The sequence below is a fragment of the Cupriavidus sp. DL-D2 genome (assembly GCF_039710735.1).
Classification (GTDB): domain Bacteria; phylum Pseudomonadota; class Gammaproteobacteria; order Burkholderiales; family Burkholderiaceae; genus Cupriavidus.
Map to the genome: position 1 here is coordinate 1 of NZ_JBDKXK010000022.1, position 44611 is coordinate 44611.

Below are 44611 nucleotides of genomic sequence, written 5' to 3' on the forward strand. Positions count from 1 at the left end.
CCTGAACGCTGCCGTGGAAGCCGCCCGCGCAGGCGAACAGGGACGCGGCTTCGCCGTGGTGGCCGGCGAGGTGCGCGGACTGGCCCAACGCAGCTCCCAGGCCGCCAAGGAAATCAAGACACTGATCGAATCGACGGTCAGCAGCGTCAACGCGGGTTCCGGCCAGGTACGCCTGAGCGGCGAAACCATGCGCGAGATCGTCGGCAACGTCGGCCGCGTCACGCAGATCATCGGCGAAATCTCCCAGGCCGCCCGCGAACAGACGCGCGGCATCCAGGAAGTGAACGTCGCCGTCAGCCAGCTCGACCAGATGGTGCAGCAGAACGCGGCGCTGGTAGAGCAATCGACAGCAGCAGCGGCAGCGCTGCAAGGGCAGGCTTCGACGCTGGCGGGCGTGGTGAGGACATTCAGGCTGGAGTGATCGAGCGAGTTTCGATTGCTCGCGGTTTTGCTCCCCTATCCCGCGAAGTGGGAGAGGGGTTGGGGGTGAGGGCAGGAGGTTCTGCTTGCCGACCACATCGCAATTTGCACTGCAGGCCCTCACCCCCCGCCCCTCTCCCGCTCGCGGGAGAGGGGAGAACACCAGCGGCCGACACAAACGTTCGACTACACCACCCACCAATACCGCGTGATATGAAAGAACACCGGCGCGGCGAACACCACCGAGTCCAGCCGATCCAGCATGCCACCGTGGCCTTCGATCATATGGCCCCAGTCCTTAATACCGCGGTCGCGTTTGATGGCTGACATCACAAGGCCGCCCAGGAAGCCCATCAGCGCGATCACCAGTGCCACGGCGCCGGCCTTGAGCGGCGAGCCGTACGGTGTGATCCACCACAGCGCGGCGCCCAGTGCTGTTGCGCTCAGCACGCCGCCGATAAAGCCCTCCACGGTCTTCGATGGCGATAGCTGCGGCGCGATCTTGCGTTTGCCGAGGATCTTGCCCCAGACGTACTGCAGCACATCACTGCCCTGCACCACGATCACCAGGAACGCGATCAGCAGCAGGTTGCGATCCTCGAATCCTTCGATGGGCAGCGTGAGCAGCGCAGGCACGTGCGAGATGCAGAACACGCAGATCATCACCGCCCATTGCACACCGGCACATCGCTCCAGGAACCGTGTCGTTTCCGACGACAGCGCCGAGAGAATCGGCAGGAACAAGAACGCGTAGACCGGGATGAAGATCGAGAACAGCCCGTACCAGCCCGTGTACACCAGCACGTACTGCACCGGCAGGAAGAAGAAGAACGCGGCGACGATGGCGCGATGATCGCCACGGCGCGTGGTGGTGATTGTCACGAACTCGCGCAGCGCGTAGAACGACAGCAGCGCGAACAGCACCACGATGGCGCCGCGCCCCATGGCGAACACCACACCGAGGATGCCGATCATCCACCACCATGCGTTGATGCGCGATGTCAGGTTGTCGATCACGCCGTGTGGCTGCCCCTTTGCCACGCGCCAGCGCAGCACCGTTGCCACCACGGAAGCCAGGATCAGCACGCAGAAGGCGCCGGCAAACAGCAATTGGGTTTCGCGAATCATGTTCAGGGCTGGCATGTTCAATCGAGTTCCGGTGCAACAGACAGCAGGCCCGCACGGGCCCGTGCGAGAAACGCTTCCTTGGTTTCGTCCGCCTCGATCTGCAGCGGCGTGCCGAACGTCACCGTGCAGAGCAACGGCACGGGCACGATCTCGCCTTTCGGCATCACGCGGTTCAGATTGTCGATCCACACCGGCACGAACTCCACCTCCCCCGCCGGGCAACTGCGCGCAAGGTGATACAGCCCGCTCTTGAACGGCAGCAAACGTTCCTCCGTGGTGTTGCGCGTCCCTTCCGGAAACAGGATCAGCGATGCGCCATCGGCCAGCACTTGCGTCATCTGCGCCACGGGGTCCGGCGCCACGCCATCGCGCGCACCCGAGCGGTCGATCAGCAACGCGTTGAACACGTCGCGGCCGATAAACCGGCGCAGCGGCGACTTGAGCCAGTAGTCGGCGCCGGCCACGGGACGCGTCACGGTACGCAGATCGGGCGGCAGGCTGCCCCATATCAATACGAAGTCGCCGTGGCTACTGTGATTCGCGAAATACACACGTTGCCGCGCCATCGGCACCGTGCCATTCCAGCGTGCCTGCATGCCCGTGAGCAGTCGCGCAAACCCGATGATCGCGCGAGCAACGATTCTTGCCGTCCAGTTCATTCGATGTCCTATCTCAGCAGCAGGATGGCGATGGCGATGAGCCATTGCACGGCCATCAACGCCGCCGCGATTTTCAGAAAGCGCGTCGCGCCGCGCGCCCGGTCTGCCATCGGCCGGCCTGCGCGTGCGGCAGGCATCCAGCCAAGCGTGGTCAACGCGGCGTCGAGGTCAGCCAGTTCCGCTGCATGCGTCGAAGCGAGTGCCTTGAACAACGTTCGATCGATTTCCACACGCACCAGCAGCCAGAGTTGCACCGCAGCCACCAGCGCGGCCATGCCACCGGCCACCTGCCAGAAGACGCCCGCCGAAGCCATGATGCCCGCCAGCGTTACGTTGAGCAGCGCCAGCACAAGCGCCGCGATATTGAGTCGTGCCGCGGCACGCAGCGCACCCGCCGTGGCGTGGGCAAGCCATCGCGCGGTATCGTCTTCCCTCATGCCACCTCCTCGTCGATATAACGCTGTAGCGCGGCAACACTGGCCGGCCCCAGCACCACGGGCCGTGACGCACGTAGTATCGACAACACCTGCTGGACATCGATGATCCGCCGATGCCGCGCGAGCCAGCACGCCACCACCAGTGCACTGCGCGAATAGCCGAGCGCACAACAGACCAGCACCGTGCGGCCTTGCTCATGCCACTGCTCGATCTGCGTCACGGCATCGCGCAGTTGCGCAGGCGACGGAACGGTCAGGTCGAGCACCGGAACGCAGCGATAGGCTGGCGTATGCGCGAGACGCGGAAACTCCGCAGTCAGGTCGAGCAGCGCATCGGCGTGCGCCTGTGCCACTTCATACTGTGTGGGCAAGCGTCCGATCCACACGCGATCCGCGACATGGCTCACGGCATCGTGATGACGCGTCCACCAGCGCGAGTTCAGGAAAGCGCCGCCAAGATACGGTGCGAGCGTCCACCACGCCGCCATCTTCATCGATCCATCGGTACCCTTGCCAAACGCATCGGCCCGTCCTGTGCGATACACCAGCGCCACGCACGCGAGCGACAGCGCCACCCATGCCAGCACCAGCCACGCGGTCACCGACCATGCCAGTGCGATCAGCGAAAGAACCCCGGCGCCCAACGCACCCACGCCATAGCGTCGAGCAAGGCTACGTGCGCGCGCATCGGGCTTCGACGCCGCCACGGCGATTCGCACCCCGCTCACTTCCGCCTGCGCCAGCATCGCAGGCAACGGAAATGCGAACACGCACAACCAACCCACGAGCCAGCCGGTGGGCACATCGATCAGATGGTGTTGATACGTGGTGAGCACCGAAACTCCGATCAGTGCGAACCACCCATGCAGCAACCAGCGCCAGCGCGCGGACAGATGCATCGCATAGGCCACCCACAGCACGACAAGCAGACTGATATGCAGCGACGGCGCCTGATTGAATGGCTTGTCGAACTCGCCGAGCAGCGCGAACAGTTGTCCCGGCAAGCCATCGACGGCAGGACGCTCGAACGAGAAGCGCAGCGGAAACGCGATAAAGCACGTCACCGATATCACTTGCGCCAGCAGCAGACGCTTGACGTGCACGATCAGTCCGGCGCGCGTCTGCCAGAGAAAGAACGATATGCCATACAGCAGGTCGATCGACCAGTAGGGAACGATCGTCCATGGCACGAACGGGATGTGGCGCTCCCACGCGTAGTGGAAGACCGCCACCTCTGCGCGCTGGCTCGCCACCCACGTGGCGAAGTTGTAGCTGGAGAAGAACAGCACCGCCATGCCGGCCAGCAGCAGGAGGGCGAGCTTCCACGGCCGGCCTTCGGTCGTGGCTGCGGCATCCGCTGCGGCCATGCGATCCGGCGACGTCACGCGCGGTCCTCTACGCGACGCGCAAGGCTGACCGTGAAGATGCCCCAGCGATCCACGCGTTGCGCAATCTTCTCGAATCCTGCTTCACGCACCAGCTGATCCATCTCGGCTTGCGAGCGGCGGCGCATGACCCAGGCCGACCCCGCGCGATGACTGGTCAGTGCGCGCGCAATGAACTCAAGTTGCGGATGCCACGGCTGGCCCGTGTACACGAGATAGCCGCCGGGTTGCACCGCGCGTCCGAGTCCGCCGAGCGAGCGCGCAATCATGTCGTTGTCACCGAATAGCTCGTAGAGACCCGAGACGATGGCGAGCGTCGGTGCGGGATCGAGCGCGGCGAGGTCATCGCCATCGAACGCATCGCCCTTGCGGAATTGCGCAATGTGCTCCAGCCCCTTCGCACGAATCAGCGCCTGGCCCTGTTCCACATTGATGTCGCTGTAGTCGCGCAGCAGGATCGATGCCACGCTCGCCCCATTGAGCCGCGCCTTCTGCGATGCCAGCGCCTCCAGCACATAGCGGCCATGACCGGCCGCGATATCTACGATGCGCACCGGCACGCCCACAGCTACCAGCCGCGCCATGGCCTCGCCGATCAGTTCCTCCACATGCACCTTGCGCTGGCGGATACCCTGCCAGCCGATGGCATCCAGATAGTTGCGGTCGGCCAGCTTGCCGATACCGAAACGGCCCGCTGGCGTGTTGCGATACACATAGTCGAGTGTCGAGCCCGAATCGAAACCCGTGGCATGGCCCAGGCGCACGCCTTCGGACATCATCCCGCCCAGCCGCAGGCTCGCGCGGGTGAGCGCCCAGTACAGCGCGGCCGGGCTGCCCGGCGGCAGTGGCTGGGCCAGGCGGTCCGCCTCGTCGCGGAACGCGCCCTGGCGATCCGCATGCCGCAACGAGACCGATGGCGATGGCGTATCGAATTCGCGCACGATGAAGTGGCGCGCGGCATCCACGGCCTTCGCGCGGTCGCGTTCACCGAGCGTGTCGTGATAGAAGCCGTCGAGCACCACCTTCTGCTTCACGCGTGAGCCAAGGCGTTCGAAGAAAGCATCCTGCGGGCCGCGATGCACCACCCAGTCGGCACCGGAGATCAGCAGTTGCGTCGGGACGGTGATCGCCGCAGCGTCGGCCACGATGCGTTCGGCGGTCTCGTAGAGATCCAGCAGGATGTTCACCGCGATGGGTCGCGTGATCAGCGGATCGGTCTCGTAGCTCGCAATGCGCACAGGGTCGTGCGTCAGGAATTTCGCCTTCACATAACTGTTGACGAAGAACTTGCCGCGCAGCTTGTGCATCAGCTTCAACCCGGGCCGCGCAAACGGCACGTACAGCTTCACCTTGAATGCCGGCGATGCCAGCACGAGGCAGCGGATCTGCGGCGCGTAGTCATGCACCCATGTGGTGGCCAGCACGGCGCCCACGCTCTGCGCCACCACGGCCATGTCCCGCACGGCAATGCCATGCGTGGCGACGATGTGATCGACAAAGGTCTGGATATCGCGCACGGACGTGGCGAGGCTCGGGCTGTAGCCGCGCTCGCCCGGCGATCTGCCATGGCCGCGCGCATCCCACGCAAAGAACGCGTGATCCGGCAGGTTGAATTCGTCTACCAGATGCGCGACACGTCCCGAGTGCTCATGGCCGCGATGAAACAGCAGCACGGCGCCACGCGGTGTGGACGATTGCGCAGGCCAGTACCGATAGAACAGCGTCTGGCCATCGTGGGTATCAAACTGGGATTCGATCGGGGTACGCGGCATGGGCTGACTCCATGGTCGGTGATGTCGCGACTGCGTTAAGTTCGGTGCCGCGCTCAGCGCGCGGCGTTGGCTTGCGCTTCCTGCACGCCGCGCTGTACGCGCCGCACGATGGTCAGGATCGACAGCAGGCAAAGCGCCACCCAGATCCAGTGGCCATACGCGCCGGGCCCGAAGCCGAGTCCGAGCCATAGGCCCAGCGCACCGAGCACCAGCGCGCGGTCGCTCTTGCCGAGCGGGCCGTCATAGCGGCGACTCGCTCCGGCCAAGGGACCGATCAGTCCGGCGCACTCGACCACGACGGCAAGGATGGCGAATGGCACCACCACCGTACCGAAGGGCAGCACAAAGGGAATGACGAGCGCGAGGTCCGAAACGATATCGCCCAGCTCGTTGAGGTAGGCACCCAGCGCGCTCTGCTGGCCATGTTCGCGCGCGAGCATGCCGTCAATCGCGTTCAGTGCCATGCGCACAAAGAGCCAGAGCGGCATCAGCAGGAAGATGCCGGGGAGCCATATCAACGCCCCCACCATGCCTGCCACGACGATCGAGCCCAGGGCAGCCACCGTGGTGACCTGATTGGCGGTCACGCCGCGATCTGCCAGCCGCTGGACCAGCGGCCGCAGCCATGCCTGGAATTTTGGTTTGATCTGATAGAGCGTCAATGCCTTCTCCCCTCGCCGGTATGCCGCGCGTGATTGCCGCGTCTGGCGGGGATGCTATCGGGGTCGTCTCGTTGTGTAAATAACGTCACAACGCCGCTTGCCCCAAATCAAACGCGTCCATCGATACCACGTATACCGGGGTCGCTGACGCTTGGCGCATCTATTCAGAAGATAACTATTTCCACCTCCCGAAAAGGACCCAAAAGTCTTCCGGCGAATGATCTGAATTTCGAGGTCTGCTTCGCGTGAAGGCGCACATTGTGGCGATGTGCGGCGCAGGGGTGCAACGCGTATACCTCGTATACGTATACGCTCAACGCGTTTCCATCCCGCTTCCGGCCACGACGCGAAGGCGTCCTGATCCCCCTCGCCGCAACGCAAAGCGTACTCACTGCTGCGTATGTTTTTCCTTTTAAATCAATGACGCAGAAACAGAGATGAAAAACGGCGTTTGGCGGGAATCAAGCGCCGCAAACGTGTGAGCACGCAGTGGAAGAGCGAATGGAAATTTCGCAGGGCAAGGCCGCGCAAACTGCGCTTCCGGTCCGCCAGGATCGGCCGGAAGCGTATGAGGCATTCGTGAGGTGCATTGTGGGATGAATGAAGGGGATCATCAGCGGCGCCTCGACATTCGTTCTATCGATTGCGCCGATACCGGCTTGGCACCCCGTCCGCGCCCCTTCCATCCTCATCCCATCAGCTTTTCCATCGTGATGGGCAGCTCGCGGATGCGTTTGCCTGTGGCGTGGAACACGGCGTTGGCCACGGCTGCCGCAAACCCGGTGATGCCGATCTCGCCGATGCCACGCGCGCCGAACTCGTTGAACTCCAGGTCCGGATAGTCGAGCAGGATCACGTCGATTTCGGGCTGGTCGGCGTGCACCGGCATCACGTACTCGGCATAGTTGTTGTTGCCGGGCATGCCGTTGCGCTCGTCGTACTCGGTGGCTTCGAACAGCGCCATCCCCACGCCCATGACGATGGCGCCTTCCACCTGGTTGCGCGCGGTCAGCGGATTGATGACGCGGCCCACATCGATGGCGCTGACCACGCGTGCCACGCGGATGCGCGAGATGCCCGGGTCCCAGCGCACCTCCACGAAATGGACGCCGAATGACATGTAGGAAAGCTTGTCGGAGTTCGGTGCGCCGTTCGAATGCGCAAATCCATCGGCGCTGGCAAAGCGCTGCACGTCGAGCACTTCGACGTAGTCCACGCTGCGTGTGCCATCGGTCAGCTTGCCGCCCTCCATCTTCAGACTCTCGGGCTTGGCGCCCGCAAATACGCCGCCTTCCTGCGTGGCGTAGGCGCATAGCTCCGCAACGGCATTGCGCGTGGCTTCGGCCACGGCAGGCAGCACGCTCGCGGTGGCCCATGAACCGCCCGCCACGGGTGCGGATGGCGATGACGAATCGCCAATCTTCACATTGATCTTCTCGAACGGCAGGCCGGTCAGTTGGCTGACCGTCTGGGCCATGATCGTGTACATGCCGGTGCCGATGTCCTGCACCGCAGAAGTGACCTCGACCGTGCCATCGGCAAGGAAGCGCACACGCGCTTCCGCCGGCGTGCGCCACGCATCCCAGTTGCACACCGCCATGCCGTAGCCGATCACTTCGTCGCCATCGGTCATCGACCCCGGTTGTGGATGGCGTCGATCCCAGCCGAACTTTGCCGCACCCTGCTCGATAGCCTCGCGCAGATGGTTGCTCGACCATGGCAGGTCGTTACCTTCGTCGCGCGTGGAGATATTCGCGAGCCGGAACTGCAGTGGGTCCATGCCGCATGCCAGCGCCAGTTCATCGATGGAGGATTCCAGCGCGAACAATCCCGGTGCCGCGCCGGGCGCACGCATCGACGTCGGCGCGCCCCGATGCACGTTGGTCGTATGGTGACTCACGGTAACGTTGGGGCACGAATACACGCTCTGCGTCATGCCGCCGCAGTTCTCCACGTATTGATCGATGAAGGACGTGGTGTTGACGGACTCGTGCCGGATCGACGTGACCTTGCCCTCCACCGATGCCGACACACGCATGCGCTGGCGCGTCTCCGGGCGGTGCCCGGTGGTGGTGAACATGAACGGTCGCGGCACCACCAGTTTGACTGGTCGTTTCGTCATCTTTGCCGCCGCGCTGGCCGCTACGGAATGCGGCCACAGGAAAAGCTTCGAGCCAAAGCCGGAGCCGATGAACGGCGCATCCACGGTCACACGCTCGGGTGTCAGGCCAAAGACCTGCGCGATGGTATTGCGATGCACGGTCGCGCCCTGCGTGGCCTCGTACAGGTGCAGATCGTCATGCTCCCACCAGGCCAGTGTGGCGTGCATTTCCATTGGGTTGTGTGTTTCAACGGGCGTGCGGTACGTGGTATCCACTTTCACCGCTGACTGGTCGAATGCGGACTCTGCCGTGCCGCGCGTATGGCCCATGCCGGCATCGTGCAACCCGTTGGCGCGAATGCCGTGCTCCAGGTCCACGATGGCCTCGTCGCCGGCATACTGCGCCTTCACGCGATACGCGGCTTCGCGTGCATGCTCGAAGGTATCGGCCACGACCAGCGCCACCATCTGTCCGCCATAGTGGATCGTGTTGTCTTCGAACGGCAGGCGGTGTTCGTCGGTAATGGACGTAGTGAGGATCTTCGCAACGGAGATCCCGCTCCTTGGCGTCCGGTAGAGGCGCGGGAAATTATCGTGATGCAGGATATCGACCACGCCGGGCACGCGCCGCGCATCGTCGAGATCGAGCGCGACGATGCGGCCGCTGGCCACGGTGCTGTAGACACCGTATGCATGCAGCATGTCGGGGAACGTCCGGTCGGCGGTATAGAGCGCAGCGCCGGTAACCTTGAGACGGCCGTCGATGCGGCGCGGCGAGGCGCCGATAGCAGTAGGGTTCACGCGAATCTCCCGAAAGAAAGGGAAAGGGCGGGCAGGCGTATTACGCCATGAAGCGCGACAGGTTGCGGATCACCGCCTGCTGGCCGAGCAGCAGCTTGAAGCCGTTCTGCCCATACGACTGCGCGCCGGACATCGCCGCTGCGGCAGCGTCGCGAATCCGTGCATCGTCGATAGACTTGCCGCGCAGCACCGCTTCCGCGTTCTCCGCGCGCCACGGCTTGGTCGTGACACCGCCCAGCGCGATACGGATATCGCGCACGGTCGTGCCATCGAGGGCGATCACCACTGCACTCGATGCGAGCGCGAACTGGTACGAGCCCCGGTCGCGCAGCTTCAGATACGCCGAGCGGCTGTCAGGCATCGGCGGGTCCAGCGTGACGTGCGTGATGATCTCGCCGGGTTCGAGGGCGTGCTCCTTCCAGGGCGTATCGCCCGGCAGCAGGTGAAAATCCGCGAGCGGGACTTCGCGCCGCCCTTGCGGCCCCTGTATCTGCACCGAGGTGCCGATGGCCACCATCGCCACGCACATATCGGAGGGATGCGCGGCAATGCACTGCGCGCTGCCGCCAAGCACCGCATGGACGTTGCGATTCAATCCGTCGACGGCGGAACATCCCGATCCCGGCTCACGCTTGTTGCAAGGCGACACGCCATCGCGGAAATAGCCGCAACGCACGCGCTGCATGACGTTGCCGCCCGTGGTGGCCTTGTTGCGCAATTGCGTGCTGGCGCCCGAGAGAATGGCCTGGGACAAGGCAGGGTAGTGCTGAGCGATGTGGTCGTGGCGCGCGAGGTCGGTATTGCTGACCATCGCGCCGATCCGCACACGGCCGCCATCGAGCAGTTCGATCTGGTCCAGTCCGAGCTTGTGGATGTCCACGACATGCGCGGGCCGCATGACATCGAGCTTCATCAGGTCGAGCAGCGTGGTGCCACCGGCCAGATACACGGTATCGCCCGCCCGGGCGTGCATGGCAATGGCCTGTTCCACATCGGCCGCGCGTGCATAGTCGAAGTTTCGCATCAGGCGCTCCCTGTACGCTTGGCACGCGCATCCTGGATGGCGGTCACGATGTTCCGGTAGGCCCCGCAGCGGCAGATATTGCCGCTCATCGCCTCGCGCACCGATGCATCGTCGGCGGGAATCCGCTTGTCCTGCAGGACGCCCACCGCACTCATCATCTGCCCCGCAGTGCAGTAGCCGCACTGGTAGGCGTCGTGATCCCAGAACGCCTGCTGCACCGGATGCAGTGCGCCGCCTGAAGACAGGCCCTCGATGGTCAGGATGTCGTCGCCGTCGTGCATGACCGCCAGCGAGAGGCAACTGTTCACGGTCACGCCGTTGACGATCAGCGTGCAGGCACCGCACTGGCCGTGGTCGCAACCTTTCTTGGTGCCGGTGAGATGAAGCTGGTCGCGCAGTGCATCGAGCAGGATGGCATTGGCGGGTACGGTGAGCCGGCACGCGGTGCCGTTGACGGTCAGCGAGACAACATGCGTCCCGTCCGCCATCGCTTCAAGCGCGACGGTCGGCGGTGCAGGGGCAGGCACCGGCGCTCCGCCTTCGACGGGCACGTTCGTGGGGTCGTCCATGGCTTGTTCTCCTTTCGGTGCGCACGTGCTACCCGCATTGCACACTTGTCATGTGCAGCGCGCAGGTCCGGCGCGGTTGCCGCTCTTACTTTATTCAGACTTTCAGCGAATGCAAGAATGTACGGACATGGCTTCACGCCGCGTGTCCATGTGCGCCGGATCGGTGCAATCCCTCGATTGAGGATTTCTCAAGCGCATGCCAGAATCCGCGCCATGGATCGACTGCCCCCGCTCAATGCCATTCGTGCCTTCGAGGTCGTGGCGCGCCGCCTCAGCATCACGGTTGCCGCCGAAGAGCTGCACGTCACGCCCGGCGCCGTGAGCCGACAAGTGCGCACGCTGGAAGATGCGTTGGGTCTTCAGTTGCTCGTGCGCGGCCATCGACAAATCACGCTGACGCGTGCGGGCGAGGAGTATTACCGCGGCGTGACCAAGGCAATGGATGCGCTGCGCGATGCCACCTCGCGCCTCACACGGCGTACGCGCCGCACGCAACTCAAGATTCGCGCGTACACCACGTTCGCCATGCGCTGGCTGATTCCGCGTCTCTCCAGTTTTCATGCAGCCAATCGCGGGATCGAAGTCCTGCTCACCGCATCGCTCGATCCCGTCGATTTCCGGCGCGAGGACATCGACGGCGCGATCCGTCTTGGCGATGGCAAGTGGCCGGACGTCAACACGTACCGGCTTGTCAGCAACGTGCTCACACCGGTATGCAGCCCCGCGCTGGCAACGGCCGTACGCAAGGCGGGCGACCTGCAGCGCCAGGTGCTGCTCCATTCGATTGCACGCCCCGATGACTGGGCGTTCTGGCTGGCCGCCTCGAAGGCCGAGGGCGAGGTGGACTCACGCAGCGGCATGACGTACCAGAGTTCCGCCATGGCCTACGCGGCGGCGCTCGAAGGCCAGGGCTTCGCCATCGCGCAGCGCTTTCTCGTGGAAGACGACCTCGCCTCGGGCAAGCTCGTCGCACCGTTCCGCAAAGTCGTGGACATGGGCGATTTCACGTACTACCTGCTCACGCCATCGGATCGCAAGGAAAGCCCGAGCATGGCGACGTTCCGCAAATGGCTGCTCGCGCAGTTCGGGGAAAGCGCTGACAGCTAGGCTTCGACGCCATGTATGACGGCGGCCTCACGCATCGCACGGATCTCCGCTTCGCCATAGCCGAATTCGCGCAGCACCGCTGACGTATGTTCGCCGCACCTCGGCGCTGGCCGCACGGTGCGTGCATGGGCACTGCTGCTGGAGATCGGGAAGCCCGGCATGCGAATCGTGCCATGCACGGGGTGCTCGGCCTGCACGATCATGCGATTCGCGGCGGCTTGCGGATGCGCCACCACATCGTCATAGGTCGCCACGCGCGCGCACAGGATGTCGGCCTGTTGCAGCGTATCGATCCACGCATCGGTGGTGCGCGTGGCGAAGACCGCCGTCAATCGCTCCACCATCTCCGTACGATGGGCCACACGCTGCGGCGAGGTCGCGAAGCGCGGATCGTCGATCATGGCGTCGAGCTTCAGGATTTCGCACAGCCTGCGCCACCGATCAGGCATGTAAGCCGCCACCATGATCCAGCCATCGGCAGTGCGGAATGCCTGATTCGGCGCGGCGTACGGTGCCGCGCTTCCCGCGCGCACCGGCAACTGCGCATCGGCCAGATACGACGTCAGCGACGACTGCTGCAGCGCCAGCGCAGCGTTGAACAGATTGACATCGAGATGACCGCCCCGACCATCGCGCGCACGCTGCGCCAGTTTCGACACGATGCCGAGCGCGGCGATATAGCCCGTCATCACATCCACCACGGGCGCCTGCACCTTGCATGGCTCGCTGCCGGGTGTGCCGATCAGGCTCATGAGTCCCGCATCGGCCTGCAGGATGCCATCCACACCCGCATGCTGCGCGTATGGGCCTTCCTGCCCATATGCGGAAATCGAGCAGTAGATCAGTGCCGGTTGTTTGGTGCAGAGTTCGGCGGGACCGAGGCCGAGGCGAGCCATCACGCCGGGCCGCATGCTTTCCACCACGATGTCGGCGCCAGCGATCAATCGGTGCGCCACCTCTGCACCCGCATCTGTCTTCAGATCGATCGACACACCCTGCTTGTTGCGATTGAAGCCGTGAAACAGCGCGCTGTCATCGCCGATCCAGCCCGGCCCCAATCCGCGCCCCATCTCGCCGTGGGGTGGTTCCACCTTGATCACGCGCGCGCCCATGTCGGCCAGCAGCATCGTGGAGACCGGTCCCGCAGCAATCTGCGTGAAGTCGATGACGGTCACGCCTTCCAGTGCATTACCGAGCATGGTCGTTGCCTCCTGCACGCTTGAACGTGCCTTGCGCCGTCGCGATCAGCGCACCCGTTTCGTCGATCAGCTCGGCCGACGAGAAATAGATGCTGCGGCCCGCACGCGTCACCGTGGCGGTTGCGCGCACCCGGCCTGCGCTCACCTTGCCGAGATAGCTGATCGACAACATCAATGTCACCGCATTGCCCAGTTCGCCATCGCCCTGTTGCAAACCTGCGTAGCCGCATGCGGCATCGAGCAGCGTGGCACTGACACCGCCCTGCAGCGTGCGCTGACGGTTCAGGTGACGTGGCTCGATATCGAGTTCAAACGTACACGCGCCGGGCGCGACGCTCGCCAGCCGGATACCGAGCGATTCGAGCAGCGGATTGTCGAGCGCATCGTTCATGTTGGTCACATCGCCACCTTGATGTTGTTCTCGGTGATCACACGCTGCCAGCGCGCGAGCTCCCGCGTGATGTAGGTCTTCAGTTCGTCCGGCGTGGAGCCCTTGACCTCGAAGCCCTGCTTCGTGAACTGATCGGCCAGGTCGGGCGACTTCAGCGCGGCCATCATCGCGGCGTTGATGCGATCCACCACGGGACGCGGCGTCTTGGCCGGGGCCAGCAGGCTGTACCAGAGTTCGGCTTCGTAGCCCTTGAGTCCAGCTTCGGAGAACGCCGGCAGCTCGGGCATCAGTTGCGTGCGCTGCTGCCCTGCGATGCCGAGCGCACGCAGCTTGCCCGCGCGCACGTACTGGATCACCGATGCAAACGTGGCGAACGACACCTGCACCTGATTGCCCATCAGATCCGCAATCGACGGACCCGTGCCGCGATAGGGTACGTGCAGCAGTTCGGTGTGATTGAGTTTGGCAAACACTTCACCGGCCAGATGTTGCGGCGTGCCCGGGCCGGGGCTGCTGTAACTCACCTTGCCCGGATTGGCGCGCGTGTAGTCGACAAACTCTTTCAAGGTGCGATACGGCTGCGTCATGTTCGACACGAGCACCAGTGGCACCGAGCCGATGCGTCCCACCGGTTCGAAATCGCGCTCGATGTTGAAGGGCACCTTCATGCCCAGGTAGGGATTCATCGTGACCTGGCTCGATGCAATCACGAGCGTGTAGCCATCGGGCGCGGCATGCGCCACGTAGTCGGCGCCGAGGTTGCCCCCGGCACCTGGCTTGTTCTCGATGATGACGGGCTGGCCCAGTTGCTGCGACATCTTGGGCGCGATCAACCGCGCAAGAATGTCATTGCCCCCGCCCGGTGCGAACGGTACGACGATCGTGATCGGCTTCGAGGGAAACGGCGCCTGCGCGGAGGCCGTGGCCGTGGCGCCGACGGCGATCATCGCCAGAACGGTGCGCGTCAGCTTTCGCATGAATGGGGGCATGGTTGTCTCCTTGATATTGGTATCGGTATGGGTGTGTTCTTGTGGCCTAGCGGCCAACGAAGCGGGGTGTTCGTTTTTCTGCAAACGCCTTGCGTCCTTCGATCCGGTCATCGGTGTCGCGCAGCGCGCCCCAATAAAGTTCGGTCAGATCCTGCGCGTCGGCGTCGGACAGGTGCGCGGTCTGGCGCGAGAGCTTCTTTACCGCTTGCACTGCTAGTGGCGCGTTGTCGGCAATCCTGTGTGCAAGGGCGAGCGTGCGATCGAGCAAGGCATCGGGCGCCACGGTTTCCGATACCAGTCCGATCCGTGCAGCGGCTTCCGCGTCGATACGATCCCCTGTCAGCACCATCTGCATCGCGTGCGCGGATGGCACCGCTTTCAACAGTCGATGCAGACCGGATACGGCGGGGATCGACCCCACACGCACCTCGGGCAGTCCGAAGCTGGCTTGCGTCGATGCGATGCGCAACTCGCATTGCAGCGCGATCTCCAGACCCGCACCGAGGCAGTGTCCGTTGATCGCCGCGATCAACGGCTTTGCACACTGCAAGCCGCTCAGATCCATCAACCGGATATACAAGCCCCGTTCGGCGGCGACGTCCGGTGCGTGGAACATCGCCTCCGCATAGCTGGCTGGCGATACCTGCGTGCCCTTCAGATCGGCGCCCGCGCAGAATGCACGCGTACCGCTGCCGGTGAGCACGGCGACGTGGATGTCGGCGCGGTCCCTGATTTCGCACAGGTGCTGGCGTAGCTGATGCAACGTGGGGATGTCGAGCGCGTTGAGCGCGTCGGGCCGGTCTATCGTCATTAGCGCGACGTGACCTTCGATGTGCAGATGTACGGTCATCGCATCCCCCTACACGCTAGGCGACGACAGGCTGCGGCCACCGCAGACATACAGCGTCTGGCCCGTGACGTACGACGCGCCGGGACTCGCGAAGAAACGCACCGCGTTGGCGATATCGTCCGCCGTGCCGATCCGCTGCGCCGGCACCGACTTCTGCAAACGCGTCTGCACCTCGGGCGCGAAGTTGCGGAACAACGGCGTGTCGACGATGCCCGGCGCCACGGCGTTCACCGTGATGCCCTGCGATGCGAACTCGATGGCCAGCGAGCGCGTCAGACTGACCACGCCGCCTTTTGCTGCCGAGTAGTTGGCCTGCCCGAATCCGCCGAGCCATGCGCGCGACGAGATGTTCACGATGCGCCCATAGCCGCGCTCCACCATGCCCGGCAACGCCGCGCGGCAGCACAGGAACTGCGAGCGCAGGTTGGTATCGACCACAAGATCCCAGTCCTCGTCGCGCATTTTCAGGAAACGCATGTCACGCACGACGCCCGCGTTGTTCACGAGGCAGTCGATGCGCCCCATCGTGCTGGTTACGTGCTCGAACGCGGCGTTGACCGCTGCGGACTCGGTCAGGTCCACCGTCACACCCATGGCGCGATGGCCCGCGTGAATCAATCCGGCGACGGCATCGGACAATGCCGCCGCGTCTCGGTCGAACAAGGCCACGGCCATTCCCTGGTCTGCCAGCGCGGTAGCGATGCCAAGCCCGATGCCGCGTGCGGCGCCCGTGACTACCGCTACCTGGCGCGTATCTGTGGAAGGTGTGTTCATCTCAGACTCCCAGCACATGCACCGACGATGCGGCATGGTCCACGCCGGCGATGCCGCCACCGGTGCATTGCGTCAGGCCGATCCGTGCATCGGCCACCTGCCGGCCATCGGCGCGTTCCTGCAACTGCCACATGATTTCCACCATCTGCGCGATGCCTGTGGCGCCGAGTGGGTGGCCCTTGGCGAGCAGGCCGCCGCTTGGATTGACAGGCACACGTCCACCGAGTCGCGTTGCACCCGAGCGCAGCAACGGCACCGCTTCGCCCGGAGCCGCCAGTCCCAATGCCTCGTAGTACAGCAGTTCGGCAATCGTGAAGGCGTCGTGCAGCTCCACGACATTTATATCCCTGGGACCGAGACCCGCCTGTTCATAGGCCTGCCGCGCAGCGCGTGCCGTGATCTCGGCATCGAGGATGTCGTCATCGGCACCTTCGCGAATGCCCGATACCACCACCGATGACAGCACGCGCACCGGGCGATATCCCTCGGGCCGTCGCGTGGTCATGATCGCCGCCGCCGCGCCATCCACCTGTGATGGGCAGCACTGCAGCAGCGTCAGCGGATCGGCAATCATGCGCGACGCAAGCACCTCCTCGACCGTGGTCTCGGTGCGTTGCTGCGCGTAGGGGTTCAGCGCGCCATGGCGGCGATTCTTCACCGCCACCGTGGCAAGGTCCACGGCGGTGGCATCCCGCTCGTGCAGGAACCGCGTGCCACGCATGGCGTAGACCGCCGGCAGCACCATGCCCGCCGAGGCGTAGAGATCGGTCATATCGTCGTTGCGCTGCATCGGGATCGTGCCGCCACCCAAGGCGGTCAGTTGTTCGATACCGAAGACGAGTACGGTCTTGTACTGCTGCGCCAGCAATGCATGGCGCGCAAGATGGACGCCCGTGGCGCCGCTCGCGCAGGCGTTCTCCACGTTGTAGACCGGAATGCCCTGCAGGCCGAGATCGCGCACGATCAATTGCCCCAGGATCATGCCGCCGAGCACGTTGGCGCAGTAGACCGCCTCGATATCGGCCAGTTCGATACCCGCATCCTTCACCGCGTCCAGGATGGCACGCTGTGCCAGCTCCGGCGCCATGACGCCGGTATGTCGCCCGAACGTCGTCATCGCGCCGCCGGAAATGTAGATGTCCTGCATGATCTTGATCCTCTTCAGTCCTGCACTGCCTGGAACACGTAGCCGAAGGTGTCGCTGGACACGGGCACGTAGCGGGCGCCAATCGTCGGGCGGTCTTTGCCTTCGAGTCGGCCGAATACACGCAACGGACCATCGAAATCGACATAGCCCAACGCGTAGGGCGGGAGCCCGGTCTTCGGCGCGGGATGGATGACGGTGAAGCTGTAGACCGCGCCGCTGCCGTGCACGGGCACCGTGGCGTATTGCGACGCGAGCGGCGAGTGTTCCGCCACGGCGGGGAATCGCCACGCGCCGGTGGTGTGATGACGCGACGCTTGCAGCGCGGGCGGGGAGTCGGAACTCCAGAGGTTGGGGGTCGTGCTGGACACGAGAGTCTCCTTTGTCGAGGGGGTGCATGGCCGTGCGGTGACTGGATAGTGGTCGGTGGCCAGTGCGTCGACAAACGAGTTTTCGGGACGGATCGCTTGCGTTTCTCTCAACTGAAACTTTCGGCGAGGCCACGTCACCCTCGCCTTTCGTCCAAAAATAATTTACATTGCACTTTGGTTGGCAGATTGGCCCGGATCATTTCGGCACCTGCCGATTGTTGTTGCAATTCAATCACTTACCGACGAAAGGGGACGTGGCCAAACATGGCGGATGATCGCGATACGCTGGCGGCAACCAAGCTCACGCGCACCGAATTTGCGGTGGTGCGGGCCTATGCGCAGGGCATGCGGCCGGTGGATATCGCCAATCGGTATCTGGTGGATCCGGACGATGACGAGGATCTGACCGAACATCAGGCGATTCAGCGCATCCTGGCGCTGCGCGACCGGTTGGTGCAGTTTGCGCTGCAGCATGACCGTCCCGATATCGCGGAAATGTTCGAAGCGCTGCGCGGGCGCTCCGATACCGGGATGTCGCGCCGGGTAGAGGCGCTCTCGTCGATCGAGCAGCTTGGGCAAGGCCGACCGTTACCGACGCATCCGGTGACGCTCTGGTTCGGCCCCAGCCTGGCTCGCCGCATGGTGGCAGCGGAATTGCGTACCGTGGCGGATCTGGTTGCGCTGGCCAATCGCCGGGGCAGCAGTTGGTGGCGTCACGTGCCAAGGATTGGGCGCCATTCCGCGGAAACCATCGTCAGATGGCTGCGCGCCAACGACGACGGCGCTGGGATGCGGCTGCGGACTTTTGTGCGCTCGCCTGGGGATAATGCGCCTTTAAAGGCACTTATTGCTTGTCCATTGGGGCCTTCGATGGCGTATCCCGTACCCTTTGAATCGATGTTGCCAGCGCCGCCGTTCAGTCTGGAACTGGCATGGGTCGGCGACTGGCTGAACACGCATCAGTCACGCAACACGTGGCTGAGCTATCGACGCGAAGCGGAGCGGCTGCTGCTCTGGGCAGGGCGGAACGGACTGTCATTGCGAGACCTGAATGGTGAATCGCTTGCCTCGTATCACGCCTTTCTTGCAGACCCCCAGCCTTCGGCGTTCTGGTGCGGCCCCGCCAGTCCTCGCGACAAGATGCATTGGCGTCCATTCGAAGGACCGTTGCGGGCGAGTTCTTGTGGGGCATCGCTGCGGGTGGCGCGGGTGCTGCTCAAGGAAATTCGTCGCCGGGCTGGCGAACCTGCACGGTCCGGCATCGGGTCACTGGGAGAGGCAAGACACGCGCTGAACGTTTCAAATGCAACGCCGGGCGTGTCGGTTGCGAATACGTTGACCGTGTCGCTTCCCATCCCCGCATTCCTCGACTGGCTCGCTCGGGACAACCCAAATCCACAACAGCGCGCCGCGCTTGCCGCCGCATTGCTGATTGCACGCCATGGAGTCCGGGTCGTGGAGTTGGCGGCGCTACGCTTGGGAGATGTGGAGTCGATTGGCGACAGCGGCCGGCTCTCGCTCTCGGCCAAAAGCGCCGCACGGCGGAAGCCCATGCTGCTGGAGCCTGAGGCGTGGGAGGCACTGCGCAAACACTGGGCTGACCGAGGGCTGCCCGACTTTGGCGAGCGCGACTGGAATGCGGAAGTCGCACTGCTCGCGCCGACAGCGTTTCCAGACACCGTGCGCGGGAACGCCAAGCGTGGGCAGCACTTGGCGGGCTACTCGGCAAGCGGCCTCGATCGGCTCTTGCGTGCGAGTTGGAAACGCTTCGCCGCAGCGCACGGCGGTGTGCCGGCGGACTTCTCGCCCGGCCGGCTCAGGTTGAATTAAAGCAACGTCTTGTCCAGGCCGAAGCGGGCCTTCAGGACTTCCAGCAAGTCTTCCCGCGCGTTTCGGTCGGTGAGCTGCACATCCAGCATCACGCGGCCCGAATCCCATTCCTTGATCGTGCCAAGCAGTTGGCCAGACTCAGTACGGATCTTGTATTGGCGGCTGATTTCCTTGACCTTGCGCGACTTGCCTTCCTGCATCTGCTTCCGGATCGATTCCACCTCGCGGCTGGACAATCCGTCGTTCATGATCCGGCCCGCCAGTTCGCGCGTACGGTCCTCACCTGCGAGCTTGAAGTACAGCGTGAGTTCGTACCCGGCCGCGATGCCGATGGCGCTCGGCCGTTCACGCATCACGGCAATCACGGAGTCCGGCAGCTTCAACAGCGCCAGCGTCTTGTTCACCGTGCCGGCCGACATCCCTGTCAGCTCACAGATTTCGTCTTCCTTTTGAACCTTGCCCTCATCCAGCAGCTGACGCCATGCGATGGCATTATCCAGCGCCGATTGGTCGGAGCGCTGTTCGTTCAGCAGGAACGACAGACGGTAGAAGTCGAGATCGCTGAGATCATTCTCGACAAAGCATTCCATCTCGAGCTTGCCGGCTGACGCCAGGGCACGCTTGCGATAGTGACCGTCGATGAGGATGAAGTGTCCGGGTCGCGTCGGATCCGGCGCAGCAAGACCAGGCGTTTTTTGTCCGTGCGTGGCAATCGACGCCGCACGTTCCTGCACGACGGCAGGATCATAAATGCGACGGGCGTTGAAGGGATTGTCGTGCAACTGGGCGATGGGAATGCGCGCCAGCACGCGCCCTTCCATCGCTTGCACCTCACTTTCAGCGCTGAAAGTTTGCGCCGCCTGGCCCACGCGTTGGCCCTGCAACAGGCCGTTCGGATGGTCAGAGAGTGCGGCCTCGGCCCGTGCAAACCGATCGACGGCGTCGTTCCGCGTCTTTTCTGCCGCCATCCCGGCGAGCATGCCTGCCTTCAGGCTCTTCAATTTCGTAGTCATTCCATTACTCAATCAGGGACAGTATCTCGTCCACCATCATGTCCACTTCCTGGATGGCTTCGCGCGCGCCCGGTACGCCGTGTACGGTGCAGCCCATGGCCAGGCACTCGCGGAATGCCGAGCGCGAACCGACCATGGAGTTCAGAAGCGGCACCTCTGGATCGTCGCCAAGAATCTCGATGGCCTGACGCGCGATCGAGACGCGGCGCTGAACCATGTTGGCCGCCACCCGAATTTGCAGCGTTTCATTCTGTACCTGGGCATGCTGCGCCAGTGTCTTGGCAGCCACGGCTGCCCAAAGATCCGGCGGAGACGGTACGACCGGAATGATCGCCAAATCCGAAATCAGCAAGGCACTCGACGGCGCCGCCGAATGTACCGCAGGCGGGCAATCCACCACGATGTAGTCGTAGTCGTTCATGAACTTCCGAACCTCCCGGTGCATGGCACCGCCGGACGGAGCCAAACCAATCACCGAGGCGGGAAACGGCCGTTCATCGCTGGCTTGCGCTGCCCAGCGCGTGGCAGTGCCTTGCTCGTCCATATCGACAAGCAGGGACCGCGCGCCACGCAGCCCCAGCGTTCCAGCAAGGTGCATGCTGACGGTTGTCTTGCCGCAGCCGCCCTTCTGGTTGAAAACGGTGATGATTTTTGCCGGCACTTCGGTCTCACTTTCAGCGCTGAAAGCGCCGGATGATGATGTTCAGTTAGCCGAACTTTAGCGAAATCGACTTTGCGCCACAACCCATTTTTCTGAGCATTTGAATAAAACACTGTAAAACGGCGCCGGACAATGGATACCCCTTAAGCAGGGCACGTGTCAGGCGCAGATTTCGCTACATCAACTGTGCGGGATTCTTCTTCTTGAAAAGCGGTAGAGAATCCGCCTAAAGTTAAGGTGGTGCGCATTACGCCGCACATGACACCGCAACACATTGTGGTTATGATGCCCGCTACAGTCGAGTCAAGTCGTGTTACCTCGTTGGCTTCCGTTCGGTATCTACGAGAACTCAGCGTGCTTGAACGGTTGTTTGCGTTGTGTGTAAAACGAACTTGCTTCGAAAGGAAATCTGTTATGGCAACCGGTACGGTCAAGTGGTTCAACGAGACCAAGGGTTTCGGCTTCATTACCCCCGATGATGGTGGCGCCGATCTGTTCGCTCACTTCTCCGAAATCCAGGGTTCCGGCTTCAAGACCCTGAAAGACGGCCAGCGAGTGACGTTCGAAGTGAAGCAGGGACCGAAGGGTCTGCAAGCCTCGGCGATCAAGCCGGCGTAAGCGGAACCACAGTGGCTGGTCAGGCGGGAGGTCTCCGGTCCGATCAGTGACGCAAAAAAGGCAAGCTCTCGCTTGCCTTTTTTGTTTGTGCAGCGCGGTTGGAAGCTGTCAGCCCAGCTTGCGCACGCTCGTGCGCGACGGCTGCAGAATGAGCGCCTTCGAGGAGTCAGCATCGACCTTGGCGCCCGGATAGACCACTAGCACATCCTTGAGCGCCTTGCGGAACAATGCACGGAACTTGCGCTCGCTCTCCGTCTCGGTCCCGAACTGCATTTGCAGCGCTTCCCACGGGATCTCCGTGCGGCGCTGGATGGTAAAGAACCGGTAGGTCAGCCACGAATAAACGTCCAGCGCAAATGGCGACTGCTTGAGCGCCTTCAGCGCGCGCATGTCGACCGGTACCGGACGATTCACCAGTTCGTTGAAAAACGGCTCAGACAGCACCACAAAGCTCTCGAACATCGAACCTTGGCCCGGCTGCATCGGGTCCCACCACGTCGACAACTGGTCGGCCAGCAGATAGCCCACGCGGTCGATCGACATCGGCTCGTGGTTGGGCGGCTGATTCGGCAATTGGATCGACTTGTTCTGCACGATGGCGATCGTCGCCGAGAACAAGCGGATCATCTGCTGGCGCACCAGCGTCATCGTGCCGCGCTTGCCACCCGTCGCCATCGGAATGCCGAGGTTGTACATGAACTCGGACAAGGAATTGCCAAGCGAAATGCGACGATCCTCCACCGTGCCGGTGAACTCGCCGCGCTTCTTCTTGGCCATGATTTCCTTGCCGATCCACGCCAGCATCAGCCGTGGATAGGATCCGTACGGATAGCCTAGCGAAACGGTTTCGGAAACCAGTTTCTGCTTGCCATTTGCCGCCTTTTCCGCGCGTTGCTGCGTGAAGTAGCCAGGCTGGATCATCAGCGAGATATTCCCGCTGGTGCGTGTCCACACAGGTGGCGCGCCCTTGGGCGCGCGATAGGGCAGCGTGACCTGCACACTGGCACGGCTAAGGAAGCCGACTTCGCCACTTTGCCACGCGTCCTCGCGTTCCATGGCCTGGGCTTCATCGAACAGGCGCTGGAATTTTTCGGACGGAACGATGGCGCTCTCGTTTCCAGGAACGATGATGCGCGACGGTTCGACGTCGGCGTCCAGCGTGGCACGTTCCGCTTCGGAGGCCATAGAGCGTTTGATCGGCATGTTGGTGATTTCGGATTACCCGCCTTTTTACGCGATCACGTATACGTTGTCACGCAGAAACGGGTACGTATACGCGATCAATGCCGATTCGCTGCGGTTGAGTGCGGTTGAGCCACGACTTCAGCGCCTGCTCTTGCGCAGGAGATCGCTTGGTGCATTCCTGCCGTCCGGGCTTTCAGCGTCTCGCTTGCCACAGGGGCTTCCTGGAAGCGGTCTGTTTCCTGGCCGGGTATCCGGCGACTGGCGAGATGACAGACACACGGTGGGCAGCCCGTCAGGGTTGTCCACGGTTGGCTGCTCATCCACTACAAGTAAACGATACCGATACGGGTTAACTACTCGTAAACCGTATACGGAGACAAAACAGAGTTGATTACAAACAGGTTTACATGCCTCTCCGTACCCGATTCTGCGCACTTTTGTACCTGTTTCTGCGAAGGGCCGAACCCGAATCTGCGACCGGGCGAACCCGTTTCAGCGTAAACAGCGAACCGGATTCTGCGGGGATAACCTGCTGATCCCACAGGGTTTTCCACAGCGGGATCGATAAAAAGCGTACCCGTTTCTGCGCCCCCGCGCTTGCTGCCCCTCCCGATCGTGTCTTGTGCCCGCTGTAGGGACGCTTATCCACGCAGAATCGGGTACGTTTTTGGCGCGCACGCTCTTGCCCACTGCGTTGGGATTGCGAAATCCGCACGCCTGGCGGCCCGATTCCGTACCCAATTCTGCGACAAAGGGCTTGGACGCTATTTTTCGACGGTGCGTACCCAATTCTGCGGCGTACCCGTTTCTGCGGATACCCGCATGGCGGGATCGGGAAAGCAAAAGCGTACCTGTTTCTGCGAGGCTGGTGCGCCTTCGCATTTGTCCGGGCGTACCCAATTCTGCGTGAAGCTGGATCGGGCGCCATGATGTATGGGCAACATTGCCCGCGTATACATCGTCTGCGGCGAAAGCTACCGCCAACTAGCGGTGTGAAACCGAGCGGTCGCCATTTCCGCACCGTACCCGTTTCTGCGGACGGTATACGTATACCTGCTGCCCGGCAGGTGCCACGACATGTCTCCTGAAACACCCACCGTACCCGTTTCTGCGGACCAACGGCTGCCAACTGCGTACCTGTTTCTGCGCCGCACTTTCTGACATGTGGTCTTGAGGGTGGAAAGGCACCTGGCGTACCCGATTCTGCGTGGATAACCAGACTGCCTAAAAGTGAGGCGGGATAAGCGCAGCCTGCCACGGCGTATACGCGACAAAAAGCGGGCCGAGCGTACCCGTTTCTGCGCAGATGCGACACGACTCTGAAGCCGGGCTGGCGTACCCATTTCTGCGGCGATCAAAACGCGGAGGAGGGAGTGCGTACCCGTTTCTGCGAACTCGACGGACGCGAGGCGCGTGCGCCCGTGACACAGTCGCGAGCCGCGTCGAATCAGCCCCGTGCGTGGCGTGGATCAGACGAATAAAGGATGGAGCCCGTCACGCGGATCGGCGAGAGGCGATAGAGGTTGAGCCCGATCGGGCTCGTGCCCGAGGTGGAGGGATGCTGCGGAGAGGTGGGAAGGACGAAAAAAAAACCCGCCGTCTCCGGCGGGTTCTTCACAACCATCGGCACGCCATCAAGGCATGCCGGCGGTCATTACATCGGGGTGATGTTAGCGGCTTGCAGACCCTTCGGGCCGTTCTTGACTTCGAACGACACGCGTTGGTTTTCCTGCAGCGACTTGAAACCATCAGCGCGGACTTCCGAGAAGTGCGCGAACAGGTCATCACCACCTGCGTCCGGCTTGATGAAGCCGAAGCCCTTGGCGTCATTGAACCACTTGACGATACCGGTTTGCATGATATTGCTTTCCAAAAAATGTGAAAAAAGAAACCGATGGCACACACCACCGTACTGCCAACTCAAGGAAAGGACACCATGGACAACCGAAGTACCAGACGGTGGCTAACGAATGAACTGTTGCCTCGTCGCTTGAATCTGCGCCAGATTTATACGGGGGATTGACGCGCCCGTCAAGGCAGGGGTTTTCCCCAGCGGGGACTGCCCCGTCCCGGTGCGCTTGTGGGATCATCCCGCCTTTCCCAAATTTGCCAGGAGCGAGTGGCCTTGCCGCTCCGCCCTGGAAGCACCTGGAGATCACCCATGTCAACGCCCGCCGCCGCGCCGTCCGCCGGCCTGCTCGAGCGCATTTTTCGTCTGCGGGAGCACCAGACCGATGTCCGCACGGAAATCCTCGCGGGGGTCACTACATTCCTGACGATGGCCTACATCATCTTCGTCAATCCGAGCATCCTTGGGGACGCCGGCGTGCCGAAAGATGCCGTGTTTGTCGCCACGTGCCTGGCGGCCGCCATCGGCACGCTGATCATGGGTTTCTACGCAAACTATCCCATTGCGATGGCGCCGGGCATGGGTCTCAATGCCTACTTCGCCTATACCGTGGTCAAGGGCATGGGGCTGCCGTGGGAAGCCGCGCTCGGTGCGGTGTTTATCTCCGGCTGCCTGTTCCTGGTTGTGACGCTGTTCCGCGTGCGCGAGGCCATTGTCCGGGGCATTCCGCCGGCGATCCGCGGGGCGATCACGGCGGGTATCGGCCTGTTCCTGGCGATCATTGCCTTGCACAGCGCCGGCATCATCAAGGGCCACCCTGCCACGCTGGTCACCATTGGTGACTTGCATCAACCGCCGGCCGTGCTGGCCATCCTGGGGTTCTTCGTCATCGTGGCGCTTGACCGCCTCAAGGTGAAGGGCGCGATCCTGATCGGAATCCTGCTGACCACGGTGCTCAGCTTCGTCTTTGCCGGCAACCAGTTCCACGGTGTGGTCTCGGCACCGCCGTCGATCTCGCCCACGCTGTTCAAGCTCGACATCTCCGCCGCGTTATCCATCGGCATCCTCAACGTGGTGCTGGTCTTTTTCCTGGTCGAGCTGTTCGATGCAACGGGTACGCTGATGGGCGTCGCCAACCGGGCCGGCCTGCTCAAGGCCGGCAAGATGGACCGCCTGAACAAGGCGCTGATGGCGGACAGCACGGCCATCATGGCCGGTTCGCTGCTCGGCACGTCTTCCACCACCGCCTATATCGAGAGCGCGTCTGGCGTGCAGGCCGGTGGTCGTACTGGATTGACGGCGGTGACCGTGGCGGTGCTGTTCCTGGCCTGCCTGTTCATCGCCCCGCTGGCGGGTGCCGTGCCGGCATATGCCACGGCGCCCGCGCTGCTATACGTGTCGTGCCTGATGCTGCGCGAACTGGTGGAGATCGACTGGTCCGATGTCACCGAGGTGGTGCCCGCCGTGTTGACCGCGCTGGGGATGCCTTTCACCTATTCGGTAGCCAATGGCGTGGCATTCGGCTTCATCTCCTATGCACTGCTGAAACTGCTGACGGGCAGGGCGAAGGATGTGCCGCTCATGGCGTGGATCATCGCCGCAGTCTTCCTCTTCAAGTTCTACTACCTGCCAGGCCACTGATCGCGCGTATCCGGCACTGCAACAGCGCAGGAACGGTGCTTGACCACACAACGGGGGACCGCCTGGCGCCGTCCCCCGTTTTTTTTGGCAGAGCCGATAGATGTGTTCAAAATGAAAACGATGACATTTTCGGCGCACCTCACCTGAACGCGTACCCGTTTCTGCGTCGGGTTACGCGAACGGCTGTTTCACGGCGTACCTGTTTCTGCGAGGAATGTGAGTGCTCATTTACCTAGTGGGCGCGGTAAAAAGGCGCTTTCACGTCTCATACAAAAGTATGAGACTTGGCTGAAAGCGAACATTCCGGGCTGGACAAAAGGGGTGAAATGCACTGAACTAGAACCGTGGCAAAAATTTGAGGGCGCGCAACGGCGCCCTTTCTTGACTCCGGGAAAAGGCGCCTGCCAGCTGGCCAGAGGTAGCGCGTTCCGCAGTCGGCCACGGTTGCCGGGACAGTACAAGGCAACCGGCCAAACGAGACCGTCAGGACAGGCGGCTTTCGCCACCACGGAAGAGAGCATGCGGATACACGCATGCCGACATCGTCTCTCCTATCGACTCGAATCGAGCAGGGACAGACCGAATAAAGACAGTTCGAATCCAGAACGAAGACAGTGGTAAACGCGAACGTGTAGTGCCGGGGGATGTTGTTCAACGGGGAACAGATCATGACCGCAGGAGAAATCCGGCGTCCCGCCATCGGGCCGATCCATCAATTCGCCAACCATTCGTTCCAGGCAGACTGGGCGGAGGTCGGTCACGTCCATGGCAAGCGGCGACTTGCATGTCGCGCTCGCGCCAGCGCACGACAATCACACAGTCCGTCCAGATCGTGAATCCCCAGACGTTGCGCGCGGAGCCATCCGCGCAGCCAGCGGAACCCGACCGGGCCGGGTGGCCCGCTGCCGCGCCTGCGGCAGGGCGTTCCGCAACCAACAAGAAGCCCAGGGAGAACGTCATGGACCGACTGTGCAAGGCGGCGACACGCTCCGCACAGATCGTGCTCGTGTCGCGGTACGAGGATTTTGGTTTCAATGCGAGCCAGTTTGGTTCGGGGTGGGAAATCCGCCGGGTTCAACAAGTCAGCGGCCTGGAGCGCGCGGTGCGAGGCAGCTCGCCCATGGCGGGCATACTCGACCTGCAATCGGCCTATAGCGATGCGGAGCTGACCCAGCTCGAACAGGGTCTGCAGCACCTGCATGTCATGTGGGTGGCTATCACGTCGACGGCCATGCTCGAGGATGAGCGCGTGCGGCGCCTGATCCGCGACTACTGCGTGGATTACGTACGCACGCCATTCTCGTTCGACGAACTGCTCTACACGCTCAAGCATGCGCACGGCATGGCCTGCCTGCATGGTGCGCGACTGCCGGAACCGCCTGCCGCAAAGGGGCCGATGATCGGCGAATGCCAGGCCATGCGCGTGATGTTCCGCTCGCTGGCCAAGGTGGCCCACAACGATGCGCCCGTGTTCATTTCGGGGGAATCGGGCACGGGCAAGGAGCTTGCCGCCCAGGCCATCCATGAAGCGTCGAGCCGTCGCAAGGGGCCGTTCGTGGCCATCAACTGCGGCGCGATTCCATCGCATCTGGTGCAGTCCGAACTGTTCGGCTACGAGAAGGGTGCGTTCACGGGGGCCAATGCGCGCAAGATCGGCTGGATCGAGCAGGCGCAGGGCGGCACGCTGTTTCTCGACGAAATCGGCGACCTGCCGCTGGAGAGCCAGGTGGCCCTGCTGCGTTTCCTGCAGCAGGGCACCATCACCCGGCTTGGTGGACACCAGTCGATTCCCCTGGACCTGCGCATCATCTCCGCCACGCACGTGGATCTGGTGCTCGCGCAGGGCGACGGGCGCTTCCGTCCCGACCTGTTCCACCGGTTATGCGTGCTGACGCTGACGATTCCGCCTTTGCGCGATCGCGGCGAAGACATCCTGCTGCTGGCAAACGCTGTGCTTGCCGAGCATGGCCACGAAGCCCATCGCCGTATTCGCGGGTTCTCGTCGTGCGCCACACAGGGCATGATGCAGTACGGCTGGCCGGGCAATGTCCGCGAGCTGATCAACCGCGTGCGGCGTGCCATCGTGATGACCGACAACCGTAAGATCACGGCCGAGGATCTGCAACTGAACGGTGGCGTGGAAGTTCCGCGCAAGACGCTCGATGCGATACGCGAGGAAGCCGAGCGCGAGGCGATCCGCACGGTGATGGCCAGCCATGGCTTTCACGTCGTGCCGGCGGCGCGCGAACTCAACGTATCGCGCGTGACGCTGTACCGGCTCATGCACAAGCACAACATCCGCGTCGATCTTCAGGCTGCGGCAACGGGGGAATAACGCGGGCGGTCAACGCACCACGTGCAGGCGTGCAGGGGTGTAGCGCCAAGGGGGATCCGGCGACGTCCGCTCGCCGGATCCCCTTTGTCCTTCCGCCCGGACAGCGGCGGCAGGCTAACGCGGCTTGGCCCGCGTAAGAACTCCCAAACTGACTTTCAATGTCAGGTCATGCCGATCTTGCCGCGTCGTCCACGCGGCGGCGCGCTCCCGTCCGGCGATGGCCTGCCCGGCACTACGTCATGCGGGTCCATCAGGTTGTCACGTGCCTGACGCTCGGCAGGCGCCGCAGCGGGTGGCGCAGCGCGGTCGTCCGGCTTGTACTGCATATCGCCCCAGGTCCAGCCGAACGCCCTCACATAGCTGTCATTGCTCACGGCCGCGTGGCTGTTTGGGTTGGCGTAGTCGGGGCGGTCGAACCATGCGTAGTTTCCGGCCAGCGCCGGGGCTGCCGCAGTCGAGAACAGTGCCATGGCGGCGGCAACTCTGGCGAACATGTGTGGCTCCCTCCCTTTTTATAAAAGGTGCCCGCCGGGGGACGGAGCACGTAAACCGGTTTAGGCCCGCACGCGCGAAAAAGCAACCGCCGGTTGCCGGGCCTGACGGAGATATCGCGGGCCGCCCGTCAATAAACGGGACACCCGTTGCGCTGCCGGCTGGCAGCGGTGGCCGCGCCTCGGTTGGCTGATGCACAGAACGACGCGGCAGGGCGTGCGGTCTGCCGTGGAGACGGCAACAGGGGCGGCGACAGCAACTCGCTGACAGTGGGGGCTGGGCCGGCAAGCCGATGGGCACGCCGACGCGCGTTCATTCGCGCTGGTGGATGACGCATGGCAGTGTGGTCTCCTGCGTTCTGTTCGAATCGTTATTGGACTCTGACTTCTCCCTGCACCGACTAGAGCGACAAGTGTGCCAATCGCCTGCAAACCATTGTTTGATAAGGCATTGGCGTGCGGCCTGGTGGAAAGCCGGGGCGAAATGGCGGGCTGCGGGCCGCAATCGGTTACGCCGATGCAACGACAAGCGGACGCTAGGTCGCGTCGGCTCGCTGACCGGCGTCCGATGCCTCTTCATTGGCCACGCCCGTGCGGAACCCGGGAACGCGACGCGACGAAAGAGTCAGGCCCTCAAGTGGGACGCGACGCCTTTCACATGGCGGAAAACAGACATCGATGTCTGCAATGGCGCCCACATGGCTGAAAGTGACGGGAAAATGATCCCCATGCGTCCGCACGCGAGCGTGCCATGGGCGGGCGTGCATCTGGTTGCAACGCTGAAACCCGCACGGGTCCGCAGAAACGGGTACGCCCGGATGCCTCGGGGGAACAGCGGCCGGCTGCTTTAGCCCATCAGCGAGGCGTGGCGGGGGCGCCGGAGGCCGCAGTGACGGGCGCGTTGGTGCCGGAAATCGGCTTGGGTCCCGGACCCGGTGCCGGGTTGCGTTCGCAGCCGGCCATCAGCGTGGCCCCCGCGGAAAGGCAAAGTGCCAGCAGTGCCGAACGAGCGACCACAGCACGCGCGGCGATCAGGCGCCGCACAAGAACATTGCGCATGGGAGAAGCCTCCTGTCATCGGCATGTGTGCCTTGCTTAACTACTGTAGCAGTGCAAACGGCTGTTGCGCGACAAGCGATCTATGATGGACCTACACATCAGACGCTGGCCGACAGACAACCCCGGTTGCACCGGTCAGGCTGATGAACGTGGCAGATGCGCCACCTCCGCGTGGGCTTCATCCCAGTCAGTAGGAGCCCGGGCAAGTCAGGACAGGACCGAAAACGCATGCATTCCGACAACGCGCCCGACCATTCGCACGCAGTGCCCCCTAAGCCGCAGCGCGGCCGTTGGCTGCCCGATCGGCATACCGGGACGCGCACGGTGCGCGTGGTGTCGGCATCCATTACCGCGTGGTTCGATCACAGGGCGGCGAGCAAGGGCGCCGCCCTGTCCTTCTACATGCTGTTCTCGCTGGCGCCGATCCTGGTGCTGGTGATATCGATCGCCGGGCTGTTCTTCGGTGCCGAAGCCGCGCGTGGCGAGATCTTCGCGCAGCTCGATGGACTGGTCGGCCCCCAGGGCGCTGCGGCGATCCAGGAAATCCTGGCCGCCACGCATCGTGCAGGTGGCAGCGGCGTGGCCGCGTTGATCGCGATGGGCATTCTCGTGGTGGGCGCCACCAGCGCCTTTGCCGAACTCAAGAGCAGCCTGGACGATATCTGGCAGGCGCCGCCGCCCCAGGGCGCGGGCTGGCAGAAGCTGCTACGTGCGCGGATGGCCTCGTTCAGCATCGTGCTGGCGCTCGCATTCATGCTGCTGGTGTCGCTGGTGGTCAACGCGGCGCTGGCCGTGGTCAACCGGTTCTGGGGCCAGCTCTGGACGGCCTCATGGTTTGCGCCAGTGGCGGACGTGATCTCCACCGCGTTCTCGTTCGCCGTCGTCACCGCCTTGTTCGCCACCATCTTCAAGATGCTGCCCAACGTGCGGATCTCGTGGAAGGACGTGCTGATGGGCTCGATCATCACCGCGTTGCTCTTCTCCATCGGCAAGCGACTGATTGGCCTGTATCTGGGCAACAGCGCCGTGGCGTCATCGTACGGTGCGGCGGGGTCGGTCGTGGCGTTGATGCTGTGGGTGTACTACTCGGCGCAGATTTTCTTCTTCGGCGCGGAGCTGACCCGCCAGTACGCGTTGCAGTTCGGCAGCCTGCGCGGGCATGATCCGGCGCGCGAAAACCGTGGCGTGCCAACCAGCACCCCGGCAGGCGGCGCGAACCGGTAAAATAGCGCCCCATCCGAAGCCGGGAATCGTTCCCGGACCGCCATCGCGCCCCAGCCGTTCCGCCTCGCCGCTGCCTGCAGCCGGCGCCAGTGCTGGCTTCGGGGCGCTACTACCAGGTTCCTCTAGCCGTGAGTTCGCTCGTTTCCGAAATTGCGCGTCGCCGCACGTTTGCCATTATTTCCCACCCGGATGCGGGTAAGACCACGCTGACCGAGAAGCTGCTGTGGTTCGGCGGCGCCATCCAGGTGGCCGGCGAAGTGCGCGCGCGCAAGGCCGACCGCCACGCCACGTCCGACTGGATGGAACTGGAAAAGCAGCGGGGCATTTCGGTGACCTCGTCGGTGATGCAGTTCCCGTACCAGCCGCGCGCCGATCTGCCGGAAAACATCGTGAACCTGCTCGACACCCCGGGCCACGAGGATTTTTCCGAAGACACGTACCGCACGCTGACGGCGGTGGACTCCGCGGTGATGGTGATCGACTCGGTCAATGGCGTGGAAGCGCAGACGATCAAGCTGCTGAACGTGTGCCGCCTGCGCGCGACGCCGATCCTGACGTTCATGAACAAGCTGGACCGCGAAGGCCGCTCGCCCATCGAACTGCTCGACGAAATCGAAGACGTGCTGAAGATCCAGTGCGCGCCGATGACGTGGCCGATCGGCATGGGCAAGGCGTTCCGCGGCGTGTATCACATGATCGACGACAAGGTGCAGCTGTTCGACCCGAAGGGGGAGAAGGGCACCTCGGCGCTGCTCGACGGCCTCGACAATCCCGAACTCGACCGCATCCTGGGCTCGCAGGCCGATGAACTGCGCATGGAGATCGAACTGGTGCGCGGCGCGTCGCACACGTTCGACCGCGAAGCCTTCCTGGCCGGCCGCCAGACGCCGGTGTATTTCGGTTCGGCCATCAACAACTTCGGTGTGCAGTCGCTGCTGGACGCGCTGTGCCAGCTCTCGCCGCCGCCGCTGGCGCGCCAGACCGAAACGCGCACCGTGGAGCCGCAGGAGGCCAAGTTCAGCGGCTTCGTGTTCAAGATCCAGGCCAACATGGACCCGCGCCACCGCGACCGCATCGCCTTTGTGCGCGTGTGCTCGGGCCGCTTCGACCGTGGCATGAAGCTGCTGCACGTGTCGCAGGGCAAGACCGTGGCCATCAACAACGCCATCACGTTCATGGCGCAGGACCGCAACACGACCGAGGAAGCCTTCGCGGGCGACATCATCGGCGTGCCCAACCATGGCACGATCCGCCTGGGCGATGTGTTCACCGAAGGCGAACCGCTGCGCTTCACGGGCATCCCGTCGTTCGCGCCGGAATTCTTCCGCCGCGCGCGGCTCAACAACCCGCTCAAGGTCAAGCAGTTGCAGAAGGGTTTGCAGCAGTTGGCCGAAGAGGGCGCCACGCAGATGTTCCGCCCGCTGGTCTCCAACGACCTCGTGCTGGGCGCCGTGGGCATGCTGCAGTTCGATGTGGTGGCGCACCGCCTTGAACATGAATATGGCGTCGATGCGATCTTCGAGTCGCACGAATGCGCGACTGCTCGCTGGCTCAAGGGCGACCCGGCCGAGATCGAAAAGCTGATCGACAAGGCCGGCCACAACGTGGCCCTCGACGGTGCGGGCGATCACGTCTACCTGGCGCCAAGCATGGTCAACCTGCGACTGACGCAGGAGCGTTTCCCGAACATCGAGTTCAGGGAGACGCGGGAAATCGCCTAATCCTGTTTGAACGCCTGCATCCACCGCGCCGGCGGGTAATGTGTCAATCACGATACAAAGCCAGTCGGCGCGTGTCCGGGTTCCCGGATAGAATCGGCGGTTTCGCCATGTACGCGGTTGCGTACATGGCACCCCCTCGCCGCCAACGCCCCCATGTCCTCCGCCCCCGCGCAGCCGGCCAATGAGCCGGACAACGTCTTTCGCGACCCCGCTTTCCGTCATTTCTGGTTTGCCCGGCTGTGTACCACCATCGGTTACCAAATCTTTACGGTTGCGGTGGGCTGGCAAATGTATGCGCTCACTAACGACGCGTTCATGCTGGGCATGGTGGGGCTGGTGCAATTCCTGCCGTCGATTGTCCTGCTGCTGATGTCGGGCCATGTGGCCGACCGGTTCGACCGCCGCATCATCGTCCGGACGTGCCAGATGCTGGAGGCGGTCATTGCGATAGCGATGGCGGTGGCCAGTTTCTCGGGCTGGATCACCAGCCAGTACATCTTCCTGTTCGTAGCCTTGATCGGCGGCTGCCGCGCGTTCGAAACGCCCACGCTGCAGGCGCTGCTGCCGAGCGTGGTCACGCCGCGCCAGTTGCCGCGCGCGGTGGCACTGGCCAGTTCGGCTGCGCAGGCGGCCATCATCATCGGCCCGGCACTGGGCGGGTTTGCCTATGTGGCCGGCCCCGGCGTGGTCTATTCGATCAGCGCGGTGTTGTTCGCGATTGCAGCGATCCTGGTGTTCACGCTGAAACTGCGCCAGGCACAGCAGAGGCTGACCACGCCGGTCAGTGTCAAGACGCTGTTTGCCGGGTTCGCCTACATCCGCAGCAATCAGGTGCTGCTGGGCGCCGTGTCGCTCGACCTGTTCGCGGTCCTGCTCGGCGGCGCCACGGCCCTGCTGCCGATCTACGCCAAGGACATCCTTCACACCGGCCCGTGGGGGCTGGGGTTGCTGCGCTCGTCCCCAGCCATCGGCGCATTGGTCACGGCACTGTGGCTGGCCCGACATCCGCTGAACCGACGCGTGGGCCGCGTGATGTTCAGCGCCGTGGCGATTTTCGGCGTGGCGACGATGGTGTTTGGCATTTCGAAATGGCTGCCGCTGTCGATGGCCGCACTCGTGGTGCTGGGCGCCTCCGACATGATCAGCGTGGTGGTTCGCCAGACACTGGTACAGCTCGATACCCCCGACGACATGCGCGGCCGGGTGGGTGCGGTCAACTCGGTCTTTATCGGCGCTTCCAACCAGCTGGGCGAATTCGAGTCGGGGGTCACCGCCGCGCTGCTCGGCCCAGTCGGTGCGGTGCTGCTCGGCGGGATCGGTACGATCTGCGTGGTGGCCGCCTGGATCAAACTGTTCCCGATGCTGACCAACCGGGATCGGCTGCATGACCATCAGGTGGAGGTTGTCAGCCAGGAGAAGGCGGCACCGGCACGTTGATGTTGCGGCGTGGCTACGACTTCCTGTGTTTGTGTGACCGCGGAGCGTACCCGTTTCTGCGTTACGTCAGTGTTTCGCGCTACGTCCGTTTTGGTCTGTTGCCCGCTAAGAATTAGCTACCTAGAATGCATCCCAACGCATTCGGTCTTGTACCGGGTGCCCAGCCTCCGAGGCCCGCAACGATCTGATCGTTGCGGGCTTTCGTGTTTTATAGCCGGCAGGAGCGAAATTCAGGTGCAGCACTACGTTGTTTATCTAGACGAATTCGGTCATATCGGGCCCTACGTTGCAAGAGACCACGCCAAGTACAACGACAGTCCGGTTTTCGGACTGGCGGGATTCATGCTTCCTGTCGCACAGGTGCGTGAGTTTGCCGTCTACTTCTACAAGTTGAAGTGCGGATTGCTCGCCTGGGATCTGATGCACAAGAATCCTCGCGATCTTCCCGCCTGTCGTTGGGAGAAGAAAGGCTCTGCATTGTTCACGGCCCGCAATGTGCAGATCTACCGGCCGTTGCGACAGGCAACCTTCCGATTGTTGAATCGAATTGCCGCCGTTGGTGGGCATGTTGTCTACACCGGAGAACGCAAGGCATCGCAGATGGGCGTGCATGTCTCGGCGGAGATGTTCAGGCGTCAACTTCTCTGCGCGATCAGGCAAGTGGACGGGCACTGCGCGCAGACGAATTCCACGTGTCTGGTTTTGCTCGACCAACAGGATGCAGGCGACGACTGGCGGGAGCGCAACGTCGAAGCATGCACTGTGGCGATGTTCGAAGGGGATGCGAAGTGCCGCAGACTGGTCGAGCCCCCCTTGCAAGGAGAGAGCCATCTCTTCCAGACCCTCCAATGCGCCGATTGGCTCTGCGGACTCATTGGCCGGCTAGCCGCACATGCTGCGGCACCCAACGAATACGCCGACTGGGCTGTATTTCACAAGTATTTCCATGATCGTGTCCGTGACGTGGCGTTGGTGAGCAGCGGTATCCGCCCGCCAGTTGAGGTCTTGGCTTCAGGGCCGGTTTCGGAACTGGGCTAGCGGGGAGAAGCGACCGGCACAATCTGCGCAGGAGTTGTAAAGACTTCACACACGGCGCCTCGGTTGGGAGAGGTGACGCTAGGGATTCCAAGAGGGGCCGGCGTGTGGCATGCGCCCGCACAACGGCCCACGCAGAAACGGGTACGCTTTTTCCTCTCGCCGGCCCGTTCTGGCACATCCTTCGCAAGTCTTGTCGGTTTTGCCATTTTCCGGAGCCGACGCATGGACTTGAATTTCATCGATCACGCCAAGCTGGAGGCCACCTGGGCCTATCTGGCCCAGTTCGCCGTCAGTCAGGGGTTGAATTGCCTGGCCGCGCTGGCGATTCTGCTGGCCGGGTGGTGGCTCTCCGGCCGGGCCGCGCGCGCGTTGCACAACGGTTTGCGGCACACCCATGTGGATGACACGCTGCGCCCGATGCTGGCCAGCGTCGCGCAATGGGTCGTGCGGGTGCTGACCGTGGTGCTGGTGTTGTCCCAGTTCGGCGTGCAGACGGCCAGCATCATCGCCATGCTTGGCGCGGCGGGGCTGGCGATTGGGCTGGCGCTGCAGGGAACGCTGCAGAACATCGCGGCCGGGATCATGCTGGTGTTGCTGCGGCCCTTTCGGGTGGGGCAGTACATCGACGCGCAAGGCGTGGCCGGAACCGTGCGCGAGACGGGGCTGTTCATGACCGAGCTGAAGACCTTCGACGGCGTCTGCCTGCGCGTACCCAACGGCAAGATCTGGGGCAGCCCGATCATGAACTACAGCGAGAACCCCACGCGCCGGATGGACATCGAGGTCACCGTCACGTTCGACAGTCCGATACAGGCGGGGCTCGACGCCCTTCGCGCCATGCTCGACAGTGACAAGCGGTTGCTCGAATCCCCGGCGCGCGAGGTCATGGTGGTGCGCTACACCGACCGTGGCGTCACGCTCAACGCGCGCTACTGGACGTCGAACGATGACTTCTGGAGCGTGCAGTACGGGATGTTCGCCAAGCTGAAGCGGACGATGGAGGATGCGGGTTGTCGAATCGCGGTGCCGGTGCAGGAGGTTCGGGTGCCGGAGGTGGTCGATGCAGACAATGAGCGCGAAGGCGGAGATGGGTATCGCGAGCGGATCTTGGTGTCGGGGAAGCCGAACTGAACGAGCTGAAACGTACGCAGAAACGGGTACGCTTTCTCTGCCGCTGACCTGCTCCCCTCTCCCGCGAAGTGGGAGAGGGGCTGGGGGTGAGGGCCCGGAGTCTCAACGCGCGATGGCGGAATTTTGAACCGCTAAGCCCTCACCCCCGACCCCTCTCCCGTAAGCGGGAGAGGGGAGACAGACGTTGGGAGAGCGCTAGTCATTCCTCCTCCCCAAACAACGAACAAGCCCCCGTTTCCGCCGTTCCCACATGCTTGCGGAACCCCCCAAACAGATCGCGCCCCACGCCATGGCGGTTCGGCGTCAGGTCAGGTTTATCGGCGTCGCGCGCAGAGAGTTCGGCGTCAGACACCTTCACCGTCAGCACACCAGCCGGGGCATCCACGCGCACGATATCTCCCGTGCGAACGCGCCCGATGGCACCCCCCGTCAGCGCCTCGGGGCAAACATGGATGGCTGCCGGCACCTTGCCCGAGGCACCCGACATGCGTCCATCGGTGACCAGCGCCACATGGAAGCCGCGATCCTGCAGCAGCGTCAGCGTCGGCGTGAGCTTGTGGAGTTCGGGCATGCCGCATGACGCCGGGCCCTGCCACGGCAGCACGGCGATAAAGTCCCGTTCGAGTTCGCCGCGCTTGAATGCCGCCAGCACGTCGTCCTGATGATGGAACACGATGGCAGGGGCTTCCACCACCTGATGCTCGGGCTTGACCGCAGAGGTCTTGATCACGCAGCGGCCCAGGTTGCCGTCGAGCACCTTGATGCCGCCATCGGGGGCAAACGCATTGCCGGGAGTACGCACGATGGTGTCGTCCAGCGGCTGCGTCGGGCCATCGGTCCAACCCAGCTTGCCGTCGCGCAGCGTGGGCTCGCGCGTGTAGTCGCGCAGGCCACGGCCGACGATGGTGTTCACGTCGTCGTGAAGCAGCCCCTCTGCCAACAGGCCCTGGATGACGATGGAGAGCCCGCCCGCCGCTTGAAACTGGTTCACGTCGGCCTTGCCGTTCGGATACACGCGCGCCAGCAGCGGTACGGCGGCGGAGAGTTCGTCGAAATCGTCCCAGGTCAGCTGGATGCCCGCCACGCGCGCCATGGCGATCAGGTGCAGCGTATGGTTGGTGGAGCCGCCCGTGGCCACCAGTCCGACGATGCCGTTGACGAACGCGCGTTCATCGAGCACCTCGCCAATCGGCATGTAGCGCTCGCCACCATGCACGAGTTTCAGCGCCTGCCGCGCCGATTCGCGCGTCAGCGCCTCGCGCAGCGGCGTGCCGGGATTGATGAACGCGGTGCCTGGCAGATGCAGGCCCATGATTTCCATCAGCATCTGGTTGGAGTTGGCCGTGCCATAGAACGTGCAGGTGCCGGGACCGTGATACGACTTGGTTTCCGCTTCGAGCAAGCCGTGCCGGTCGATCTTGCCTTCCGCGTAAAGCTGGCGGATGTGCGCCTTTTCCTCGTTGCCGATGCCCGTGGTCATGGGCCCGGCCGGCACGAACACGGCAGGCAGATGGCCGAACGAGAGCGCGCCCATCACCAGCCCCGGCACGATCTTGTCGCACACGCCGAGGTACAGCACGCCATCGAACATCTGGTGGGACAGCGCCACGGCAGTGGCCATGGCAATCACATCGCGCGAGAACAGTGAGAGGTCCATACCGTCCTGGCCCTGCGTCACGCCATCGCACATGGCCGGGGTGCCGCCCGCGAACTGCGCGGTGCCGCCAGCTTCGAGCGCGGCTTCCTTGAGCCATTGCGGATACGTTTGCAGCGGCTGGTGGGCAGAGAGCATGTCGTTGTAGGCCGATACGATGGCGAGGTTGGGCCGCTCCTGCGCCTTGAGCCGGATCTTGGCGTCGTCGGGCATCGCGGCCACGGCGTGGGCCAGGTTGGTACATGAGAGATTGCTGCGCTCGACCTTCTGGCCAGCCATGGCGCGGGTGCGGTCGAGATAAGCCTGCCGGGTCGGGGCACTGCGGGCCACGATGCGGGCCGTGACCCGTTCAAGGACGGGGTGTCGGGGCATGGGGATCTCCTGTGGGGGCGCTTCTCAGCGTAGCCGAAAACGGCGGACGCCACCGTCACGCAACTTTCATGCGCGCCGTCACACAATCCAAAGTGCACGCAGAAACGGGTACGCTCTGGCCCTCGATACTGCCTGGCAGCCTCGTCGCGCGCACAAGCGCGGGCGAGTGACGTAACATGGCCGGAGCATTTGGCTGGAACCAAAGCGCCGCCCGGCGAGACTCATAGTGCCGGGGGCAAACCCCCGCAAGGAGCCCAGGGTGAGCATGCCCGATTTCGACATGGTGCTGTTTGGCGGCACCGGTGACCTGGCGCGGCGCAAGCTGCTGCCGGCCCTTTTTGATGCGCACCGCTGCGGTGTGCTGCATCCCTCGGCGCGCATCCTGGCCACGGGAAGCCACGAGCAGACCACCGAACAGTACAAGGCCACGCTGGAAGACACCGTGCGGCCCGGCCTGGAACATGCCCCGCCCGATGCCTGGGCTTCGTTCCTCGACCGTATCTGCTACGTGCAGGCCGATGCCCGCCAGCCGGCCCATTTCGATGCGCTGGCCGAGAAGGTGCTGGCCCGCAAGCCCGAAGTGGTGGTTTGCTACCTGGCCACCGCCCCGCACATCTTTGTCCCGATCTGCGAACAACTGGCGCGTACCGGCCTGAACACGCCGAATGTGCGCGTGGTGCTGGAAAAGCCGCTCGGGCACGATCTGGAATCGTCCGAGGCCATCAACGCGGCCGTGGCGCAGTTCTTCGCCGAGGACCAGATCTACCGGATCGACCACTACCTGGGCAAGGAATCAGTCCAGAACCTGATGGCGATCCGCTTCGGCAATGCGCTGTTCGAGCCGCTCTGGCGCCGCGAGTGGGTGCAGGACGTGCAGATCACCATCGCCGAGGAACTGGGCGTGGAGAAGCGCGGCGACTTCTACGACCAGACCGGCGCGCTGCGCGACATGGTGCAGAACCACCTGCTCCAGATGCTGTGCATGGTGGCGATGGAGCCGCCGGCGAGCCTCAGCGAAGACGCCATCCGCGACGAGAAGATCAAGATCCTCAAGGCGCTCAAGCCGATCCAGCCGCAGGACGTGGCCGAGAAGACCGTGCGCGGCCAGTATCGCGCCGGCGCCATCGGCGGCAAGCCGGTGGTGGGCTACAACGAGGAACAGGGCATCGCCCCGGACAGCCGCACCGAGACGTTTGTCGCGGTCAAGGCCGAGATCGCCAACTGGCGTTGGGAAGGCGTGCCGTTCTATCTGCGCACGGGCAAGCGGATGCAATCGCGCGTGGCGGAGATCGTGGTGCATTTCCGCGATGTGCCGCACGCGATCTTCCCCAAGCCGCTGGGTTTGTCGCCGCAGAACCGGCTGGTGATCCAGTTGCAGCCCGAGGAAAGTATCAAGCTGTACTTCCTGGTCAAGCAGCCCGGCGACACGCTGGAACTGACACCCACTTCGCTCGATCTCGACTTCGCCACCTCGTTCAAGAAGCGCCGCGCCGGTGCCTATGAGCGCCTGTTGCTGGACGTGATTCGCGGCCGGCTCGGTTTGTTCGTGCGTCGCGACGAGCAGGTGCAGGCGTGGCGCTGGGTGGAGCCGATCATCGACACCTGGGAACAGAGCACGGTGCCGCCCAAGCCGTACACAGCAGGCACCTGGGGCCCGGCTGCTTCGTCCGCGCTGATGTCGCGCGACAACGCGCTGTGGCACGAGGAAGTCTGACGCGTCGCTGAACACCCAAACCCACCCACAGGAGCCTCCATGCGCCAGTTCGAACATGCCACCGTGATGGACCAGGCCGAATCGCTGGCGATGTCGATCGGCCACGCGTTGGAACTCGTGATCAAGGCCAAGGGCTGGGCGGTGCTGGCGGTGTCGGGAGGCAAGTCGCCGCTGCCGATGTTCGAGCGGCTGCGCTATCGCCCGATCCGCTGGGATGCCGTTACCGTGACGCTGGTAGACGAGCGTGCGGTGCCTCCCGATCATGCGGACAGCAATGGCGCGATGGTGCGCAACCATCTGCTGCGCGAAGGCGCGGGCGTGGCGGGCTGGGCGCCGTTGATCCTCGACGAGGCCGAGGCGGCCGATCCGCAGCGCGCGTTGCAGCGCCTCAACGCCCCGTTCCACCAGCCCGATGTGTTGGTGCTCGGCATGGGTGAGGACGGGCACACGGCCTCGCTGTTCCCGGAATCGCCCGAGCTGCAGGCGGCGCTGTCTGAACCGCAGCCGGGCTACATGGTTGCGCACCCCGGCACCGCGCCCCATGCACGTGTGACGCTGAACCTGGCCGCGCTGCTCGCCGCCGAGCGTACCTTCCTGGCCGTCTCCGGCGACAAGAAAAATGCCGTGCTCGAACGCGCGCTGGCCGCGCCCACGCCCGCGCTGCCGGTCAGCGTGGTGCTGGCGCGCCATCGGCGCGGTGTCGATATTTTCCGAACCGAGAACACATGACACACGGATACCCGCGCCTGCTGGCCGATGTCGGCGGCACCAACGTGCGTTTTGCGCTGGAGACCGCGCACATGCAGATCGGCGAGGTCACGGCCTACAAGGTGGCCGATTACCCGTCGCTCGAAGCCGCCATGCGCCGGTATCTGGAGACGCTGGCCGCAAACAACCAGCCGCGCCACGCGGCCATCGGCCTGGCCAACCCGGTGACCGGTGACCACGTCAAGCTGACCAACCACAACTGGGCGTTTTCGATAGAAAACATGCGCGACGCGCTGGGGCTGCACACGCTGGTGGCCATCAACGATTTCACGTCGCTCGCGCTGGCGCTGCCATGGCTGCCTGCCGAGGGACTGGTGCAGGTGCGCGAGGGCACGCCCGTTGCCACAGCGCCTCGCGCGCTGATCGGTCCCGGCACCGGGCTGGGTGTGTCGGGCCTTGTCCCGGCACCGGGCGGCGGTGCGGTGGCGTTGGCAGGCGAGGGCGGCCATATCGAGGTGATGCCCGATACCGACGACGAATGGATTGCCTGGCGTGCCGCCCATGCGCAACTGGGCCGGGTGTCCGCCGAGCGCCTGTTGTCGGGTATGGGCCTCTCCCACATCCACGCCGCCCTGTCCGCAGAAACGGGTACGCTTTTGTCCGAACCGCTGACTCCGGCACAGGTCACCGAGGGGGCACTGACGCAGGGCGATCCCTTGTGCCGCCGCGCTTTCGACGCGTTTTGCGGCCTGCTGGGCTCGGTGGCCGCCGACGTGGCGCTGGTGCTGGGCGCGCGCGGCGGGGTGTATATCGGCGGGGGCATCGTGCCGCGCTTCGTCGATGCATTCCGCGCATCGCCCTTCAATGCCCGCTTCACGGACAAGGGCCGCATGGGCAAGTATCTGGCCGAGGTCCCCGTGTACGTGATCACGGCCGACTATCCCGCGCTGCCCGGGCTGGCGCGAGCGCTGGCCGACCGGCTCGAAGGCGATATGCGCCACGCCGCCCGCTCCTGAGACATCGAAGATCAACATGCGTGTATTGCTGGTGGAAGACGACGCCATGATCGGCGAGAGCGTGAAGGTGGCGCTGCGCCAGGAGGGCTTTACGGTGGATTGGGTGCGCGATGGCGACGCAGGACTCGATGCCGCCACGGACCAGCACGGCCCGCGCGCCGATGGTGGCTATGACATCGTGCTCCTTGACCTGGGTTTGCCGCGCCGCTCCGGGCTCGACGTGCTCAAGGCCCTGCGCGCACGCAACGTGCGTACGCCCGTGCTGATCGTCACTGCACGCGACGCCGTGGCGGACCGCGTGGCCGGACTCAACGCCGGCGCCGATGACTACGTGATCAAACCCTTCGACCTGCAGGAGCTGGTGGCGCGCATGCACGCGATGGCCCGACGCGCCGAGGGCCGCGCGGAGCCGGAACTGCGCTATGGCGACATTGTTCTGAGTCCCTCGACCCGCGAGGCGACACTGGCGGGCGTGCCCGTGCGGTTATCCGCCCGGGAATACGCGCTGCTCTCCGCCCTGATGGCGCGGCCTGGCAAGGTGTGGTCCGTGGCGCAGTTGCAGGAGCGGCTGTATGGCTGGGATGACGAGGTGGGCAGCAATACCGTCGAGGTGTATATCCACGCGCTGCGCCGCAAGTTTGGCGCCGCAGTGATCCGCAATATCCGTGGCGTGGGCTACCTGATGCCGCAACTTGACGGCGGGGCGCCGGAACAGGCGGCGGACTGATGCGCTCGATTCAACGAACCCTGCTCTGGTGGCTGGCTGCCGGACTGATTGCCGGCATCGCCGTGGCCACGGCACTGATCTACGGCCAGGCGCGGCAGGAAGCCAACGCGCTGTTCGACTACCAGATGAAGCAGGTGGCCGCCGCGCTGCCGAGCCAGTTCTCGGTGCCGGTGATGCCGCCGTTCGGCGCCAGCGATGGCGCATCGGCCGACCTGCTCCATGCCGATGAAGACGTGGTCATCCATATCTGGGATGGCTCGGGACGCAGCCTCTACCTGTCTCACGCGCAACCGGTGCTGCCGGCGCGCGCGGAGCTGGGCTTCTCCGATGCGCGGACCGAATCGGGCGAATGGCGCATCTACAGCGTGCAACTGGGGCCTGCCGTCGTGCAGATCGCCCAGCCGCAGAGCGCACGCCGGACGCTGGCCGCGCACATGGCGCTGCGCACCGTGGCGCCACTGCTGCTGTTGCTGCCGCTGCTGGCGTGGCTGATCTGGCTGGCCGTGGGGCGCGGTTTGCGGCCCCTGCGCGAGATTGCCACGGAAGTATGCGCGCGCGATGCCAATACACTGGCACCGCTGGCCGTGCGCGACATGCCCGATGAAATCGCGCCGCTTTCCGCCGCGCTGAACCAGTTGCTGGCGCGGCTGGCGCACGCCATCGACACGCAGCGCGCCTTCGTGGCCGACGCCGCCCACGCGCTGCGGACCCCGCTGACCGCGCTGCAGCTTCAGGCCCAACTGGTGGAGCGCGCGGACAGCGCCGAGGCACGGCAGGCGGCCGTGGGCCATCTCAAACAGGGATTGGAGCGATTGACCCACCTTGTGGCGCAGTTGCTGACGCTGGCGCGGCAGGAACCCGGCGCTGCACCGCCGCCGCATGAACCGGTGAATTTGCGCACGCTGGCGGGCGAGGTGGTGGCGCACATGTCGCAGGCTGCCATCGATCGCGATATCGACCTCGGGCTGGAAGAGAGTGGCGCGCAGGGGCCGGTCACGATCCGCGGCGATGCGGACGCGCTACGCATCCTGCTGACCAATCTCGTCGACAACGCGCTGCACTACATCCCGAGGGGCGGGCGCGTGGATGTGCAGGTGGCCCATACCGCTGAAGGGATCGAACTGACGGTCACGGACAACGGCCCAGGGATTCCGGCTGCTGAACGAGCGAGGGTGTTCGATCGGTTTTATCGCGTACCCGATGCGCCGACTGGGGGCAGCGGACTAGGTCTGGCGATCGTGGCCGAGGTGGCGCAGTCGCATGGGGCTCGGGTGGCGCTGGAGGATGCGGCGCCGGGGCTGCGGGTGAGGGTGGTGTTTCCGGTGGTGGGGTAGGCTTTCGCCTCCCGCTCGGTTTTGCTCCCCTCTCCCGCGAGCGGGAGAGCAACCGTGTCAAGCAGGTCGG

40 protein-coding genes are annotated in these 44611 nt (G+C 63.9%); 17 read left to right on the top strand and 23 right to left on the bottom strand.

Translation table 11 applies throughout. The features are described from left to right. Positions 1–421: methyl-accepting chemotaxis protein (locus tag ABDB81_RS14520; protein ID WP_346811771.1), on the top strand; the 421-nt coding region annotated here is incomplete at its 5' end. 185 nt (positions 422–606) lie between these two features. On the opposite strand, the gene ABDB81_RS14525 is transcribed toward ABDB81_RS14520, so the two are convergent. From ABDB81_RS14525 to ABDB81_RS14565, 9 genes are all read right to left on the bottom strand, one after another. Further along, positions 607–1563 (bottom strand): phosphatidate cytidylyltransferase, encoded by a 957-nt coding sequence (locus ABDB81_RS14525; protein WP_137925913.1) that lies wholly within the window; start codon positions 1561–1563, stop codon positions 607–609. A gap of 2 nt (positions 1564–1565) precedes the next feature. Next, positions 1566–2207 (bottom strand): lysophospholipid acyltransferase family protein, encoded by a 642-nt coding sequence (locus tag ABDB81_RS14530; protein ID WP_137925912.1) that lies wholly within the window; start codon positions 2205–2207, stop codon positions 1566–1568. 8 nt (positions 2208–2215) lie between these two features. Further along, complete coding sequence (locus ABDB81_RS14535; protein WP_160474379.1) at positions 2216–2644, bottom strand: hypothetical protein; 429 nt, start codon at positions 2642–2644, stop codon at positions 2216–2218. Beyond that, on the bottom strand, positions 2641–4029 hold the full coding sequence (locus ABDB81_RS14540) for a phosphatase PAP2/dual specificity phosphatase family protein (RefSeq protein ID WP_346811774.1): 1389 nt from the start codon (positions 4027–4029) through the stop codon (positions 2641–2643). The genes ABDB81_RS14535 and ABDB81_RS14540 overlap by 4 nt, the downstream gene beginning before the upstream one ends. Continuing rightward, the gene (locus ABDB81_RS14545) at positions 4026–5801 is read right to left on the bottom strand and encodes a bifunctional alpha/beta hydrolase/class I SAM-dependent methyltransferase (RefSeq protein WP_346811776.1); all 1776 of its coding nucleotides are present in this window, start codon (positions 5799–5801) and stop codon (positions 4026–4028) included. Before ABDB81_RS14545 ends, ABDB81_RS14540 begins: the two co-directional genes overlap by 4 nt. Positions 5802–5854: 53 nt before the next feature. Beyond that, the gene (locus ABDB81_RS14550) at positions 5855–6463 is read right to left on the bottom strand and encodes a CDP-alcohol phosphatidyltransferase family protein (RefSeq protein WP_137925909.1); all 609 of its coding nucleotides are present in this window, start codon (positions 6461–6463) and stop codon (positions 5855–5857) included. A 688-nt stretch (positions 6464–7151) separates the two neighbouring features. Then, positions 7152–9365, bottom strand: coding sequence for a xanthine dehydrogenase family protein molybdopterin-binding subunit (locus ABDB81_RS14555; RefSeq protein ID WP_346811778.1), 2214 nt, complete (start codon positions 9363–9365; stop codon positions 7152–7154). Between the two features lie 40 nt (positions 9366–9405). Beyond that, positions 9406–10389, bottom strand: a complete 984-nt coding sequence (locus ABDB81_RS14560; RefSeq protein WP_137925907.1) for a xanthine dehydrogenase family protein subunit M — start codon at positions 10387–10389, stop codon at positions 9406–9408. After that, positions 10389–10877: a (2Fe-2S)-binding protein gene (locus tag ABDB81_RS14565; protein WP_237380843.1), complete on the bottom strand. Its 489-nt coding sequence runs from the start codon at positions 10875–10877 to the stop codon at positions 10389–10391. The genes ABDB81_RS14560 and ABDB81_RS14565 overlap by 1 nt, the downstream gene beginning before the upstream one ends. A gap of 294 nt (positions 10878–11171) precedes the next feature. On the opposite strand from ABDB81_RS14565, the gene gcvA reads away from it, so the two are divergent. Beyond that, on the top strand, positions 11172–12065 hold the full coding sequence (gcvA, locus tag ABDB81_RS14570; protein ID WP_137925905.1) for a transcriptional regulator GcvA: 894 nt from the start codon (positions 11172–11174) through the stop codon (positions 12063–12065). On the opposite strand, the gene ABDB81_RS14575 is transcribed toward gcvA, so the two are convergent. From ABDB81_RS14575 to ABDB81_RS14605, 7 genes are read right to left on the bottom strand one after another with little or no spacing between them, the layout of a single operon-like run. Then, positions 12062–13264: a CoA transferase gene (locus tag ABDB81_RS14575; RefSeq protein WP_137925904.1), complete on the bottom strand. Its 1203-nt coding sequence runs from the start codon at positions 13262–13264 to the stop codon at positions 12062–12064. The two genes, gcvA and ABDB81_RS14575, sit on opposite strands and share 4 nt — an antisense overlap. Further along, entirely contained in the window at positions 13254–13655 is a 402-nt protein-coding gene (locus ABDB81_RS14580; protein WP_137925929.1) for a PaaI family thioesterase, read from the bottom strand. The genes ABDB81_RS14575 and ABDB81_RS14580 overlap by 11 nt, the downstream gene beginning before the upstream one ends. Before the next feature lie 5 nt (positions 13656–13660). Further along, positions 13661–14644, bottom strand: coding sequence for a tripartite tricarboxylate transporter substrate binding protein (locus tag ABDB81_RS14585; protein ID WP_346811781.1), 984 nt, complete (start codon positions 14642–14644; stop codon positions 13661–13663). Between the two features lie 46 nt (positions 14645–14690). Then, complete coding sequence (locus ABDB81_RS14590) at positions 14691–15494, bottom strand: enoyl-CoA hydratase/isomerase family protein (RefSeq protein WP_346811783.1); 804 nt, start codon at positions 15492–15494, stop codon at positions 14691–14693. A 9-nt stretch (positions 15495–15503) separates the two neighbouring features. Beyond that, positions 15504–16268, bottom strand: coding sequence for an SDR family NAD(P)-dependent oxidoreductase (locus ABDB81_RS14595; RefSeq protein ID WP_346811785.1), 765 nt, complete (start codon positions 16266–16268; stop codon positions 15504–15506). A 1-nt stretch (position 16269) separates the two neighbouring features. Beyond that, positions 16270–17415 (bottom strand): thiolase family protein, encoded by a 1146-nt coding sequence (locus ABDB81_RS14600; RefSeq protein WP_160474386.1) that lies wholly within the window; start codon positions 17413–17415, stop codon positions 16270–16272. A 14-nt stretch (positions 17416–17429) separates the two neighbouring features. Continuing rightward, entirely contained in the window at positions 17430–17783 is a 354-nt protein-coding gene (locus tag ABDB81_RS14605) for an OB-fold domain-containing protein (RefSeq protein WP_137925900.1), read from the bottom strand. Between the two features lie 264 nt (positions 17784–18047). On the opposite strand from ABDB81_RS14605, the gene ABDB81_RS14610 reads away from it, so the two are divergent. Beyond that, a complete protein-coding gene (locus ABDB81_RS14610) occupies positions 18048–19613 on the top strand; it encodes a phage integrase family protein (RefSeq protein ID WP_346811787.1) in 1566 nt (521 codons plus the stop codon). Here the strand turns inward: ABDB81_RS14610 and ABDB81_RS14615 are convergent. Together ABDB81_RS14615 and ABDB81_RS14620 are read right to left on the bottom strand one after the other, a co-directional pair. Then, on the bottom strand, positions 19610–20626 hold the full coding sequence (locus ABDB81_RS14615) for a ParB/RepB/Spo0J family partition protein (protein ID WP_160474388.1): 1017 nt from the start codon (positions 20624–20626) through the stop codon (positions 19610–19612). The two genes, ABDB81_RS14610 and ABDB81_RS14615, sit on opposite strands and share 4 nt — an antisense overlap. Before the next feature lie 4 nt (positions 20627–20630). Next, on the bottom strand, positions 20631–21275 hold the full coding sequence (locus ABDB81_RS14620) for an AAA family ATPase (RefSeq protein ID WP_249359451.1): 645 nt from the start codon (positions 21273–21275) through the stop codon (positions 20631–20633). Between ABDB81_RS14620 and ABDB81_RS14625 the strand changes: the two genes are divergently transcribed. Beyond that, positions 21223–21348, top strand: coding sequence for a hypothetical protein (locus ABDB81_RS14625; protein WP_283205144.1), 126 nt, complete (start codon positions 21223–21225; stop codon positions 21346–21348). The two genes, ABDB81_RS14620 and ABDB81_RS14625, sit on opposite strands and share 53 nt — an antisense overlap. 353 nt (positions 21349–21701) lie before the next feature. Then, positions 21702–21905, top strand: coding sequence for a cold-shock protein (locus ABDB81_RS14630; RefSeq protein ID WP_006159056.1), 204 nt, complete (start codon positions 21702–21704; stop codon positions 21903–21905). A 108-nt stretch (positions 21906–22013) separates the two neighbouring features. On the opposite strand, the gene ABDB81_RS14635 is transcribed toward ABDB81_RS14630, so the two are convergent. After that, positions 22014–23108, bottom strand: coding sequence for a replication protein RepA (locus tag ABDB81_RS14635; RefSeq protein WP_137925896.1), 1095 nt, complete (start codon positions 23106–23108; stop codon positions 22014–22016). Between the two features lie 1636 nt (positions 23109–24744). After that, complete coding sequence (locus tag ABDB81_RS14640; RefSeq protein WP_092139416.1) at positions 24745–24948, bottom strand: cold-shock protein; 204 nt, start codon at positions 24946–24948, stop codon at positions 24745–24747. A 303-nt stretch (positions 24949–25251) separates the two neighbouring features. Here ABDB81_RS14640 and ABDB81_RS14645 point away from each other — a divergent pair, with 303 nt between their 5' ends. After that, positions 25252–26580 (top strand): NCS2 family permease, encoded by a 1329-nt coding sequence (locus ABDB81_RS14645; protein ID WP_346811789.1) that lies wholly within the window; start codon positions 25252–25254, stop codon positions 26578–26580. Between the two features lie 958 nt (positions 26581–27538). After that, positions 27539–28915, top strand: a complete 1377-nt coding sequence (locus ABDB81_RS14650) for a sigma-54 dependent transcriptional regulator (protein ID WP_137925893.1) — start codon at positions 27539–27541, stop codon at positions 28913–28915. A 161-nt stretch (positions 28916–29076) separates the two neighbouring features. Here ABDB81_RS14650 and ABDB81_RS14655 read toward each other — a convergent pair whose 3' ends face one another. After that, positions 29077–29409, bottom strand: coding sequence for a hypothetical protein (locus ABDB81_RS14655; protein WP_137925892.1), 333 nt, complete (start codon positions 29407–29409; stop codon positions 29077–29079). Between the two features lie 852 nt (positions 29410–30261). Beyond that, positions 30262–30465, bottom strand: coding sequence for a hypothetical protein (locus ABDB81_RS14660; RefSeq protein ID WP_137925891.1), 204 nt, complete (start codon positions 30463–30465; stop codon positions 30262–30264). Positions 30466–30693: 228 nt separating this feature from the next. Between ABDB81_RS14660 and ABDB81_RS14665 the strand changes: the two genes are divergently transcribed. The 5 genes from ABDB81_RS14665 to ABDB81_RS14685 all read left to right on the top strand — a co-directional run bounded on the left by ABDB81_RS14665 (position 30694) and on the right by ABDB81_RS14685 (position 37016). Continuing rightward, a complete protein-coding gene (locus ABDB81_RS14665; RefSeq protein ID WP_137925890.1) occupies positions 30694–31689 on the top strand; it encodes a YihY/virulence factor BrkB family protein in 996 nt (331 codons plus the stop codon). Between the two features lie 128 nt (positions 31690–31817). Beyond that, positions 31818–33410, top strand: coding sequence for a peptide chain release factor 3 (locus tag ABDB81_RS14670; RefSeq protein ID WP_137925889.1), 1593 nt, complete (start codon positions 31818–31820; stop codon positions 33408–33410). Positions 33411–33563: 153 nt separating this feature from the next. After that, a complete protein-coding gene (locus ABDB81_RS14675; RefSeq protein WP_137925888.1) occupies positions 33564–34847 on the top strand; it encodes an MFS transporter in 1284 nt (427 codons plus the stop codon). A 234-nt stretch (positions 34848–35081) separates the two neighbouring features. Then, a complete protein-coding gene (locus ABDB81_RS14680) occupies positions 35082–35885 on the top strand; it encodes a DUF3800 domain-containing protein (RefSeq protein ID WP_137925887.1) in 804 nt (267 codons plus the stop codon). A gap of 222 nt (positions 35886–36107) precedes the next feature. Beyond that, the gene (locus ABDB81_RS14685; protein ID WP_137925886.1) at positions 36108–37016 is read left to right on the top strand and encodes a mechanosensitive ion channel domain-containing protein; all 909 of its coding nucleotides are present in this window, start codon (positions 36108–36110) and stop codon (positions 37014–37016) included. A gap of 199 nt (positions 37017–37215) precedes the next feature. On the opposite strand, the gene edd is transcribed toward ABDB81_RS14685, so the two are convergent. Next, the gene (gene edd / locus ABDB81_RS14690; RefSeq protein WP_137925885.1) at positions 37216–39042 is read right to left on the bottom strand and encodes a phosphogluconate dehydratase; all 1827 of its coding nucleotides are present in this window, start codon (positions 39040–39042) and stop codon (positions 37216–37218) included. A 265-nt stretch (positions 39043–39307) separates the two neighbouring features. Between edd and zwf the strand changes: the two genes are divergently transcribed. From zwf to ABDB81_RS14715, 5 genes are read left to right on the top strand one after another with little or no spacing between them, the layout of a single operon-like run. Then, positions 39308–40756, top strand: a complete 1449-nt coding sequence (gene zwf, locus ABDB81_RS14695; protein WP_137925884.1) for a glucose-6-phosphate dehydrogenase — start codon at positions 39308–39310, stop codon at positions 40754–40756. Between the two features lie 39 nt (positions 40757–40795). Beyond that, on the top strand, positions 40796–41485 hold the full coding sequence (gene pgl, locus ABDB81_RS14700; protein ID WP_346811792.1) for a 6-phosphogluconolactonase: 690 nt from the start codon (positions 40796–40798) through the stop codon (positions 41483–41485). Further along, positions 41482–42480, top strand: a complete 999-nt coding sequence (locus ABDB81_RS14705) for a glucokinase (protein WP_346811794.1) — start codon at positions 41482–41484, stop codon at positions 42478–42480. The genes pgl and ABDB81_RS14705 overlap by 4 nt, the downstream gene beginning before the upstream one ends. A gap of 16 nt (positions 42481–42496) precedes the next feature. Then, positions 42497–43207 carry a response regulator transcription factor gene (locus ABDB81_RS14710; protein ID WP_137925881.1) on the top strand — a complete coding sequence of 237 codons (711 nt, stop codon included), beginning with the start codon at positions 42497–42499 and terminating at the stop codon, positions 43205–43207. Further along, entirely contained in the window at positions 43207–44541 is a 1335-nt protein-coding gene (locus ABDB81_RS14715) for an ATP-binding protein (protein ID WP_346811796.1), read from the top strand. Before ABDB81_RS14710 ends, ABDB81_RS14715 begins: the two co-directional genes overlap by 1 nt. The last annotated feature ends 70 nt before the right edge of the window (positions 44542–44611 follow it).

Bases quoted from the DNA above. Each gene is read 5' to 3' on its own strand.
- ABDB81_RS14525 (WP_137925913.1), bottom strand. From the start codon at position 1,563: ATGCCAGCCCTGAACATGATTCGCGAAACCCAATTGCTGTTTGCCGGC.
- ABDB81_RS14530 (WP_137925912.1), bottom strand. From the start codon at position 2,207: ATGAACTGGACGGCAAGAATCGTTGCTCGCGCGATCATCGGGTTTGCG.
- ABDB81_RS14535 (WP_160474379.1), bottom strand. From the start codon at position 2,644: ATGAGGGAAGACGATACCGCGCGATGGCTTGCCCACGCCACGGCGGGT.
- ABDB81_RS14545 (WP_346811776.1), bottom strand. From the start codon at position 5,801: ATGCCGCGTACCCCGATCGAATCCCAGTTTGATACCCACGATGGCCAG.
- ABDB81_RS14560 (WP_137925907.1), bottom strand. From the start codon at position 10,389: ATGCGAAACTTCGACTATGCACGCGCGGCCGATGTGGAACAGGCCATT.
- ABDB81_RS14565 (WP_237380843.1), bottom strand. From the start codon at position 10,877: ATGGCGGACGGGACGCATGTTGTCTCGCTGACCGTCAACGGCACCGCG.
- gcvA (WP_137925905.1), top strand. From the start codon at position 11,172: ATGGATCGACTGCCCCCGCTCAATGCCATTCGTGCCTTCGAGGTCGTG.
- ABDB81_RS14575 (WP_137925904.1), bottom strand. From the start codon at position 13,264: ATGCTCGGTAATGCACTGGAAGGCGTGACCGTCATCGACTTCACGCAG.
- ABDB81_RS14580 (WP_137925929.1), bottom strand. From the start codon at position 13,655: ATGAACGATGCGCTCGACAATCCGCTGCTCGAATCGCTCGGTATCCGG.
- ABDB81_RS14585 (WP_346811781.1), bottom strand. From the start codon at position 14,644: ATGCCCCCATTCATGCGAAAGCTGACGCGCACCGTTCTGGCGATGATC.
- ABDB81_RS14590 (WP_346811783.1), bottom strand. From the start codon at position 15,494: ATGACCGTACATCTGCACATCGAAGGTCACGTCGCGCTAATGACGATA.
- ABDB81_RS14595 (WP_346811785.1), bottom strand. From the start codon at position 16,268: ATGAACACACCTTCCACAGATACGCGCCAGGTAGCGGTAGTCACGGGC.
- ABDB81_RS14600 (WP_160474386.1), bottom strand. From the start codon at position 17,415: ATGCAGGACATCTACATTTCCGGCGGCGCGATGACGACGTTCGGGCGA.
- ABDB81_RS14610 (WP_346811787.1), top strand. From the start codon at position 18,048: ATGGCGGATGATCGCGATACGCTGGCGGCAACCAAGCTCACGCGCACC.
- ABDB81_RS14615 (WP_160474388.1), bottom strand. From the start codon at position 20,626: ATGACTACGAAATTGAAGAGCCTGAAGGCAGGCATGCTCGCCGGGATG.
- ABDB81_RS14625 (WP_283205144.1), top strand. From the start codon at position 21,223: ATGCTGACGGTTGTCTTGCCGCAGCCGCCCTTCTGGTTGAAAACGGTG.
- ABDB81_RS14630 (WP_006159056.1), top strand. From the start codon at position 21,702: ATGGCAACCGGTACGGTCAAGTGGTTCAACGAGACCAAGGGTTTCGGC.
- ABDB81_RS14635 (WP_137925896.1), bottom strand. From the start codon at position 23,108: ATGCCGATCAAACGCTCTATGGCCTCCGAAGCGGAACGTGCCACGCTG.
- ABDB81_RS14640 (WP_092139416.1), bottom strand. From the start codon at position 24,948: ATGCAAACCGGTATCGTCAAGTGGTTCAATGACGCCAAGGGCTTCGGC.
- ABDB81_RS14645 (WP_346811789.1), top strand. From the start codon at position 25,252: ATGTCAACGCCCGCCGCCGCGCCGTCCGCCGGCCTGCTCGAGCGCATT.
- ABDB81_RS14650 (WP_137925893.1), top strand. From the start codon at position 27,539: ATGGACCGACTGTGCAAGGCGGCGACACGCTCCGCACAGATCGTGCTC.
- ABDB81_RS14655 (WP_137925892.1), bottom strand. From the start codon at position 29,409: ATGTTCGCCAGAGTTGCCGCCGCCATGGCACTGTTCTCGACTGCGGCA.
- ABDB81_RS14660 (WP_137925891.1), bottom strand. From the start codon at position 30,465: ATGCGCAATGTTCTTGTGCGGCGCCTGATCGCCGCGCGTGCTGTGGTC.
- ABDB81_RS14665 (WP_137925890.1), top strand. From the start codon at position 30,694: ATGCATTCCGACAACGCGCCCGACCATTCGCACGCAGTGCCCCCTAAG.
- ABDB81_RS14675 (WP_137925888.1), top strand. From the start codon at position 33,564: ATGTCCTCCGCCCCCGCGCAGCCGGCCAATGAGCCGGACAACGTCTTT.
- ABDB81_RS14685 (WP_137925886.1), top strand. From the start codon at position 36,108: ATGGACTTGAATTTCATCGATCACGCCAAGCTGGAGGCCACCTGGGCC.
- edd (WP_137925885.1), bottom strand. From the start codon at position 39,042: ATGCCCCGACACCCCGTCCTTGAACGGGTCACGGCCCGCATCGTGGCC.
- zwf (WP_137925884.1), top strand. From the start codon at position 39,308: ATGCCCGATTTCGACATGGTGCTGTTTGGCGGCACCGGTGACCTGGCG.
- pgl (WP_346811792.1), top strand. From the start codon at position 40,796: ATGCGCCAGTTCGAACATGCCACCGTGATGGACCAGGCCGAATCGCTG.
- ABDB81_RS14705 (WP_346811794.1), top strand. From the start codon at position 41,482: ATGACACACGGATACCCGCGCCTGCTGGCCGATGTCGGCGGCACCAAC.
- ABDB81_RS14710 (WP_137925881.1), top strand. From the start codon at position 42,497: ATGCGTGTATTGCTGGTGGAAGACGACGCCATGATCGGCGAGAGCGTG.
- ABDB81_RS14715 (WP_346811796.1), top strand. From the start codon at position 43,207: ATGCGCTCGATTCAACGAACCCTGCTCTGGTGGCTGGCTGCCGGACTG.